This is a genomic window from Leptolyngbya sp. AS-A5 (genome assembly GCF_039962495.1).
GTDB lineage: Bacteria > Cyanobacteriota > Cyanobacteriia > Leptolyngbyales > Leptolyngbyaceae > Leptolyngbya.
Window position 1 is genome coordinate 115,344 of the sequence record NZ_JAMPLL010000011.1, and the last position, 42,870, is coordinate 158,213.

The 42,870-nt window shown below is 47.3% G+C and carries 32 protein-coding genes, 1 tRNA gene and 2 pseudogenes; 12 read left to right on the plus strand and 23 right to left on the minus strand.

Going from position 1 to position 42,870, the window contains the following annotated elements:
- Positions 1–150: 150 nt before the first annotated feature.
- Both NC980_RS14670 and NC980_RS14675 read right to left on the minus strand, forming a co-directional pair.
- Positions 151–780, minus strand: coding sequence for a response regulator transcription factor (locus NC980_RS14670; protein ID WP_190379275.1), 630 nt, complete (start codon positions 778–780; stop codon positions 151–153).
- Between the two features lie 8 nt (positions 781–788).
- Complete coding sequence (locus NC980_RS14675; protein ID WP_190379276.1) at positions 789–6,758, minus strand: AAA family ATPase; 5,970 nt, start codon at positions 6,756–6,758, stop codon at positions 789–791.
- A 1,346-nt stretch (positions 6,759–8,104) separates the two neighbouring features.
- On the opposite strand from NC980_RS14675, the gene NC980_RS14680 reads away from it, so the two are divergent.
- Positions 8,105–8,488: a hypothetical protein gene (locus NC980_RS14680; RefSeq protein WP_190379277.1), complete on the plus strand. Its 384-nt coding sequence runs from the start codon at positions 8,105–8,107 to the stop codon at positions 8,486–8,488.
- Here the strand turns inward: NC980_RS14680 and NC980_RS14685 are convergent.
- The 7 genes from NC980_RS14685 to NC980_RS14715 all read right to left on the minus strand — a co-directional run bounded on the left by NC980_RS14685 (position 8,485) and on the right by NC980_RS14715 (position 12,451).
- Positions 8,485–8,679, minus strand: coding sequence for a hypothetical protein (locus tag NC980_RS14685; protein WP_190379278.1), 195 nt, complete (start codon positions 8,677–8,679; stop codon positions 8,485–8,487). The two genes, NC980_RS14680 and NC980_RS14685, sit on opposite strands and share 4 nt — an antisense overlap.
- 159 nt (positions 8,680–8,838) lie before the next feature.
- Positions 8,839–9,291: an ATP-binding protein gene (locus NC980_RS14690; RefSeq protein WP_190379311.1), complete on the minus strand. Its 453-nt coding sequence runs from the start codon at positions 9,289–9,291 to the stop codon at positions 8,839–8,841.
- A gap of 287 nt (positions 9,292–9,578) precedes the next feature.
- On the minus strand, positions 9,579–10,184 hold the full coding sequence (locus tag NC980_RS14695; protein ID WP_190379279.1) for a J domain-containing protein: 606 nt from the start codon (positions 10,182–10,184) through the stop codon (positions 9,579–9,581).
- 75 nt (positions 10,185–10,259) lie between these two features.
- Positions 10,260–10,853 (minus strand): ATP-dependent Clp protease proteolytic subunit, encoded by a 594-nt coding sequence (locus tag NC980_RS14700; protein WP_068385955.1) that lies wholly within the window; start codon positions 10,851–10,853, stop codon positions 10,260–10,262.
- A 15-nt stretch (positions 10,854–10,868) separates the two neighbouring features.
- Entirely contained in the window at positions 10,869–11,498 is a 630-nt protein-coding gene (locus NC980_RS14705; RefSeq protein ID WP_190379280.1) for an ATP-dependent Clp protease proteolytic subunit, read from the minus strand.
- A 21-nt stretch (positions 11,499–11,519) separates the two neighbouring features.
- Positions 11,520–12,206 carry an ATP-dependent Clp protease proteolytic subunit gene (locus tag NC980_RS14710; protein ID WP_190379281.1) on the minus strand — a complete coding sequence of 229 codons (687 nt, stop codon included), beginning with the start codon at positions 12,204–12,206 and terminating at the stop codon, positions 11,520–11,522.
- 162 nt (positions 12,207–12,368) lie between these two features.
- A tRNA-Leu gene (locus NC980_RS14715) sits at positions 12,369–12,451 on the minus strand.
- Between the two features lie 177 nt (positions 12,452–12,628).
- Here NC980_RS14715 and NC980_RS14720 point away from each other — a divergent pair.
- The 3 genes from NC980_RS14720 to trpA are packed head-to-tail and all read left to right on the plus strand — an operon-like array spanning position 12,629 to position 14,018.
- On the plus strand, positions 12,629–12,841 hold the full coding sequence (locus NC980_RS14720; RefSeq protein WP_190379282.1) for an NAD(P)H-quinone oxidoreductase subunit L: 213 nt from the start codon (positions 12,629–12,631) through the stop codon (positions 12,839–12,841).
- Positions 12,842–12,845: 4 nt separating this feature from the next.
- On the plus strand, positions 12,846–13,160 hold the full coding sequence (locus NC980_RS14725) for a DUF3007 family protein (protein ID WP_190379283.1): 315 nt from the start codon (positions 12,846–12,848) through the stop codon (positions 13,158–13,160).
- 57 nt (positions 13,161–13,217) lie between these two features.
- Positions 13,218–14,018 (plus strand): tryptophan synthase subunit alpha, encoded by an 801-nt coding sequence (gene trpA, locus NC980_RS14730; RefSeq protein WP_190379284.1) that lies wholly within the window; start codon positions 13,218–13,220, stop codon positions 14,016–14,018.
- A 354-nt stretch (positions 14,019–14,372) separates the two neighbouring features.
- On the opposite strand, the pseudogene NC980_RS14735 reads toward trpA, so the two are convergent.
- The 8 genes and pseudogenes from NC980_RS14735 to trmFO all read right to left on the minus strand — a co-directional run bounded on the left by NC980_RS14735 (position 14,373) and on the right by trmFO (position 25,248).
- Positions 14,373–17,468, minus strand: a pseudogene (locus NC980_RS14735) (type I restriction endonuclease subunit R).
- 24 nt (positions 17,469–17,492) lie between these two features.
- Positions 17,493–18,642, minus strand: a pseudogene (locus NC980_RS14740) (AAA family ATPase).
- 1 nt (position 18,643) lies between these two features.
- Positions 18,644–19,942 (minus strand): restriction endonuclease subunit S, encoded by a 1,299-nt coding sequence (locus NC980_RS14745; protein ID WP_190379285.1) that lies wholly within the window; start codon positions 19,940–19,942, stop codon positions 18,644–18,646.
- A complete protein-coding gene (locus NC980_RS14750; protein ID WP_190379286.1) occupies positions 19,939–21,480 on the minus strand; it encodes a type I restriction-modification system subunit M in 1,542 nt (513 codons plus the stop codon). Before NC980_RS14750 ends, NC980_RS14745 begins: the two co-directional genes overlap by 4 nt.
- 491 nt (positions 21,481–21,971) lie before the next feature.
- A complete protein-coding gene (locus NC980_RS14755; protein ID WP_347273165.1) occupies positions 21,972–22,265 on the minus strand; it encodes a PIN domain-containing protein in 294 nt (97 codons plus the stop codon).
- Positions 22,266–22,377: 112 nt separating this feature from the next.
- Positions 22,378–22,644 carry a hypothetical protein gene (locus NC980_RS14760; protein WP_190379287.1) on the minus strand — a complete coding sequence of 89 codons (267 nt, stop codon included), beginning with the start codon at positions 22,642–22,644 and terminating at the stop codon, positions 22,378–22,380.
- Positions 22,645–22,685: 41 nt separating this feature from the next.
- Complete coding sequence (locus NC980_RS14765) at positions 22,686–23,897, minus strand: lipid-A-disaccharide synthase-related protein (protein WP_190379288.1); 1,212 nt, start codon at positions 23,895–23,897, stop codon at positions 22,686–22,688.
- The gene (gene trmFO, locus NC980_RS14770) at positions 23,878–25,248 is read right to left on the minus strand and encodes an FADH(2)-oxidizing methylenetetrahydrofolate--tRNA-(uracil(54)-C(5))-methyltransferase TrmFO (protein ID WP_190379289.1); all 1,371 of its coding nucleotides are present in this window, start codon (positions 25,246–25,248) and stop codon (positions 23,878–23,880) included. Before trmFO ends, NC980_RS14765 begins: the two co-directional genes overlap by 20 nt.
- Positions 25,249–25,329: 81 nt before the next feature.
- On the opposite strand from trmFO, the gene NC980_RS14775 reads away from it, so the two are divergent.
- Genes NC980_RS14775 through NC980_RS14785 form a run of 3 tightly spaced genes read left to right on the plus strand, consistent with a single transcriptional unit; the run spans position 25,330 to position 28,096 of the window.
- On the plus strand, positions 25,330–26,742 hold the full coding sequence (locus tag NC980_RS14775; RefSeq protein ID WP_190379290.1) for a hypothetical protein: 1,413 nt from the start codon (positions 25,330–25,332) through the stop codon (positions 26,740–26,742).
- 30 nt (positions 26,743–26,772) lie between these two features.
- On the plus strand, positions 26,773–27,327 hold the full coding sequence (locus NC980_RS14780) for a Uma2 family endonuclease (protein WP_190379291.1): 555 nt from the start codon (positions 26,773–26,775) through the stop codon (positions 27,325–27,327).
- A gap of 58 nt (positions 27,328–27,385) precedes the next feature.
- On the plus strand, positions 27,386–28,096 hold the full coding sequence (locus tag NC980_RS14785) for a Fe-S cluster assembly protein HesB (RefSeq protein ID WP_190379292.1): 711 nt from the start codon (positions 27,386–27,388) through the stop codon (positions 28,094–28,096).
- On the opposite strand, the gene NC980_RS14790 is transcribed toward NC980_RS14785, so the two are convergent.
- From NC980_RS14790 to fetB, 4 genes are all read right to left on the minus strand, one after another.
- On the minus strand, positions 28,088–29,785 hold the full coding sequence (locus NC980_RS14790) for a DUF3352 domain-containing protein (protein ID WP_190379293.1): 1,698 nt from the start codon (positions 29,783–29,785) through the stop codon (positions 28,088–28,090). The genes NC980_RS14785 and NC980_RS14790 overlap by 9 nt on opposite strands.
- Before the next feature lie 110 nt (positions 29,786–29,895).
- On the minus strand, positions 29,896–31,032 hold the full coding sequence (cofH, locus tag NC980_RS14795; protein ID WP_190379294.1) for a 7,8-didemethyl-8-hydroxy-5-deazariboflavin synthase subunit CofH: 1,137 nt from the start codon (positions 31,030–31,032) through the stop codon (positions 29,896–29,898).
- On the minus strand, positions 31,029–31,778 hold the full coding sequence (locus NC980_RS14800) for a circadian clock KaiB family protein (protein WP_190379295.1): 750 nt from the start codon (positions 31,776–31,778) through the stop codon (positions 31,029–31,031). Before NC980_RS14800 ends, cofH begins: the two co-directional genes overlap by 4 nt.
- A 54-nt stretch (positions 31,779–31,832) precedes the next feature.
- Entirely contained in the window at positions 31,833–32,597 is a 765-nt protein-coding gene (gene fetB / locus NC980_RS14805) for an iron export ABC transporter permease subunit FetB (protein ID WP_190379296.1), read from the minus strand.
- 112 nt (positions 32,598–32,709) lie between these two features.
- Here fetB and NC980_RS14810 point away from each other — a divergent pair, with 112 nt between their 5' ends.
- The 3 genes from NC980_RS14810 (at position 32,710) to NC980_RS14820 (ending at position 36,265) form a co-directional block, all read left to right on the plus strand.
- Complete coding sequence (locus tag NC980_RS14810; protein WP_347273171.1) at positions 32,710–33,840, plus strand: DegT/DnrJ/EryC1/StrS family aminotransferase; 1,131 nt, start codon at positions 32,710–32,712, stop codon at positions 33,838–33,840.
- Positions 33,841–34,122: 282 nt separating this feature from the next.
- Entirely contained in the window at positions 34,123–35,835 is a 1,713-nt protein-coding gene (locus tag NC980_RS14815; protein ID WP_347273173.1) for an AarF/ABC1/UbiB kinase family protein, read from the plus strand.
- A 55-nt stretch (positions 35,836–35,890) separates the two neighbouring features.
- Positions 35,891–36,265, plus strand: a complete 375-nt coding sequence (locus tag NC980_RS14820) for a hypothetical protein (protein WP_190379298.1) — start codon at positions 35,891–35,893, stop codon at positions 36,263–36,265.
- A 93-nt stretch (positions 36,266–36,358) separates the two neighbouring features.
- Here NC980_RS14820 and NC980_RS14825 read toward each other — a convergent pair whose 3' ends face one another.
- Complete coding sequence (locus NC980_RS14825; RefSeq protein WP_190379299.1) at positions 36,359–37,591, minus strand: site-2 protease family protein; 1,233 nt, start codon at positions 37,589–37,591, stop codon at positions 36,359–36,361.
- Positions 37,592–37,680: 89 nt separating this feature from the next.
- Positions 37,681–40,011, minus strand: coding sequence for a cation:proton antiporter (locus tag NC980_RS14830; RefSeq protein ID WP_190379300.1), 2,331 nt, complete (start codon positions 40,009–40,011; stop codon positions 37,681–37,683).
- A gap of 261 nt (positions 40,012–40,272) precedes the next feature.
- On the opposite strand from NC980_RS14830, the gene NC980_RS14835 reads away from it, so the two are divergent.
- Together NC980_RS14835 and NC980_RS14840 are read left to right on the plus strand one after the other, a co-directional pair.
- Entirely contained in the window at positions 40,273–41,433 is a 1,161-nt protein-coding gene (locus NC980_RS14835; protein WP_190379314.1) for a histidine kinase, read from the plus strand.
- Positions 41,434–42,415: 982 nt separating this feature from the next.
- Positions 42,416–42,688: an Npun_R1517 family heterocyst differentiation transcriptional regulator gene (locus NC980_RS14840; RefSeq protein WP_190379301.1), complete on the plus strand. Its 273-nt coding sequence runs from the start codon at positions 42,416–42,418 to the stop codon at positions 42,686–42,688.
- The last annotated feature ends 182 nt before the right edge of the window (positions 42,689–42,870 follow it).

Genomic DNA, 42,870 nt, shown 5'->3' on the forward strand with positions numbered 1-42,870 from the left:
CGCATGAATTCAATATAGGTAATTGATACCTATCTGTCGTCCCCTGAGAGTCTAAATTCTGTACGGTCTAAGGATTAGTGAAGCCCTCCGACTAAAGTAGTAGCCGATCTCCGACTTTAGTCGGAGATCGGATCTTAACTAAAACATAATCTATAACCTGACGAGTCCACGTTTGATACCAACAATAACGGCTTGCGTGCGATCGCTCACTCCCAGCTTGTTCAAAATATGAGTCACATGGGATTTGACAGTGCTCTCACCAATATTTAAGGCAGTTCCAATATCTTGATTACTCAACCCCTGCGCTATTAAACGGAGCACTTCCAACTCTCGTTCACTGAGTACTGGAATGTTCATCCGCTCTACCAATTTCCTCCCTACAACCGGAGAAACGTACTGCTGACCACTATGAATCACACGAATGACACTCAGAAGTTCATTTGGTTTAGCATCTTTAAGCAGATAACCCTGAGCCCCTGCCTGCAATCCTCGATAAATATCTTCATCTCCGTCATAGGTGGTTAGCACAATAATTCGCGCTGACTCAAATTCAGCACAAATCGCAGTAATGGCTTCAACTCCTCCAATTCCTGGCATTCGTAAATCCATGAGAGTGACATCAGGCTGGTGTTCACGATACAAGTTGATTGCCTGCTGCCCGTCCTCCGCTTGAGCAACCACTATCATTTCTGGATCGTAGTTAATGATGTTTGCCAATCCTTCTGCAACGAGGGAGTGGTCATCAACAATCAGAACCCGAATTTTAGTGGATTGACTCATGATGATTTTCACCCCCGATTGATAGTGACAACAATTTCTGTTCCTTGTCCAGGTTGACTTTGAATTGTTAACTGTGCGCCAATTCGCTCTGCCCGTTCGCTCATTCCCAACAAACCAAAGCCGCCTAGCGATGAAATGCTTCCAACCCCAAAGCCCTGTCCATCATCTTTAACGCGCAAAAGACATTGAGCATCGTCATACACTAGCTCAACCAAAATTTTACTAGCATTGGCGTATTTGATGGCGTTTGTTAAAGCTTCCTGACCAATTCGGAGTAAGCAATCTTCCACTTCGGACGGTAGAGAGTAAACTCCCCCCTTGCTTTCGTAGATCAAAGTGGTTTTGGTCGTTGACCGCATTTGAGCCACAAGGCGATGTAGCGCACTCTGTAAGGTACTCTCTTCCAACAACTGAGGGCGGAGCGCTACCACTGAACGCCGAGCTTCAGCAAGTCCGGTTCGCGCTAGTTCATCAATTTTTTCCAGCCTTTCTAGATAGATCTGAGCAGATCCCGAATCATCAACTAGCATTTGTGTTGTAGATCCCACATGAAGCAAAATGCCTGTAAACGCCTGCGCTAAGGAATCGTGAATTTCTCGTGCCATGCGGTTGCGTTCTTCCAGAATCGAGGCTTTTTCGGCACGTCTGCGATCGCTGATGTCTGTAATCAGCCCATAGTATCCTCTCACCTGCTCATTAGCATCAAAATCAGGGATGAAGACCGCACTGATGTATCGTTTACCAATTGGAAAAAGGATTTCTGCTTCCAAGGGGACGGTTTGCCCTTCAAACACCTGATTGATATAGGGCTCAACCCGCTGATAAACCGCTTCACCGAGGAGTTGACGAACAGTTTTGCCCAAAATCTCATTACGGCTACGGTTAAACCAGACTTCATAAGTCCGGTTGATAAATTGATAGCACCGATCGGCGTTTACATAACTGATTAGAACCGGAAGAGCGTCAGCGATTAGCCGGAGTTCCTGTTCTCGACGGCGCAGTTTTGTTTCACTTTGCTGTAAAGCGGCTGTCCGTTCTGCAACCTGTTGTTCCAGGGTACGGTTGTAGTCAGCGAGCAGCTTCTCTGCTTGTTTGCGCTCAGTAATGTCTTGAAAGGTTACGATCGCATAAACCACATTCCCCTGTTCATCAAAGACTGGAGTACCCCATCCCTCCACTGGAATTCTTGTACGTTGGTGGAGAATTTCCATATCATCAATTCTGGTGCGTTCACCGCTCAACGCCCGAATGATCGGTAGGCTCTCATTCGGATAGGGCTGATCTGTGCCTGCCAAGTAGAGTTGATAAGACTCTGCAATATGATCCCGTGGTATGGAGGGGTCAATCCCTTTGCCCATTAGTTGAATTGCCCGTTGATTGGCGTAGTAAGGGCGACCCGTCGCATCCAATACTGCAACACCCACTGGAATCGCTTCTAAGAACTGGGTCATCTGACTTTTGCTGGCGCGTTGCTCTGCGTACAGTTTGGCATTCTCGATCGCGATCGCTACCTGAGTAGAGAATAGATTTATAAGTTGCGATCGTTCTGCTGTGAATGCTCCAGTTATCAAGCGATTTTCCAGATACAGCACACCAATCAGATTGCTTTTATTCAGCAATGGCAAACACAAGACTGATTGAACTTGATGCTGTTGAAGATAGGGATCATTGATGAAATTGCCTTCATGCGTTGCATTATTGAGGATGACTGTTTCATGAGTCCGAATCACATAATGAATAATCGATTCAGGCAAACGATTCGCCATTGGAACCGATTGCAACACTTGTGTCGTACAAACGCGTTCCCCATCGCGCAGTTCGCAAGCTGCCTCAATCGTCCACTCCCCTGCATTTTCTAAAAGTAGACATCCAGTTTGCGCCCCAGCATTCTCAATTAGGATCTGCATTAAAGAATGAAGTAACTGTTCTAGCTCAATCTCACTTGAAATCGCTTGAGATACTTTCATCACCGCTGCTAAATCAAAAGCAACCTGTGAGGTGTTAGAAATCGTTCTATCAGTGGTGTGAACTGGTATAGGAGGCACATTTAATGACTGAGAAAAAAACTGAGGATAGCGAGTCTCTAAATCTTTAGCTTTTGCGATCGCGCCCCACCGCTCATAGCAGTAATGGGCTTCTTTCATGTAGAGTTGGGCAAACTTTTCTCGACCACGAGCCAAGTAATGTTTGGCAGCTAACTCATAGCTTAAGGCTTCTTCTTGAAGATACTCGTTTTCTTTAGCACTTTGAATGGCTTGTTCGTAAAACTCCTCTGCCTCAAAAAACTGACCCAAAACTCGCGCTTTCTCTGCCTCAACTAACTGAAATTTATGCAAAAAATTCATAGGGGCGTGTTGTGCCCATTTCTGCATCTCCTCCTGGTTGGCATTGACACGATTTAACCAGGTCTCTTTTTCAGAGTTTGAAGCATCCGCCCACAAGCTCAGAAATATTAAGGAGTCATAGAAATGAAATACAGATACAGAGAATAATCCTGTGGCTGCACTTAAATATGGTTCTGCCAAAGTAGCCGTTTTTGCAGCTTGCTCATACTCCCCGAACAGATAGCATAAAATCAGTTTATTTAAATAAAAGTAGTGGAGGCTGGTTCCATCCTTGAGCGAGATCGTCCATGACAGTGCTTCCTCTTCGTCAAAGAGACTACCCATTAAGCGACTTGGGTTTTCAGATTGACCTCGCAGGATAAGGATTGTTTGCTGCAACATTGCTAGCCAAGTGGAAAGAGCTTCTCGTCTAATTTGACTGGTGGCTTTACGATAAATTGCTGTTTGCTGTTTCAGTTCTGTCAGTTCATGTCCTGCAAAAAAGAAGTAATAACATACGATAACTGCACAATAACTCGCGTATTCAAACTCTCCACTTTCTATACCGCTTTGATAACCCTCAGCTAAATCAAGGAACGTCTCTTTAAGGTGGGCTTTCCAGTAAATGATACTAGAATTCACCACCAGCGATACTTTGCAGTTACTTCTCTTGTTGTTTGATTGTTTCACTAAATTCAAGGATAATTTGCCAAATCGATAGCCCCGCTCAAAGTCTTGTACAACTCCACATAGCATCATGCCATAGGCAGCATAACCGAGCAGCGACCAGATAGCGTTTCCACTGGCGATCGATAAATTCACCATCTTGCACACAATCAGCACCATCAGAGCGGGTGCCGAAATCTTAGCCGCGCCCAGTGTGCCTGCTAAAATGTAGATTGCCGCCAGTGGAACAGGTTCAGTCATCTCTGGCAAATCAATCAAATCTTCGATTTCCCGCCCAGCCAATCGTGCAGCGGTTTCCTCTAATCCGGCTTGAACATCTAACTGACTTGGAGCTTCTACTAAACTAATCCCCAAGCGTTGCAGTACTTCCAAGCCAGTTTTAAGTGCTGCTTTAGGGTCTCCCTGCGACAGCCTGGCTTGAATTCTGCTATCGTAAGCTCTCACTTGATCGAGCACCGTCTTCGCACGGTTGAGCACTTCTTCTACAAGTTGCTCCATATCGTCGAAGCGACCACTGAGGTATGCTGCCTCTGCTGCCTCTGAATGCAACGCCAAAGTCAGGTTATAGTCACGCTGCCAACTCTCTACGTCAAGCAGTTTAAGTCCTGTATTGAAATACTTGAAAGCTGCTTCATAAGCCGTCGCTGCCAGCGCTTTCTGACCCGCTTGCAGATTCAGTTTGACAATCTCATTCCGTTCAGATTGCTCAGTGATTAATTCGGTTCCATAATTCAGATGGTCAACGATTTCAAACAACCACTCTGCTAACTGCTCTGGCGAAGCCTTTTCGAGTAAAGTGCGACCGATTTGCAGATGTACTCCTTGTTTCTGCGACTCATCGATTAGAGCATAGGCAGCTTGCTGGACGCGATCGTGCAAGAACTTATACTCTTGAACTAACAAGTTCTCGTCTAACTCAGAGAGGGGTTGAATGAGTCCAGCTTGAATGGCTGCCAACAGATCCTGAAAAACCGTTTTAGGCGATTGCTTAAAGACGATCGCCAACGTCTCTAAATCAAATTCACCTCCAATGCAGGCGGCTAATTGAAGAAGCTGCTGAGTGTTTTCTGGCAGTTTTTTCAACTTGCTCAGCAGCAACTCCACTACATTATCAGTAATATTCTGAGTTTCAATCTGAGCAATATTCCACTGCCAGCCTCGCTGTTCGGGATTAAAGCTCAAGAGATCTTCACTGTACAACGATCGCAAAAATTCGCTCACAAAGAGCGGATTACCTTCGGTTTTGTCCAACACCAATTCGGCTAGGGAAGCAACAGTGTCAACATTTTGATGTAGCGTCTCGGCAATTAACTGATTCAGTGGTTCCAGTGTGAAGGGTGCTAGAACGATTTTCTGAGGCACTATCCCTTGCTTTCGTAAGTTTTCCAATGACAACGCTAGTGGATGGGCTGAAGTGACTTCATTGTCACGATAGGCTCCAATCAGAAACAGTGCTTGGGTTTGCTCATCGAGCAGCATCAGTTCGATTAACTTCAGCGTAGCAGAGTCAATCCACTGCAAATCATCCAGGAAGATGACAAGCGGATGATCTTTAGCACAAAGCACCCGAATAAACTGCTGAAAGAATCGATTAAAGCGATTTTGTGCTTCCGTTGCCCCAACTTCCGGTACGGGTGGCTGTTTGCTAATAATTAACTCAACTTCAGGGATAACATCAATGATGAGTTGTCCGTTACTTCCTAACGCTTCTAGAAGGCGAGATCGCCACCGTTGTAACCGCTCATCTGGTTCACTCAGCAGTTGCTGCACCAGTTTTCGTAAGGCATCAACGATCGCGCTGTAGGGAATATTATGCTGCAACTGGTCAAACTTACCTGAGATAAAATACCCGCGCCTTGCTGTAATTGGTTTGTAGAGTTCTTGCACTAAGGCTGATTTACCAACCCCAGAGTAGCCAGAGACTAACATCATTTTGAAGGACGCGGGGACATCTTCATTCTCCGCGTCTCCCCCTCTCCGCGTCTCCGCGTCTTCTCTCCCTGCTACTCTCTCAAACGCTGCCAATAATGCTGTAAGCTCTACATCCCGTCCATACAGCTTCTGAGGAATTTGAAATTGATCGGAAACATCTTGCAAACCCAGTTGAATGAGATTAATTTGATCACTTGCTTTTAGTTGATCAGCACAATCCTCTAAATCTGCTTTAATGCCCCAAGCACTTTGATAGCGATCCTCGGCATTCTTCGCCATCAGTTTCAAGATAATGTCTGAAACTGGTTTGGGGATCTTAGGATTCAATTCACACGGAGGTATAGGGGGTTTAGCAAGGTGACAGTGGACGAGTTCAAGGACATCCGTTGTCGGAAACGGCACTTGTCCGGTGAGTAGTTCGTAGAATGTCACTCCGAGCGAGTAGAAATCGGTGCGATAATCGATTGAACGATTCATCCGCCCAGTTTGCTCTGGAGAGAGATAAGCAAGGGTGCCTTCCAATACATGTGGACTTTTGAACGTAGGATTGGTGCGGCTGAATTGAGTTGCAATGCCAAAGTCAATGATTTTGACAACGCCAGTATTTGGATTGAGAATGATGTTACCAGGATTAATATCCTTGTGAATGATATTAGCAGCATGAATTCTGCCTAAAATTTTGCTGAGATTAATGGCAAGAGGAAGAAAATTAGATACAGGTGTGGGGCAGAAAGTCTCTGGGTACTGCTGTATCCAATACTCTAGGGACTCCCCCCCAAAATCTTCTAGAAGAATGACGAGCGTACGTTGATAGTCCTGTTGACTATATGCTCTGATTACGCCTTCTACGTCCAGAGACCGGGTAATGGCATATTCCTGCCTGTAGCGTGTTAATTCTTGGGGAGAAGGGTAATCCTGCTTGAGCAGTTTGATGACGATCGCTCGACTATCTGCCTCTCTAACACCTCGATAGACCAGAGATGCCGAACTCTCATAGATTTTACTTTGGGCAGTGATTCCGGTCAGAGCAATCATAGAACTCCCTCAAAATGAGTGCCACGAGTCATGCCGCCAATTATATCGATCTCAAAAGAATTCCGAAAATTAAGACAAATCAGCAAATCAACAAGATCGTGATCTCGCTGTCTAACTAGCCATACAATAGGACGAAACGAAACTCAAAGAACTACTCTGAAAGCTTTAGGAGAGGTTGCAAAAGAAGTATAAGCTTTCCTTATTCAAGAGGTTTGAACTTTCGGCAGAGGATTGCTTCAGATTTGGACTTTTGGCAAGAGAATGCTTGAATCAGGTAGAAAAATGAGGCCACGCTTAACGGAAGAATCGGTGTTTCAAATTCGACTGTGGCAAAAGGATGCCTTATTGAGCGGCAAAAGCTTGGCTTAAGTCACAAGTGGAACGCCACTGTAGGGGGTGCTCGTTTTGTCTATTCTAGAAAGGCGAGCACGCTTATGAAATCTAGCTACAACCTATGGAAAAGCGACATCTAATTTGCGAAGTAATTATTCTGATTTAAGTTAAAGAATGGCTTGTCTGGACTTTTTGAGAAAGCGATCGCTTCTAGGAAAACTAGCTCTACAAAAAAAAAACGACATGTAAATAGCGAAGAATTTTTAACTAAAAAACGATGCTTAATTTGCGAATGCTACTTTGCGACGCTTAATCTGCGAATGCTTCTAAATGTCGCTTTTCCCGGAAAAATCTTTAGAACCCCTGCTAGATAAACATTTCTGTTCATTATTTAATGCGAAATTGTTTCTAAGATAGCGACATTTAATGTGCGAATGTGCAGCAGGTTTCGTCATTTTTGCATTAATTTCTGAGGTTTCCTACTCTCAGCAAAGAACATTTTGGGGACTTATTGAGAAGTTTAGACCCAACGTTGGTAGAGAACTGGTAGACGACAATTAGACGAATAAAAGCGCAGCGCGATCCTGCTGCCCTCGTTTCTACTTGCGTAAGTCCTGACAGCGTTGGTTCATCCAAACGTTGAATATCTAAGCTCATCGCCCAATTAGGCAGCCGCAGTCCTGAACTGCGTTCAAGCCATTGGATTTGACCCCGTTCTTCTATGGGGTTGTGAATATTGGTACTGGCAGCGTAAACAAGGGCGCGACTCCTGGTGGACAGGAATGGGACAACTGCTGCGTTCTTGAACTATTTTTATCTCATTTTGTTGCGGTTGCTCATCGCACTTGTCGATGGCAATCGTTATCCTGAGACAGTGGCTATCTTGCTTCTTGCCCATGAGCAAACCGCATTTTTACCAATCTTCTAGCCTCAGACACACGTGGAGGTTGGTCAATCTGATTCTACTAACAATCGGCTTTATAATCCCAGTCGTTCAGGATCAAGAGTTCGGCATGATCAACTACTTGCACATTCTATTTGTGCTGGTGCTATTCCTACCCGGTGTGATTTTTCAAGCGATCACGCTCCCCGGAAAGCTACCAGGACTTCTCCTTTACGCAGGAGGCTTGGTTAGTCTCGTTAGTCTTTTGGTCTATCTGCTTTTGGGGATCATGACATTCGGCTTGCAGAGTTTATCCGTGCTGAAAGAAAGCCGAAGAAGAAACCTGCAATCCTTGCTGCTCATCACCCTAAGTGGGATTGGAGTCTTTGCCATATTATTTCTTTGGCAGGAACATCTGGCTCATGGCGCCGCGATCATGGTTGTGGCACTCATTTCCTGCTGGATACTGGAATGGCTCGAACTCCAATCAGCAAAACTAAGACAAAAGCGCTAGGAGCCCGATCGCGCCTGCAAGAATTCTAACTCCAATTTGAGGGCACAGAATGCGCCAGTCACAGGTTTTGGAGCTTGAAGATTGGGGATCACTGGGGGAGACGCGATCGCCGATGAGATCGGATGCACTAACAGCGTGATCAAACAAGAACAACTTGCTAACAAAAATAACTCTAATCGCTTGGTCTTCATTCTTCTGACTATTCGCACAATGGGCAATCTGCTCTGCCACAATAACAAAATTTCGCCAGAATAATGCGCTTGTGTTGCAAATCTGGTAACGAGCGATCCCGTTCAAATTAAGGCGTGAGTCGTTCTTCTACCTAGGCTTGACTTAGAGAAAGACTGGTACTAAACTACTAATGGTGATCGGTGAGCATTCCGAACTTGCTTACATAGCCTTAGTTCTGTCCCTTCACGATTCCACTCAACCTGGTCAAACACTTGATACAGAATGTACAAACCTCGTCCAGATTCGCCTTCGTGTTGGGGAAGGTGTTCTTCTGCCTCTTCTACACAGCAGCATTCAGGCGCTTCAAATCCAGATCCCTGATCTGAAATAATCCACCAGTATTCGTCAGCAACCATTGAAAACTGAATCAGGACTTTTTTGCAGGGATCAAGGCAGTTTCCATGCTTTGCAGCGTTGACAAGAGCTTCCTGCAATCCCAACCTCACCTCAGCTTTCCAGCGGGCGGGAACTTTTGACAGCAGAAGATCAAGAATCGGAAGAAGATACAGCGTTGAAGGAAAGCTGACCGTATTCCAATTGCGTCCAACCGGACGAGGAGACATCGCAATCACTCGGAGAACTCCGTTGCTTTCAAATGGATCAACACATAGATCATTTAGCAATTGCACTTGGGAAAACTGGGTTGCTTCTAGAGAAATCAGCTTGGTGCTGATTGAAGAACCTTAGAGTTTTTATCCTGCTTTACTGTCAATTCTGTACCTAAAAGAGTTAAGCAACCTTGTTATAAATTCGCAAATTTATTGAGGCTTTGCAGAAGCGAAACACGCTCTGTAGGCCTATGTCTTCATCCTATACCAAAATACGAGGGCTGAGACACGAATTTTTACTCATATTTCTGTCATCGTCGCCGATAAACTCTTTCTTCTAATCGTCGAAAATCCTGGTCAATTTCCGCCCAAAGCCGCCGATTGTGGGGATCAGTGCGGAGAGCCTTTTTCAGGTAAAGCCGCGCTTTTTCATAGTTGCGCTCCTGAATGAGATGTTGTGCCCAGCGGTGATAAGTAATCGCTTGCCATTGGCGTACATCTGGATGATCTGGGAAGCGCTGGGCAAGTCCTTCCACTAGCGCGATCGCCCGTGGGAATTTTTTCAGCTTGAAGAAATCCTGCAATTGCTCGTAGGAGGTTTGTAGCAATTGGCGATCAATCAGGGAAAGTTCGGGTGCGGTTTGGGGATGAGTTATTTTAATGGTCACTTTAGGGGGTTCTGCCGATTGGGGTTCTGCCGATGGTGCTTCAGTAGGGTCGGGCGGCTTCTCAGCGATGATCCCCAATAAAAACTGGTACGCCTCGGTGATGCGAATGAAGCGTTCTTTGGCGCGATCGTCCTCCGGATTCATGTCCGGGTGTAATTGCCGCGCTAGTTTACGGTAGGCAGCTTTGATGTCTTCGTGAGTTGCTCCCGTCCTTAGCCCTAACAGTCGGTAAGAATCAGCAATATTCATAGATACAAAAAAAAGGGCAGAACTTATTGCATTCTGCCACTTCTTTATCAAATTGGTGTAGCGTGTGTTTGACGATTAGACCGTTTCGATGACGCGATCGATCAGTCCGTATTCTTTCGCTTCTGCGGCGGACATAAAGTAATCGCGATCGGTGTCTTTTTCGATCTTCTCGAGCGGTTGTCCGGTGCGGTCTGACAGCATTCCATTCAACTGGTGCCGCATCCGAATAATTTCTCTAGCTTCGATCTCGATGTCGGTCGCTTGTTGTCGTCCGGTTCCACCCAAGGGTTGGTGAATCATGATTCGAGAGTGCGGCAGTGCAACGCGCTTTCCTTTGCTGCCAGCGGCGAGAAGAAAGGCTCCCATTGAAGCGGCAAGCCCGACACAGATTGTGATCACTTCGGATTTAATGTGCTGCATCGTGTCGTAGATCGCCATTCCTGCGGTGACTGATCCCCCAGGAGAATTGATATATAACTGGATCGGTTTGGTCGGATCTTCGGAATCGAGATAGAGCATGATTGCCACGATCTGATTCGCGATATTGTCATCGACATCTTGGCTTAAGAAGATAATCCGCTCTAAGCTTAAGCGCTGATAAATATCGATCCATTGCTCGTATGAGCTACCCGGTAAGCGATACGGGACTTTTGGAGTTCCAATTGGCATAAGACAATCTCTTGATTAAACGAGGGCGGGCAATTGTTTGGGTAACTCTTTAGTGCTGGTGAGAACCCGATCGATCAGTCCATAGTCTTTTGCTTCCTGAGCGGTGAGATAGAAGCGTCGATCGAGATCCTTGCTGAGTTTTTCGACAGTGTGACCGGTGTTGAGCGACAAAATTTGCAGGAAGGTTGCACGATCGGCAAGTACCTTTTGGGCATCGACTTGAATATCGGTTGCTTGTCCTCGCGATCGTCCATACTGCGGAGATAAAACAATCTCAGCATTCGGTAAGCTCAGGCGCGATCCCTTTGTACCGGATGACAGCAGCAACACTGCACTACTCGCTGCCATGCCCATACAAATCGTATGCACCGGCGCTTTGATGTACTGCATTGTGTCGTAGATCGCCATGCTTGCCGCTAACGAGGACACACCGCCACCGATCCGCTCACCATACGAATTGATGTACAGATAAATAGGCTTGGTTGCGTCTTCTGAATGGAGATACAACAGTAGCGCAACAATGCTATTCGCAGTATTGTCATCAATCTCGCCATCGAGAAAGATAATCCGCTCGAATGCCATGCGGGTGTAGATATCGACCCACTGCACATATTGGCTACCGGGAAGACGGTAAGGAACTTGCATAAGGCTCAGTGAGGGGGTGAATTAAGTCAAAGCGGCAACAGGTTTGGGCAGTTGCTTGGTACTTTCGAGAACTCGATCGATGAGTCCATATTCTTTCGCTTCTTGCGGTGTCATATAGAAGGTGCGATCGGTGTCTTTAACGATTTTCTCGATCGGTTGTCCAGTGTTCTTAGACAGGATGTCGAGGATTGCAGCTCGGTTTTCTAGAACTTCTTTCGCCCGGATTTGGATATCGGTTGCCTGTCCACGTGTCCCCGATTTCGGTTGGTTGAGAACGATCGTCGCGTGCGGCAGACTTGCCCGGAATCCCTTGGTTCCCGCCGAGAGAATCATTGCGGCTGTACCAACCGCCTGCCCGATACAAATCGTATGCACCGGAGGCTTGATGTAGCTAAGGGTGTCACAGACTGCAAACGCTTCGGTTTCAAACCCGATCGTTTCACCTTCCCAGGAAGTTCCGGTTGAGTTGATGTAGAAATAAATCGGCTTTTCTGGATCGTCGAATTGCAGATACAGCAGTTGCGCGATGATCAAGCGGGTGTAATCTTGGTTGGGGTTTCTACGATATTCATCGATCGAGTGCAGGGGGCCGCCAAGATAAACAATGCGCTCTTTCAGCATCAGAGATGCTAAATCGGGTGGGGGCGTGCGGTAAGAGGCATCGCCATAATAATTTGAGGACTGAACAGCCTTAATCGGTGATTCCATAGCAGTTGCCTGAAACAATTTGCCTATAAGTGGCGGTTTATTCATGGTAGCGCGTGGAACGAGGAATAATACAGCCCAAGCCGAGCGGGACGAGTTGGGGAATCCGTAATTTTTGTGCGGCTAGATTTTGTAGAGGGACTGCCGCAATAAATCTTTAAGGTATGGGGGCGAAGGGACTTGAACCCTTACGACCTTGCGGTCAACGGATTTTAAGTCCGTAGCGTCTACCATTCCGCCACGCCCCCAAGACAATATTCTGAATTTAGGATTACAATTCAGAAGCTTTCCAAGAATATCACTAGATTTGCAGGATTGGTATAGAAATTTGTGAAACGATCGCAAATTAAATTTCACTGTTTGATTGGGGGAGCGCGATCGCACGAAAGCGCTAGGATAGAAAAGTTGATATCCGGTTGAAACGCATGGATGTAGCACTTCTATACCTCGCCTTGGGCGGCGCTTACCTAGTGGTTGTGCCCTTAATCATCTTTTTCTATCTGAAGTCGCGTTGGTATGTGGCAAGTTCAGTTGAGCGGGGCTTTATGTATTTCATGGTGTTTCTCTATTTTCCGGGAATGCTCTTGCTTGCGCCGTTCTTGAATTTCAGACCGAAAGCGCGACAGATAGAAGCTTAGAACGATGCGACGAATTGACGCGATCGGGATTACGTTTGGTGTGTTTTTAGCGGGCGGACTTGCGTTTCTGGCACTTCAGGGCGCAGGTCTCGACAGCGTTAGCGCAGGAATTTGGAGTCAGTTGCTGTTAGTCGGCGGCTTGATTGGATGGTTGGCGAGTTACCTGTTTCGGGTGCTGTCAAAGAACATGACGTACAACCAGCAGCTTAAGGATTACGAGGAAGCCGTCCTCCGCAAGCGCTTGGAAGAATTAACTCCTGAAGAATTAGAGAAAATTCAGGCAGAGATTGAAGCGGAACGGAAAAAGCAAGGTTCTTAGAATTTCGTGCCCAAATTTGCAGTAATCTACTGAAGTTGTGCGTTTTAGAGAATCGAGATGGCTTCAGTGTCGGAATGTTTTGAGCGGCTACGGAATCAGGGTCGGTGTGCGTTGATTCCTTTTTTAACTGCCGGAGATCCGGATTTAGAGACGACCGCTCAGGCGTTGCATATTCTCGATCGCAATGGAGCCGATTTAATCGAATTGGGCGTTCCTTATTCTGATCCGTTGGCGGATGGCCCGGTGATCCAAGCAGCAGCGACACGATCGCTCTCAAATGGAACTCGACTCGATGATGTTTTGCAACTGGTCAAGCAGGTTGCTCCGAATTTGCGATCGCCGATCATTCTTTTTACGTACTACAATCCAATTCTGAATCGCGGCATTGAATCTTTTTTAAAGGAGATTTCCGAAGCGGGCGCGAAAGGTTTAGTGGTTCCAGACTTACCCTTAGAAGAAGCAGAAACCCTGTTACGTCCAGCTAAAGAACATGGGATCGAATTAATTCTGTTGGTTGCACCGACGAGTCCACTAGAGCGCATTGCAGCGATCGCGCAACAGTCGCAAGGATTTATCTATTTGGTGAGTACAACGGGCGTAACCGGAATGCGATCGCAAATGGAATCGCGGGTGAAAGATTTGATCGCAGAGTTGCGGCAGGTGACAGATAAAGCGATCGGCGTTGGCTTTGGAATTTCGCAACCGGAACAAGCGCGGCAAGTGATGAACTGGGGCGCAGATGCAGCGATCGTCGGAAGTGCATTTGTAAAGCGATTGTCTGAGGGAACGCCTGCTGAGGGATTGAAAGCGATCGAGGAGTTTTGTCAGACGTTGAGAAGTGCGATTTCTAGCGATTGAATCCATGAAAGGATGAAAATTACTCAGCGATCAAGGAGATTTTAGAGAATTTGTGGCTTGTCTATCATTTGAGAACTGATAACGGCTGAATTAAGCGGCAGACCTAACGCTTTGCTCATCACCGAGATATCACAATTCTGTCCGCTCCAATGATTTGTTATGCCCCGATCTCTTATCTATTCTTAACCTTGGCGGTGTAACGCATCATGAAAGGAATCGCCGATAACTTCTCGGAACTCATCCATGAAGAGAATAATTTTTGCTTACCAACCTCAAACCGAAGCAGATAACCCTAACGGATTCATTGGTTTTGGTATAACGGTTTGCTCGCCGTTTTTTCGCCGATTAGCAGTCCTAAATCTGCCCGCCTACGCCTTTAAACTTCTCAACAAATGCCGCAATTTTTTGGAAAACGCTCTGCTTCTTGGTTTTGTATTCTGGATTAAGCGGACTCATTTTAGGCAGTGTGGAATTTAACTCAGTCCCATTCTCGCTAGCGAACTCGCGTTTCAGGGAGGCACTGATATAGCGCTTGGCTGCTTCCTCATTCAAGCCTTCTGAACGAATCAACTCATCTGCTTCGCGGGCTTGCTCGGCTTGGGCAAATTTAAAGAACGCATCAATGATGCTGGCTTTATCTGCCATTTCATCGAGATTGGTTTGATTAATGAAATCCACAATCAGGCTTTCTTTGGCTCGATTGCCTAAGCTGGCTCGAATCAGGCGACGCACTTCTTCAATCAATTCACCCTTACTTTTATTCTTTTTATTCTGCTCAAAAATTAGCTCAAGAATGTAATCCAGATTGATCTCTTGGGATTTCAGCAAATCCACTTCAAACACCACATCATCCCAATCGATCGCGGATTGTTCTTTTTTCACTGCCCGCTTTTTCCCGGCGCAACCAGTCGCGGATATCGTTGTAGGTGGAGCGGTAATCTTGAATGGTGCGCTCGGCAGGAACCTTGATGGCTTGCAGTGCCGTCAGGTCTTCATCACTTAAATAGTGTTCCGCTTTAAATGCTTCAACCGCCGCCGGGTCATTTATATCGACCTGTTGCAAGGCTTTCAAGCTGGCAAATTCATCGTAGTTTTGTAGTACATTTTCAACGCGCAAGTATTCGCCAAATAGCTTGGCAAAGTCTTTTTTGTCTTTCTCTAAAACAATCTCGTCGGGGTTGGGAAAACGCTGCTCTAATTCCGTCACCACCTCCACAAAGCCACGCCGCGCTTCACCAGTCACCACGTCGGTAAAGCCGCCCATATATTCCCTGTAGCTTTTTTCCAGCACCACGTTTTTGGTGTTTTTATCGCCAAACAGGGTAATGGCATCGATGGTGGCTTGTTCTAAATCGCGGAAGGTGACGATATTGCCAAAGTTTTTGGTGGCATCATAAATGCGGTTGGTGCGTGAATAGGCTTGCAGCAAACCGTGATAGCGCAGGTTTTTGTCCACAAACAGGGTATTGAGTGTAGGCGCATCAAACCCCGTCAAGAACATACCCACCACGATCAGCAGGTCAATTTCTTTGGCTTTGACTTGCTTGGCTAGATCGCGGTAGTAGTTTTGAAAACCGTTGCTATCTACGCTGAAGTTGGTTTTAAACAGGGCGTTATAGTCGCTAATAGCAGCACTTAAAAATTCTTTGGCGCTGCTGTTCACGGCTGATACATCAAAGCCTTCATCCAAAATTTCGCCCACGGTTGCTTGTTCTTCATTAGCGGCAAAGGAGAAAATAGTGGCGATTTTCAGGGGTTTATCGCGACCTGTTTGTAGTTGCTTAAACGTTTCGTAATACAACTTGGCAGCGTCCACACTGCTCACGGCAAACAGAGCATTAAAGCCTTTGCCGCCTGCTTGCAAGCGGTGGGTTTTTTGGCGGAAGTTATTCAAGATGTATTGGGAAATCTCGCGAATGCGATGAGGGTGTAACAGGGCTTGTTTGTTTTCGGCGGCGTTTAGCTTTTGCTCGTCTTGCTCAGTTTCAATGGCTTTGAACTGTGGGCGCACATCGTTGTAGTCCACCTTGAACTTCAGCACTTTTTCATCACGGATCGCGTCGGTGATCACATAGGAATGTAGCTCACGACCAAATACACTGGCGATGGTGTCTGCGCCCAGGGCGTTTTGCGGAAAAATGGGCGTGCCAGTGAAGCCAAACTGATAAAACCGCTTAAATTTTTTCTGTAAGTTCTTCTGTGCCTCACCAAACTGGCTGCGGTGGCATTCATCAAAAATAAATACGACCTGCTTAGTGTAGATGGCTAGGTCGCTTTCGGTTTTCATCAGGTTATTGAGTTTCTGGATGGTGGTGACGATGATTTTGTTGTCGTCTTTATCCAGATTACGCTTCAGCCCCGCAGTGCTGTCGGAGCCATTGACGCTATCGGGAGAAAAGCGTTGATATTCTTTCATGGTTTGGTAATCAAGGTCTTTGCGATCGACCACAAAAAACACCTTATCGATAAACTCTAGCTCCGTCGCTAGCCGCGCCGCTTTAAAGCTGGTTAAGGTTTTGCCTGAGCCAGTGGTGTGCCAGATATAGCCGCCGCCCTCAAGACGGCTCCAGTGTTTGGCTTGGTAGGCGCTGTTGATTTTCCATAAAATGCGCTCGGTGGCGGCAATCTGGTAGGGGCGCATCACCAGTAAGGTGTCATTCACATCAAACACGGAATACTGCAACAGCACACTGAGCAGGGTATTTTTCTGAAAAAAGGTGGCGGTAAAGTCTTTCAGGTCTTTAATCAGGGTGTTGTCGGCTTTCGCCCAGTTCATGGTGAAGTCAAAGCTATTTTTATTGCGCTGGGTGGTGTTGGCAAAGTAGCGGGTATTGGTGCCGTTGGAAATAACAAATAGTTGCAAATACTTATACAGCGAATGTTCGGCATTAAAGCTTTCTTTGCTGTAGCGATGCACTTGGTTAAAGGCTTCACGAATCGCTACGCCGCGTTTTTTTAGCTCAATTTGCACTAGGGGTAAGCCGTTGACCAAGATGGTCACATCGTAGCGGTTGGCTTGCGTTCCCTTTTGTTCAAATTGCTTGATCACTTGGACTTTGTTGCGGGCAAGGTTCTTTTTATCGAGGAGGTAGATGTTTTGAATGCGATCATCATCAAATACAAAATCATGGATGTAATCGTCATGGATTTTGCGGGTTTTATCGGTAATGCTGTCGCTAGGTTTATCTAAAAAGGTTTCTACGAAGCGCCGCCATTCGCCTTCGGTAAACTGCACCTGATTGAGCGTTTGCAACTGCTCGCGCACGTTGGTAACATGGCTTGCGGGTTGGTTAATTTGGGCAGGTATTGATAGCCTTGCTGAATTAAATCCTGAATCAATTCGCGCTCTAAATCGCTTTCGCTTTGGTAGCTTTCACTTTGCGGTGCTTTGATGTATTGATCCAGCACGATAAAGTTATTGGATTCGGCGATCGCGTTGTAGTCGGTCATGCTTTACCTCTAAATTCTGTTTCTTTAGCTTTGAGTCTGCTGAAAGCGATACTTGGTGTTGATTTCATTCACCAGAAAACGCAAAACACGCTTGTCATCTTCGGTGAGTACGGCCACTTCTTCGCCCGCGTGCTTAGAGTGACTGGAGATATTAATAATCCGAGTCTCATACGGATTGGTTTGGCCATCATCGTTTTGTGGCAGGAGATCGCTCCATTTCTTATAGCCAAGAAACGTTGAGGTTTTTTCCAGAATGTTTCTTAAAAAATTGAAGTGATACTTGCTCAACTGATCACTCTCAATAGCCTTTTCAATCTCTGATTTCAGATAAAGATGATATGAGAATGGCGAGTCATTGGGCTGGGCAACTAACTGATATGTGCCGTCATCTAGCTTGATCATCCGATACTTATCAAAGCATTTCCTTCTGTAATTACCGTCATCACTATTGAGTTCGTTGTGCAAAACGTTATAAAAAAGCGGATTGTGGGTGGTGATGATGAATTTGACATTTGATTCATTTGATTTGACCAATTGGGCTAAGTCTACAGCCAACTGAATTAAATGGTTCTCATCTAGTGAACTTACCGGATCGTCGATAAATATATATTCCAACTGGTCAAAATCATTGGTTTCACGATCAGTCGGCTCTGGAACATTGAGAATTTCAATCACCTGTTCGATCAGCGTATAAAACATACTCCAGATAAAACTGCTTTCCTCGCCTTTGGAGATTTTCAGATTTCCTGAGTGTTCATTATCGCCGCGCTCCAACGAAAAGCTAACTTCACTAAAGTCTTCACTAAAATGCGGCGTTAACTTCTCATTGGCGTAATGCTGAAAGTTTGTGATGATGTTTCGGTCTTGCCCTTGATCTCTTAGCACCCAATTGGTAAATAAATTGGGCTGGATTTTTAGCTTGGGATCGGCATCCTGTTCCAAGTCGTTGTCCCAATAGAACAAATCTTCGGTAAAGGCGTTGTAATACAGAATTTTTCTGTCCGCCAACTCAGACCGATCGGCTTCGTTATCGCCCTCATCTTCATCGGCTCTCGGCACAATCAGTTGCTTGAATTCTCTGGAAAGGCGCGTTTTACCTGTGCCATTAAAGGCATAGATCAACTTTATTGGCGGTTCTCAGATCCTGGGCGATTTCGGTTAGTGTTTTGCCCATGTTACGCCTCTACTTCTTCAGGCTTGGGAAAGGTGAGCAGTAAATCGCGGTAATATTCGTATTGCTTTTGGCGCAAGGCGATTTCACGGGGCAAGCCTTCGCGGATGGAGTTGGTGAGGGTGTCGAATTTGTCGAGGATGGCGACGATGCGGGCTTGTTCGGCAACCGATTTTTGAGGATCATTTGGGTATGGGATTGGTATTCGGATTTTTTCAATTCCACTGATCAATAATCGCTTAACTTTTCCACTAGATACATATTTCGCCTTCTCAGTGATAAAGGTAGTTGTTTGCATCACATAGGACACAAGTTTTGGATTAATTGAATGACAAAAAGCCCAACCATCATCGTGAATAGCTACTTTTTCACTTCCTATCCATGCAACAGCCTTACCAACATCTTCAACAGTTTCACCTACACCTGCTATTACAACATCGCCGGGCATTGCATAGCGTAATGATGCAGCCATTTCAGGGCGAACCTGCGATAGCGTATGAGAGGCTGAAACTCCATAGTGTGTGTAAATTTCGCCGTAGTGAATAGCTGGTATGCCGTCATCCACGTAATCCGCTTTGGTGAAACGTTTCCCACGAGTAAACTTGCCAATTTCCCCCAATGGCTTCCACTCCACTTCACCTTTTTCAAAACTCAACAACCGATCGCGGTAGTAGTTGTATTGCTTTTGGCGATCGGTCAGCTCGGCGGTCAGCTCGGCGGTCAGCTCGGCGGTCAGCGCTGTAAAAGTATCCAAAATCCGCACGATTTCGGCTTGAATAGCAAGAGAGCGATCGGGGTTGTCTGGGCATGGGATGGGGATTTGGATTTTTTTAAAGCGCTCCTTGGATATATTGAAGCGAGTTACACCACTTGCAGTCTTTGAAATTTGAGAGCGCATGAAATGACTGCGAAACAAGTATTTTGAGAACTCAGGAGCTAGCGGGGTGTCCGCATTAAATCGAACACCAAATGAAAAGCTATTCAAATACACAGAACCTTCAAGTTTTGTCGTGACAGACGAGGACATTCCTGCCTCATCAGCAGTTTCAGATGATCCTGTAAACAAAACATCGCCATATTTAACCTCGTGCTGATTTTCCGAATCAGACACCTTGACAGATTCGAGAGCATTAAAGTTAACATCTATGTTGAAAAATATATTTCCGTATGTAATGTATTTTGCATTGCCGCCATCAAAATCAGATTTTATTTTTCCAGTAAGACCGCCATAGATTTCGGCTACTTCCCCCAGCGTCTTCCACTCCACCGTCGCCCCGTCCAACAGTTTTTCCAGAAAGTTCATGTTTCTATCTCCGCCACGATCGCATCAATCTCAGCACGCAGGCGATCAATATTGGCAACGGTAGTTTTTAATTCAGTATTAAGCGCCGTGATGTCCGTGATTTCGCGAGTGTCCTTGGCTTCCACATAACTGCTAACCGACAGATTGTAATCCTTAGCCGCAATCTCTTCAAAAGGCACCGATCGGGCAAAGTGAGCAACGTTTTCCTTACTATCAAACACCCCCATAATTTCGGCAATATGGTCATCAGTCAGGGTGTTAGTGTTCGTTTCCTTTTTAAACAGTCCACTCGCATCAATAAACTGAGTCGCAGAGCCGGACTTGTGTTTAGATAGCACCAAAATCGTCACCGCGATCGTAGTCCCAAAAAACAGATTGGGCGCGAGGGCAATCACCGTTTCCACATAGTTGTTATCTACCAGATACTTTCTGATTTTGGCTTCGGCACCGCCACGGTAAAAAATACCGGGAAAACACACGATCGCCGCCCGCCCCTTGCTCGATAAATAGCTCAAGCAATGCAACACAAACGCAAAATCAGCCTTAGATTTGGGCGCAAGAACGCCAGCAGGCGCAAAGCGATCGTCATTAATCAGCGTCGGGTCATCACTACCAATCCACTTCACCGAATAGGGCGGATTAGAGACGATCGCATCAAAGGGCTTTTCATCCGCAAAATGCGGGTCAGTCAGCGTATTGCCCAACTGCATATTGAACTTGTCGTAGTTGATGTTATGCAAAAACATATTCATCCGCGCCAAGTTATAGGTCGTGTGGTTAATCTCCTGCCCGTAAAAACCGTCTTCGATGAGGTGAGCGTCAAAGTGCTTTTTGGCTTGCAAGAGCAGCGAACCCGAACCACAGGCGGGGTCATAAATTTTATTGACGCTGGTTTGCTGGTGCATGGCAAGCTGGGCAATCAGCCGAGAGACATGCTGCGGCGTAAAAAACTCGCCCCCCGATTTACCCGCATTGGCGGCATAGTTGGAGATCAAAAACTCATAGGCATCGCCAAACAGGTCGATATGGCTGGCATCAAAACCACCAAAATCCAGCCCTGCCACGCCTTTTAGTACCGCAGACAAGCGCAGGTTTTTATCTCTAACCGTGTTGCCGAGGCGGTTGCTGGTGGTGTCAAAATCGGCAAACAGCCCCTTGATATCCATCTCGGAAGGGTAGCCATTGGCAGAGCTTTCGATCGCCGCAAAAATCGCTGCCAGGTCAGTATTCAGGCTTTCGTTCGTGTTGGCATTAGCGGCGATCGTGGCAAACAACTGGCTGGGGTAAATAAAGTAGCCTTTAGTTTTAATGGCATCGTCTTTGATGTCGTCGGTAATCACACTATCGGGCAGCTCGGCGTAGTGGATGCTGTCATCATCAGCCTCGATGTAGCTGGCAAAGTTTTCACTGATAAAACGGTAAAACAGCGTACCGAGAACGTATTGCTTAAAATCCCAGCCATCGACTGAACCGCGAACATCATTGGCGATTTGCCAGATTTGGCGTTGCAGGGCGGCGCGTTGTTGGGTACTCGTCATTATGGAAATTCTGTTGTAAGTGCTTATGTATAACGGCTGAATTGAGCAGCAAGTGAACGGCTTGCCATCTGCGACAGCAATCGCCGCTAACTCATCACAAATTATACCCACTCCAATGATTTACTATATTCGATCGCTTAGCTATTTCTTGTGTGGCGCGAACGGCTTGCCGTCTGCGACAGCAATCGCCGCTCACCGAAGCCAACAATCTTTGCCTGCCTAATCTCGGCTAGGAACAAGCAACTTAAACGGACTTCTCGGTTTCGGCATAACTATTTATTAGAACGAAAGAGTCAGCCTAATTACCCAAATCTAGGCATTAGACCGAAAATGGTCGGTATAATGCTCTCTAGAGCGATTTAGACTGCCCGAAGTCGGCATAACACCCCAAATTAGCGAATTAGATCGACGCTCTCCGCCTAATGCTCCGATCGAAAATACTAGGAACGACTTCGAGCGCCTACAATTCTAGAGAGTATGCAGGATTTCGATTAAGCGATCGCCTCAACAAGCGAGATCGGTGTGAAAACTTGAATTTCTGCCTGGGCAAAATCCTGAGTATCACGAGTCACGATGCCATCAAGCTGATTTCTGACTACGGTTGCACACTGAATTGCATCCTCGAAATCTGCAAATCCAAGCGTAAACGCAAGTGAGATTACTGCGCGATCGACGGTTGCAATCTGAAAAGCTTGAGCGATGTTTTCAAGAAAATCTAACGCCATCGATCGACCTTTCTGTTTACGAATGACATAGTACAAGTCGCTGAATGTTGAGGCGGACACAAATGCTTCAAACGCTCCGCTCTCAGCCAGTGCAAAAACTTCTTGAGCTTGCGAAAAAAGAGCGATCGTTCCAAAGCGACATCCAAAATTACATTCCTATCCAACAAAATTTTCACAAATCGTACTTCTCTTTAAGTGCTTGCCATCTAGCTTCATCAGCATCAAAGTTAGGAGGTGCAGGTTCAGTCTTGGCGAACCATTCGCGTAAAAACTTGATTTTCGTAGGACGGGCACTAGAAGGTTGAGTCGCTTCGGGACTTGCATTGGAAACCCTTTGAAACACGATGACTTCGACATCGCCAGGTGGGAGGTCGATCGTTTCTGTGATCACTAGCTGTCCATTAGCATCAACTTTACCTTTGAGTTTGTAAGTTGCCATGATGTTTGCCGTTTATCGGATTGGTTCAAGTGTACAGAATTTTAGAGGGTGTGAAGAATGTCGATTAGGCGATCGCTAATTCGCTCCGCCGCTCCCGGTTCTCCCATGCGTCGCCGTCCGTTTTCTGCAATCATTTGGATACGATCGGGATTTTCTAGGAGTGATCGTATCGCACGACTCATTTGAGAGGGGTGTGAAACAAGTGTGACCGAAGCGCCTAGCAATCGGGTTTGAGCTTCTGCAAAAGCGGGTGTGAATTGCGGTCCTACGCCTGGAATAATCAACGCAGGTTTGCCCAGCCCGATAAATTGTTCGGTGGCGGTTCCTGCCATTGCGATCGCAATCTCACTTCGCTGAATACATTCTGCAAATCGTCCAGGCATTAACTTTAGTGTTGTCTCTTTCTCACCGTATCCATTCACATAAGTATTTGAATCTGTGTAACGCCAGCGATAACGAATCAATACCTCATGTAATTGATCGAGGTCGATTCCAGGTGCAATCGCGCTTAAAAATTGCACTGATCGCTTTAAGTCGCTCATGTGATCGATCGCTTGCAGCATCAATTCCCAATTAGCAAAACATTCAGGCGGGCGAGAACCAGGAATCAGCGCAACAGTCAAACCATCGAAGGTTTCTGAGCCTGACCATTCCAAGCCGTCCATCATCGGATTACCCAGATCAAAAGCGGGCACATCAAAGCGTTTGAGAATTTGAGCAGTGAACCGATCGCGAGGAAATACCGCTTTACATTGGGGTCGTTTCATCAGCCAGCGATCCCACGGCTGGAAAATACATCCGGTTGATCGCTCTAATCGATCGTCCCACCAGGATTGTCTTGACAACCAGCCTTTCTCATCGCGCAGGTAATACTCTGATTTTGCAGTGGCAACAAAGGCAAACGGCGCACCACTGATCCAAGCAAACAACATTGGAACAATGTCGCCGACTGCCAGAATTAAGCCATCGTCTTTTGCCCAATTCTTAATCGCTTTGATTTGCTCTAGTGTGAGCTTTAGTAATCCACCTTGTATGTCTCGAACCAGTTGCTTATTATCCATGTAGATGAATCCGCCCGATGGCATCGCTTTCACCGAGCCGATTACAGGGATATTTGCATTTATGTATGCGTGACCTTCCCCGACGATCGGTAAAGCTTCGATCTTGCAATCTGATTTTTGCTGCAACGCTTGAAGAATCCGAATTGCGATCGTATCTTCACCGTGACCGTTACTAAGACAAAGCAAACGCATAGTTGTTCGAGGATAAAGAAGCGCGGAATTGGTCTAAATCAGACAGGGCACGATCGCGATATTGTCCATACCGCTCTTGTTTGTTGCGAATCTTCTGCGGCAGTTCCGGTAAGATGCCAAAGTTCGGCGGCATCGGTTGGAAATGCTTTGGAGAGGCAGAACTGATGAAATCGAACAACGCGCCCATCATCGTTGTGACCGGAAGAGACAGGGTTGGTAATCCCAACGCCACACGAGCAGCATTGGTTCCCGCTAACCAACCGCCTGCACAGGCAGCCGTGTAACCTTCAGTTCCGCTGAGTTGTCCGGCGGCAAGAAGGGTCGATCGCGATTTAAATTGCATGGTTGGCAGCAGCAGTTCCGGTGAGTTGATAAACGTATTGCGGTGCATCACACCCATACGGACAAATTCAGCATTTTCTAAACCGGGAATGAGCCGAAAGACGCGCTTTTGTTCACCCCAGCGTAAGTTGGTTTGAAATCCGACCATGTTCCACAATTGCCCGGATTTATCTTCCTGGCGCAACTGGACAACTGCATAAGGGCGATGCTCTTTGTTGTCGCGGAAGTTGCCTTTTCGGGCATCAAACAGTCCCACAGGTTTAAGCGGGCCGTAACGCATCGTATCTTCGCCCCGTCGCGCCATTTCCTCGATCGGTAAGCACGCTTCAAAAAATTTCGCCGTTTCGCGCTCAAAATCTTTTAATTCCGCCTGTTCTGCCTTGCACAGCTCTTGCCAGAAGTGGAGATACTGCGCTTTGTCCATTGGGCAATTGAGGTAAGCGGCTTCGCCACGATCGTACCGAGAAGCCAAAAATGCGGTTTCAAAATCGATCGACTCACCCACCACGATCGGGCTTGCTGCATCGAAGAAACTCATATACTCCATTCCGGTTAAGCGCTGCAAATCCTGGGAGAGCGCTTCACTGGTTAAAGGCCCTGTCGTCAGCACCACAACGCCCGATCGCGGAATTTCGACCACTTCTTCACGCCTTAACTCAATTAGAGGATGATTCGCCAGGGTTTCGGTTAATTCTTGGCTGAACACACCCCGATCGACCGCCAATGCCCCACCCGCCGGAACTTGATGCTGATCTGCGGTTTGAATCACGATCGACCTCAAACGCCGCAATTCTTCGTGCAGCAGTCCCGAAGCGCGATCGGTTGCCTGCGCTCCAAATGAGTTACTGCACACCAATTCCGCCAGATGCTCGGAGTGATGAGCAGGGCTTTGACGAATCGGGCGCATTTCATGTAGCACGACGGGGACACCCGCTTGAGCAATCTGCCAAGCCGCTTCGGTGCCTGCTAATCCGCCGCCAATGACATGAATTGGAGAAAGTTCGGTCATAGTCAACACTTTCGATCGAGTCCTTATCTAGGATAAACGGTTCTATGATCAATCTAGGAAAGTCAGTGCTGGTTTGAACTTATGCGATCGTCTCCTTCTCGCTCTCCGCTCCGTCGTAATCTGCTGTTTGAGCGATCGATGGCATTTTTAGCAGTGGCAAATTTAGGACTGGTGGCGTTTGATTGGTCGTATATCCCGTGGCGAGATTTCTGGCTTCGTAATTTTCCCGGTGTGACACGGGGGTACGATCGCGTCAAAGGAATTGAGCCACATCGCGACACCGAAGCGTATTTAGATACTGTTAACGCGTTGCAGCAGGAACTTCAGCAAACTGGATTAGAAAATCCGGCAGTGCAAGCAAGATTACAGGAATTGCGATCGCGCAGTTCCGAGATGGTTGATACCAATCCCTTTGCAGTCGCAAATAAAAGCGGAACGCTAGAGAAAATCAAAAATCGAATGCGAGAGCATATCTTTCAGGAGCGTCGGCGTGAATCTTCAAAACAGGCATTCGCAACCTTTTGGAGCACAGAAAACTTAACCCAGCGCGGAATCAATAACGAACTGCAATTTTTCAATCGTGAGATCCGTCCGTTGATTGCTTCAAACTATTACCGCAGCATTGGTGAAAACGGTGAATTTGTCGATTGGTTCTGGGCGATCGATGCTCCATTTATCGCCATCTTTGCGCTAGAGTTTATCGCTCGGACTTTCTATCTTAGTCGGCGTTATCGAAGTTTAAGCTGGCTCGATGCGGCACTTTGGCGATGGTATGACATCTTTCTGCTATTGCCCTTTTTCCAGTGGCTGCGAGTGATTCCGATCACAGTTCGACTGGATCACGCAAAACTGATCGATCTCAGCCACATTCGCGCTCAAGCGAGTCAAGGCTTTGTCGCAAATATCTCAGAGGATATGGCAGAAGCGGTGGTAACTCAGGTGATCGATCGGTTTCAATCGACGATCGAGCGGGGCGAGTTTTCCCGTTGGATTGCTCAGTCGATGAATCGCCCTTACATTGATCTCAATCAGCGCGACGAAATTCAGGAATTAACAACACATTTTGTTCAGACGACTGTTTACAAAGTTCTACCCAAGATAAAGCCTGAACTAGATGCAGTGTTGCGGCATACGATCGATCAAGTTTTGAGTCAGTCGCCTGCTTATCAAGGCTTGAAAACGATGCCGCTGGTTGGAGATTTGCCGCGCCAAATCAATGAGCGATTAGTTTCTGAAGTGACAAGCGGTATGTATGAGGCGATCGTCACGGCACTTGAAGATAAAAAGGGTGCAGAATTAATCAGCAAACTGGTGAAAAGCTTTGGTCAGAATTTGACGACCGAATTGCAGCAACAGAGATCGCTACAAGAGCTTCAATCATTGGTCATTGATCTGTTAGAGGAAGTGAAAGTTAATTATGTGCGACAACTGAGTGAGGATGATGTAGAAAGTATCTTAGAAGAAACTAGTCGAATTCGCAGACTCAAAAGTTAGATCATTGAAATTTAGAGTAAGGGAATCTGTATGACAATTTCGACTTGGAAATGGACAGTTGATCGCTATCACCAAGCAGTAGAAGCAGGTGTGTTTGATGATGTGCAGGTTGAACTATTGAAGGGAGAGCTGGTAGAAATGTCCCCTGAAGGAATTCCTCATGCTGGATTAAGCAGCGATGCAGGCGATTATTTACGCGATCGTCTAGGCAGTCGCGCCAAAGTTCGAGAGGGACACCCGATTACCCTGCCAAACAACTCAGAACCCGAACCCGACTTAGCGATCGTTGAACCGCTCGGAGAGGTCTACATCACTGGGCATCACCCCTACCCGGAGAACATCTTCTGGATCATCGAGTATTCCAATACAAGTTTGCAAAAGGACTTAGAGATCAAGTCCAAAGTCTATGCAGAAGCAGGAATTCGCGAGTATTGGGTGATTAACCTAAAAACTAGGGAGTTGAACATCTTTCGGGATGCAGTAAATGGGGAGTATCAGCATCAAGTTGTATTGACCGATGGCAGGGTTAATCCTCTAGCTTTTCCAGAGGTCGAGGTTGAAGTAGCGAGACTATTGAGACGATAAAAACTCAGAAAACCAGTGAAGATTTAAGTCCCAATTCAGAACGATTATTCCTATTTTTATGCGATCGCGCCCCCCTTCTGTCACCCCAGAACTTCAGCAAAAACTGATTCAGATTCACGATCGTTTATGCCAAGAATACGGCTGTCCAATTCCGTATTTTCATAATCTCGATCCGCTGAGCGAATTAGTTTCAGCGTTGTTATCTCATCGGACTAAAAATGCGGATTCTGCGCGGGCATTCAAACAATTAAAAGCAAAGTTCTCCGCTTGGGAGGCAGTCCGCGACGCGCCAGAAAAAGAAATTGAAACCGCGATCGCACCTTGCACTTGGGCAGATCAAAAAGCACTGCGGCTCAAACAAATTTTGCAGCAAATCACTGTCCAGCGCGGCGAATTGTCGATCGAGTTTCTTGCCGATCTCAGCGTCGAAGAAGCTCGAAACTGGCTGGAATCTTTTCCCGGCATCGGGCGTAAAACCAGCGCGGCAGTTCTCGCCTTCAGCAATCTCCGGCGACGCGCCTTACCTGTGGATAGTCATCATCACCGCGTAGCAATTCGACTCGGTTTAATTCCCGAAACGGTCGCGGTTGCCCCAGCTCACGACTTGCTAGAAGCACAATTGCCCGCAGGTTGGACAGCCCAACAGGTGTACGATAACCACGAAGTTCTCATGCTACATGGACAGCGCTGTTGTTTTTACCGCAATCCCCAGTGCGATCGCTGTGTAGTTCTTTCGCTCTGTCCCTACGGTCAATCCCGTTTAGGGTAATGCTCCCGGCTTATTGCCTTTCCGCAAAGACACGAACACATCATGGCGAGAGGTGCGATCGCTTGTAATCGCAGTAGTGACCCCGATCGATTGCATCGCCTCTAATGCGGCTCGATTTGCTGCGGGAATCTGAAGCAGTGGGAAGTTCTGAAGCTTCAGCACCCGATCCATATCGACGAAGAAGTGACCATTGCGGGGATTCAGTTCAGATTGTGTGCTTTTGCGGAATAGCTCATTTTCTGCCAGTGTGGTCGCTGGCTTTGGTAAAAACGAACTTGCCACAGGCGCACCGAGCGAGAGAAAAGCGATATTTCCATCAAGCCAACCGCGAGTCACGTTGACGTTAGCAGCAGGCAACGACCAATTCATCACAGACTGTCCTTCAATTTTCGACTCTTCCACTTTGAAAGCGTATTTGTTTGCCATTGCACTATCGAGTTTTTTCAGCGTTTCTTCTGCGGCGCGTCGATCGCTTGCCTGCACCATCAGCACCAAACTTGCCGGAAAGTTACCAGGCGCACCTTGGGGTGCAGGCAGTAAGCCTAACGAATACTCCCCTTGCATCCAGTCGAGCAAGTCTTTCTCTAAATCAAGCCCGACGGTCGATCGCATACCTTGTTTCAGTGCTTCTGGATTCACAAGCTGAATCGGATTTGCAGAAACGCCCTGCGAGTAGTCTTGCCAGAACTGCTTCAAATTACCACCAGATGCCATCATTAGCGTGTCTCCGGGTAATCGCGTTGGTATCGATTTTGCGTTATTACTGGTATCAAACTTGCGTTGGCTAGCTGGTTTTAACCAGGAGATACTTTTGAATTGAATTCCATCATTTGCAAGGGTTGCAGTTGCCGCTAATCCCTGATTTTGTTGCAATTGTGCAAGCGTTTGCGGTGGTACTGCTCGACCTGAGGTGGTAGCAGATATATTTGCAGCAGCAGGAATGTTCACGTATAATCGCGCCATTGCATCATCCGATTTAATCTGCGTGAGCGCATCTCCATATCCGGGCGTTTGTGTTAGTGATGCGCCACCTTTCACCGTATCGATCGCCCGATCGATCGCAGTTGGATTGTTGGCAACGAGAATTTGAGTGGTATCTAGAACAGCGATCGAAGCACTTTGTCCCGCTGTATCTTGGGATTCGCGAATCTTTACGCCTTTGTAATCTCGCTCTTTCCAGGTTCCGCCCTTGGTTGCTGGAGATTGCTCCAACACTTCCTTGGCTTTCAGCGCATCGGCGATCGGTAACACCATCACGGTAGGTTGCTGCGTCGGCGGCGTTGCGCTTTGTCCGGGCGGGGGAACACTCACCCCCGCTTGAGGCGGCAGAAATGCCATTGTCACTTCTTTACCAATCCAGGGTTGAATATCGCGCTCATACTCTAAACCCCGACTTCTAAGGAAGCGATCGCGAAACTGCGCCAAACTTTGATCGAATCCGGCTTGCGATCGCGGTGTCCCAAATTCTCGAAGCTGCTGCCACTTGCCCGGATCAGTCGAAACTGACACCACCATCAAAGCATCTTGCGGAATGGCATTTGCTCCGACTGGCATGACGCTAAGCTGCTGTTGACGGGTCAAAGAGAAGTAAGCGATCGTACCCCCGGCAACGAGAGCAGTCGCCGCACCGAGAGTCACAGGTAATGGAAGTTTTTGCTTTGGAGGGCGGGGTTTAGTGGGGGCGTTCATGAGAAGCAACAGGGTGAGTGGAGTGTCGTAGACACTTTAGCAAAGTCTTTGAAATCTGTGACGAATTTGCGATCGACTTTCCCGCAGCGCTGAGAATTAGCGGGGCAGACTTAAACAACAGAACGATAGAGCGCGATCGGTCGATACAGCGTATCTCTCTGTTGATAAGGTCGATCGAGAGACGCGATCGCGCTTTGCAAAGTTTCTACTTCCATGCAAGTTCCGCCGATCGCGCCCGCCATTGTGGTGATGTGTTCTTCCATCAAGGTTCCGCCAATGTCATTACAGCCCCAGTTCAAGGCTTCCACCGCTCCAGAGAGTCCTAATTTCACCCAACTCGGTTGATGATTCGGAATCCAATTGCCCAGGTAAATTCGAGCCACAGCCGTTAACAATAACGCATCAGATAACACAGGCTGATCGCGCCCAACGCGACGACGCAGAGGTTTCGGAGCTTCCTGCCCGACAAATGGGAGCAAAATGAATTCTGTGATTCCGGTGTAACCCGATCGTTGCGCCGATTGTTGGAGCAATCGTAGCTTTTCTAGATGCTGAATCTGCTGTTCTGGTGTTTCAATATGTCCAGATAGCATTGTGCTGGTCGTTGGAACACCCTGTTCGTGTGTTGTCCGAACAATCTCAATCCAGGTTTCAGCATCAATCTTTTCAGGACATAGAACCTTGCGAACCTGATCATCTAACACTTCCGCGGCCGTCCCGGGCATTGAATCCACCCCTGCATCTCTCAATGCTGCAATTACTTCCGCAAAGGTTAAATGATCCTCTCGCGCAATAAACTGAACTTCCTGCGGTGAAAACGCATGAAGATGTAGCTGCGGAAACTCGGATTTAATTGTATTGACTAGGTTTTGATAGTACCGTAGTGAACTATCGTTAATCTTTGCAGTCGGGTTTAATCCACCCTGCATACAAATCTCAGTCGCACCGCGTCTTACCGCATCTGTCGCTTTCTCTAAAATCTGCGACCAATCTAACCAGTAAGCCCCTTCATCACCCTCATCTCTGCGAAACGCACAAAAACTACAGTGTTGCTCACAGATATTGGTGTAGTTGATGTTGCGATTGATCACATAAGTTACGGTGTCGCCCGATTGTTGATGCCGTAATCGATCGCTCACCTGCCGAATCTGCTCAATCTCTTCGGACTTTGCTTGCAGTAGCCTCACCCCTTCTGCGGGAGATAAATCAATTCCTGAAAGTGCTTTCTCTAAAATTGCGTCAATCATTCTTGCCGTCCTTCATCCAGTGCGCCTAGCAAGCGTAAAACGCGATCGGCATCATCCAAATTTCCCACAATTCGACGTACCGGACGCGGATACACTTTTATTAGTGTAGGCGTTGCCGAAATCTGATCGGATTCTGCTTGCTCTGGATGCTTAAAAATATCAATCACTTTTAGCGTATATGGGCTATCAAGCGATTGTTCTAGAAGCGCGTGTAAGTTCTGTAAAATTCTTGCTGTTGCAGCACTGTAGCCCGATACGAACAATCGCAACACATAGCCTTGTGGATATGGGGAGACAGGCACATCAGATTGAGGCGGCGGAACTGGCTCATAGCGCATGACTAAATCGTGATTCTCCCAAAGCTGCGGAAATTGAGAACGATAGTTTTCTAGAATCATTGGATCGCAAATTTCTTGCGACGGTGCAATCTGCCAAACTAAATCACCCGCTTCAAACACCCGATTTAACAACGATCGATAGCGAAACACAGGCGGATAGGCTTCTGCGAACACCCGAACCTGCTGCGCTCTCGCATCAAACCAGCGATCGAGCGTTGCTGTATAGCAAGGCACGAGGAAATGCGGCGGTTCAGGAAGTTCTAGCGTATCTTGAATTGCAGAACACAAATTTAAGTGCCATCGCCCCTTCTTGTCAGGATCAATGCAGTAGATTAGATCCCCTCCTGGCGTAAAGAGAGCGATGCCTTTGAAAAATGCGGGAATCGATCGGTAAAACTGAGAAGTCAAGGTTAATCACTCGATCGAAGAGATTGCCCTCAGTCTATCGCTGATCGGAGCAAATCACCATCGGATTAACTGTGCCTGAGTGGTAAAAAATTGTCGCCCAATTCCATGAACAACCAGTAGCGTTACCAACACCGTCGCAAATGCTACCATAAACAGCACAACAATTTGAACTGCTGTTGCCTGAATTGGATCTGCACCCCCCAAAAGCTGACCGCTTAACAGTTCTGGCAGGGTTGCCAATCCCACGATCGACATTGTATTAATCACAGGCAACACTCCCGCCCGAATTGCCTCTTTGCGATAGTGCGCGATCGCTTGTTGCGGAGTCGCCCCTAGACTCAAATGCGTTTCAATTTCTAACGTATGAGAATTTAACGCCGTAAAAAACCGCTCCCCTGAAATCGTTGCGGCATTAATCGCCTGAGAAAGAACGATCGCTCCCAACGGAATCAAAAACCTCGGCTCATACCAGGTTTGTGGCTGCACCACGATCGCTTGAACATACACAACGGTGACAATCGTAGTCATCAAAAACGACCCAATAATCCAAGGTAGAATCGGCAACTTTTGGCTAATCCGATTTCCAGTGACGATCGCGCTGACAATCAGCAATACCGCCAACACAAACACAATTAAAACTGGACTCTGAGGCGGCGCAAAGACAACCGCTAAAACATATCCCACCACTGCTAATTGAATTACTGCCCGTCCCGCCGCCAGAATTAAGCTGCCTTCTAACCCCAACCGTTGCCACGAAGAAAGCGCAAACGCCGCCAAAATTAATCCGATCGCCCAAACTGCCTGAATCGCCAAATTCATTGATTGAATTTCCCTTGCCTGATATCTTTAGATTCAAGATTTGATGAAACCAATCTCAAACCTTCCCGGTCTAAGAATAAGACCAATCATTACAGGTGCGTGGTACAACCGAGTGAATACAATTCCCCCGTTTGATCTGTCCGAGCAATTCAAATCCATTGGCGCAGAGATTAATCAGGCTGTTTTAGAAGTGCTGGCATCCGGTCGATACATTGGCGGAGCCGCGATCGAGAAGTTTGAAACTCAATTTGCCCAATACATTGGTTCTGAAATTGCGATCGCCTGTAACTCTGGCACGGATGCACTATTTCTCGCCTTTCGAGCGCTTGGCATTGGCGCAGGCGATGAAGTGATTACCTCCCCCTTTACCTTTATCGCCACCGCAGAAACGATTAGCGCAGTCGGTGCCACTCCAGTGTTTATCGACATCGATCCGAATACCTTTAACCTCGACCTCGATCAAATCGAATCCGCTATCACCGCAAAAACGAAAGCGATCGTTCCGGTGCATCTGTTCGGTCAGCCGGTTGATATGACGCGATTAATGGCGATCGCCAACGCTCACAACTTGTTTGTAATCGAAGACTGTGCCCAAGCAACCGGGGCGGAATGGGCAGGAAAACGAGTCGGTAGCATCGGTCAAATCGGCTGTTTTAGCTTTTATCCAACCAAAAATCTCGGTGCCTGCGGTGATGGTGGCGCAATCACGACTAATGGTCCAAAGCTTGCAGCGAAATTAAAAATGCTGCGCGACCACGGACGCTATAGCGGCTACTATCACGAAGAATTAGGCGTAAATAGTCGCCTCGATGCGGTTCAAGCGGTAATCTTGCAAATCAAACTCCGCTATCTCGATCGCTGGAACCAACAGCGTCAAGCCATCGCCGACCGCTATCATTCTCTGCTTGCCCCCATTCCTGGAATTACTGCACCTCAGTCGCTTGAGGGGGGCTTAAGCGTTTGGAATCAATACACGATCCGGGTTGAGCACGAGTACTCCGTGCAGCAAAGCTACCGCGACAAGCTCAAGAACGATCTGCAAGCCAAGGGCGTGAACACGATGATTTATTACCCGCTTCCCTTGCACTTGCAGCCTGTTTACAAGTCGCTGGGCTATCAACCAGGGCAACTCCCGGAAAGCGATCGTGCCGCTAATCAAGTCCTGTCGCTGCCTATGTTCCCCGAACTCTCGCACGAACAGCAGAACCAAGTTGTTTACAGTTTGAAAGATTGTTTGAGTTAAAAAGCTTCAGTTCTAGACTGCTTTTATCTGCTGAAAGCCTGATAAAATCACGTTTTCGGTAGATAAAAGCGGCTGGATTTTCATGCTGAAAAGTTGTAGTTTTATATACTAGAATGAGATGAAACATAACGAATAGTAATCATCACAGAGCGGTGAGACGGCGGGATAGTCCCGACACTTCCAGTTACTGAATGACCAGTGACTCAATTAGAAGTGGAAAAACGACGAGGGCATCGCTGCGGATGATTGCGACCATCGATCGACAAAGAGGCAGATAATATCGTGGCTCGTACTCCGCTTTTTCAACTCAAACGTTACGACTCAAACGCGATCGCAAACTATTACCGCTTGCGTCCTTGGCTATTCATCTGGAGAGCGCTTCGAGTGACCGCCCTGTTCATCGGGTTTGTTCTAGGCTTGAAGTTTGACGACTGGCGCAGAGTCGTAGAACGTAACAGATTCAAACGCGCCGCCCAACTCCGCCAAATTCTGACGACACTAGGCCCCACCTTCATCAAAGTTGGGCAAGCGCTTTCGACCCGTCCTGATCTGATTCGCCGCGACTTCTTGGACGAACTGACCAAGCTGCAAGATCAGTTGCCCCCATTCTCGACTGACATCGCTTTTCGCATTATTGAAACCGAGCTTGATGCTGATGTCGATGAAATTTTTGCGGAAATTACGCCAAGCCCGATCGCTGCTGCATCACTCGGTCAGGTTTATCGCGCCAAACTCAAGACAGGTGAAGAAGTCGCAGTCAAAGTTCAACGCCCGAACCTTCTACCAACCCTGACACTCGACCTCTACCTGATGCGCTGGGCTGCGAGTTGGATGGCTCCCTGGCTACCGTTGAACTTAGGACACGATCTCACTCTAATTGTGGATGAGTTCGGCTCCAAGCTGTTTGAAGAAATCGACTATCTCAACGAAGGACGCAACGCCGAGAAATTCGCTACAAATTTTCGCAACGATCCTTCTGTGAAAGTGCCCTCAATCTACTGGCGCTATACGTCTGAGCACGTTCTCGTGTTGGAGTGGATTACAGGCTACAAGCTAACGGATGTTGATAGCATTCGTGCCGTTGGGGGCGATCCAAACGCGATCATTCGCATCGGTGTCACCTCTGGGTTACGTCAGCTTTTAGAGTTCGGCTTCTTCCACGCTGATCCGCACCCTGGAAACCTGTTCGCTCTACCAGCCCCGTCCGGCGGGCAAATGGCGTATATCGACTTCGGCATGATGGATCAGCTTGAAGAAGAAGCAAAAGAAACGCTAGTCGATGCTGTTGTTCACTTAATCAACAAGGATTACGTTGATCTCGCACAAGACTTCGTTAAGCTGGGTTTTCTCGCACCCGGCACCGATATTTACCCGATCGTTCCTGCGATCGAATCGGTTCTGGGCGACATAATGGGTGAAAGCGTCGAAAACTTCAACTTCAAAACGATTACTGATCGCTTCAGTGAGTTGATGTATGAATATCCCTTCCGAGTGCCCGCAAAATTTGCGCTGATCATTCGATCGCTCGTTACTCAGGAAGGCTTAGCTCTCACCCTCAATCCCAACTTTAAAATTGTTGAGATTGCTTATCCTTACGTCGCACGACGATTACTCACGGGTGAATCACCCCGGTTACGTCGTCGCTTGATCGAAGTGCTGTTCAAAGACGGCAAATTCCAGTGGCATCGATTGGAAAATATGATTGCGATCGCTCGATCGGACTCTAATTTTGACATTCTTCCGACGGCTCAACTGGGCTTACAGTACCTCTTTTCCGATGAAGGACAGTTCTTGCGTCGTCAGTTGCTGCTTGCACTGACCGAGGACGATCGTCTCCACACCGAAGAAGTCCAACGCTTATGGCAACTGGTCAAAGATGACATCAAGCCCGCTCGGCTGCTGACTGCCGCATTCGGGGCACTGGCAGAATTATCGCCTGCTGCCGCTCTGATCCCGACCGTCTCTTCTTTGACGGGGGTCAAGTTAGAACGGTAGGATATGGGGACGAAGGACTCCCTTCCTGATGCCCTTACATTTCTATTAATCCACTGTGCAATACTTTTTTCCCCAACCTCCCTACCTTCTGCTCGTTGCTGGACTACTGGCGAGTATTGCCTCCGGCCTGGCATTTGAAGCAGTTTTGAAACAATCGGTCAAAGAATGGTCAGAAAATAGATCGACTCGTAGCTTGGCAAAAATGCGTGGGCTGGCGTTGTTTACTCCATTTCTAGGCATGGCGGGCGGTGCCTTTTTCTTTCTTGCTGCAGGGGTCGAAATCTTTGGGATTCCCACCAAGTTTGCCTATGGAGTGTCATTACCTCTGACCATCGGGACTGCATGGCTCGTTTGGTGGCAGTTAGGCAAGATCCTGACGCAGCTAGAGCAAGGCGGTTCAGCGGCTCTCGACCTCGATTCTTGGGGCTAAACTTTAGAACCCTGCTTTATCGATATAAAGCAGGGTTCTATTGCTCGTTGATCCAAAATTGCAATGCTCTTAATCCAAGATTTACAGGTTCCCTTATCTGAGATCGGCAGCCGCTTGCGCGATCGCGCCTAACTGCAATCCTGCTGGGTAAGCTCCCTCTTCTTTAATCTGCTTAATTGCTGCATCAGAAATTCTTAAATTCATTTTGCTTGCGATCGCCTTGACGATGTCTCCGCGATCGATCACACCGGAAACCGCTTCAGCCGGGGACAAGACCGTCACTCGCGGCAAGCTTTGATTCTCCAGCAGTTGAATGACTTCTACGATCGAGGTCGATTCCTGCACTGTGGGAACTTCAGTTAACGGATGCACAATATCCAGCAGCGTTCTCGTTTCCCACTCGCTCCGCTCAATTCTCTGAAGATCCTCAGTATTGACAACACCGCGATATCGTCCATTCGACGCGGCATAGTAAATCGGAGCACGAGTTTCATTAATCAAATAATCGTCCGCAAATTTCCGCAGCGTCATTCCTGCATCAATCACCCGGAAATCCCGCGTCATGGCATCTTCGGCTTTCACCTTCAGCATCGCCTCTTGCAGTTCAGTGATGCGATCGTAAGCACCCGCATTCTGCACCACAAACCATCCAATCAGCGCTCCCCACAGTCCGCCACCATAAGGCAGACCTAGATTTCGCGTTACTCCAAACGCATCTGCCAAGCCCCAGACGATCGCAACCGTTCCTAGAAATCGCCCCACTTTCGCAGCCGTGCGAATCCCTTTAATCTGGCTACCTGTGAGCTTCCAGACGATCGCCTTTAACACTTGCCCCCCGTCCAATGGCAAACCAGGGATCATATTAAACAACGTCAGCACCAGATTAATCGCCGCCAGATCGCGAAATAGCACACCCAAAGGCATCTCTGCATTCGGTATCAATAGCGTTACCAGTGTTAACAACAGAAATAAGCTAAAGCTGACCGCTGGACCTGCGATCGCCACTTGAAACGCTTTTCCAGGCGTTTTTGGTTCTTGAGCGATCGCCGCAATTCCACCAAAGAAGAACAGCGTAATCGACTGAACCCGAATTCCTTGCAGTTTTGCAACTAGGCTATGTCCCAATTCATGCAGTAGCACCGACGCAAACAACAATAGCGCCATTGCAAAACCCGTTCCCCAAGCAACAGGGCTACCCCAATCAGGATAGCGATACTGCCACCGCAGCGCATTACTGAGGGTGACGAACACAAGGATAACAAACCAGGACGGGTCGATAAGCAAGGGAATGCCAAAGAGTGACCCAACTCGCCAACCAGATTGCATGAATGGTTTTCCTAAAGTGTGTGTCTATTCCAAGCATACGAGATGAAATCGAAGTAGCGGGGGTGAGATAACCCAACCTTAAGGAAGATTCAGATTGCATCTAGGGCTTGGTCGGCTGCGGTTGAATCGAGATCGGGAAGCAATTGCTCTGAGTGGATCAGTGAAACTTCCGACTTAGAGTCGATCGACGCTTGAGCCTGGATCAAAGCGTGAAATCCGCCACACAGCAACAAGCGATCGCCCGCCTGAAGATCCAGGGTTTCTTCTGGAAATCGAATCAGCTTTCCATCCCGTCGAATAGTTTGTACAGAAATATTATATTGGCGCTGTAAATTCAATTCGATCAGCGTTTTGCCCACCAGCGGACTTTCTGCGGGAATTTGTAGCCACTGACAAGATGAATTCGTAGATGGGACTGCGGCTTCTCCTTTTGCCAATTGATCAAAAGCTGCAACCTCATCGGGCGCACCGACAATGAGTAGACGATCGCCTTGTTCTAGTGTGGTTTGGCTATCTGGATAGTCGATTTCCGCCCCGCCTGCTCGTCGAATTGCCATTACCGTAATCCCAGTTAAACGGCGAACATCAGTTTCTCCGATCGACATTCCTAATAAGGGTGAAGCCTCGGATAACGCATACCAGCGGCTATTCATTTCATTTGCTGCGGCTTTCAGAGCGCGTGAAATCTCTTCAGAACGCTGATCGGGGCGCAACTCTAAATAGTGTGAATTTCGGATTAACTGTACTTCGCGCTGAATGGCTGGGGTTGGTAAACCCATGCCTGCCATTAAATGAGCGGACAGTTCTAAACTGGTTTCAAATTCAGGCTGCACCACCTCACGCGCCCCTAGCTGGTACAGCAATTCAATATCTTTATCTCTGTTGGCTCTTACCACCAAATCAAGATCAGGAGCAATCTCTAACGCTCGCTTCACGCATAATCGCGTACTCATCGCATCTGGAAGCGCGATCGCCATGCCCTGCGCTTGGGCAACTCCTGCTTTTTCTAAGACATACGAACTCGCTGCATTACCGTAGATGTAAGGAATTCCCGCTTCTCGAACCTTTTGGATCTGCGCTTCAGATTGATCAATCACCAGGACGGGATAATGTCGATCGCGCAGCAACCGTACGATATTGCGCCCGATTCGACCATAACCGCAAACAATTACATGATCGTGAATTGGTAAATCTTCAGAAATTGCCAGCGGCTCATCCGATTGCTCCAGGTATTTTGCCAACCAAGGGATCGATTCTCCCCAAGCGAACAGTTTTGGCACGAGTCGCAGCACGAACGGAGTTAACACGAGCGTCACCGCCGTTGTCCCCAGAATTAGCAGGTAAACTTGGCGTGAAACGATGCCGAGCGTCTGTCCCTCACTTGCAAGCACAAACGAAAATTCTCCGATCTGAGCCAGTCCTAATCCAGCAATCAAAGCGGTTTTCAGGGGATACCGAAAGATGCGAACGAGCGGCGTAATGATCAAAAACTTGCCAACAAACACGAGCGCGACCAAGCCGAGAATAAGTTCCAAGTTGTTCCAAAGAAACACGGGATCGATCAGCATCCCGATCGAGGCAAAAAACAGCGATGCAAAAATGTCTCGCAATGGCTCTACATAAGTGAGCGTTTGATCCGCATATTCCGCTTCTGAGATCATCAAGCCTGCAACAAAAGCCCCCATCTCGATCGACAATCCCAAGTGCTCAGTAAGAAGTGCGATCCCTAGACACAGCGCTACTACCCCCAGCAGAAATAATTCGCGGCTCTCTGTTTTTGCCAGTAGCCGCAACAGCGGCGGAATCACCCAAATCCCAGCCGCGATCGCACCGAGCGCAAACAGTCCCGTCTGAATCAGCGCCCAGCCGATCGCCAATCCCACTTGTTCCGCAGGCTGATCCAATGCTGGCAACACCGCCAACATCAACCCCAGCGCCAAGTCCTGAACGACCAGAATTCCTAACATCACTTGTCCGTGTGGCGTTCCGGTCTCGTTGCGCTCCATCAAGCACTTCAGCACTACAGCCGTCGAAGAGAGAGACAGAATTGCACCTAAAAATACGCCCTGCGTCGGTGACGTAACCCATCCCATTGCCAGCGCCACTAAAGTCGTCACCAGGATCGTCAGCGCAATTTGCAGCCCACCTCCGCCGAGACTAATGACTTTGACTTTTTTAAGTTCAGAGAAGGAAAATTCAACCCCTAGCGCAAATAACAGAAACGCTACTCCAAACTGCGCCAGCGTTTCCACCTGCACCAATTCTTTAATTAACCCAAGTCCCGTCGGACCCACAATCACACCCGCTACCAAATACCCCAGTAGCACAGGTTGCTTTAACAGCGCAGCCAGCAGTCCACCCGCTGCTGCTGCTGCCAAAACTGAAACAAGATCAACAATGAGCCGAAAGTCTTCTTGCACAGGTTTCTATAAATATTAGAAAAGTATCACAGTCTATTAACATCACTTTACAAGGAATCGGGAACTTCTGGAGAGAACCGCGTCTGCGAATCTGCTTGGAGCGCTCTGATTTGCAAGGGATACGGTAATCTATAGAGAAGCGATCTGTAGACCGACAATTTGAATCTAATCCGACTCCACCTTCGTGGTGTTTTAGTCGCTGAAAGCTACGATCAACTCTCTATTTGTTCGCACCCGTTCTGAGAGTGCTAATTCATGACGATGCAGGCACCCACCCATTCAACCCTCGACGCTAACGTGCCACTCCAGATTTTACTGTTCGTCGATCAGCGTCCCGCGTCACGCGAACAGATTCGTCAGATTCGCGGCTTTCTCAACGATCGGAGTGCTGAATGTCCGTTTGAGCTTGAGATTATCGACGTGGGTGAGCAACCCTATCTTGCTGAGCATTTCCGTCTCATTGCCACCCCAACGCTGATTAAACTTCACCCCGAACCGCGCCAAACTCTGACAGGTAGTGATCTGATCGCTCAACTGAGAAATTGGTGGTCGCGCTGGCAAAGAGCTGTCGAAGACATTACCAATTCTCCCCAAACTGCAACAGCGCCCGATTCTGTAGGAGTCGCTTCGATCGGGCACTCTGCCGAACTGATGAAGCTGAGCGATGAAGTTTTCCGGTTGCAGCGCGAAAACGAGAATCTTCAAGCACAGCTCCACTTTAAAGACCAAATTATTTCGATGCTGGCGCATGATCTTCGCAATCCCCTGACTGCCGCATCGATCGCGATCGAGACTCTGGAAATTGCTCATAAACAAGCAGATGGGCAACCGTCCCGACTCACACCCGCAATGACAGCCAACTTGCTTAAACACGGACGGACTCAAATTCGGACGATCGACCGGATGATTACGGATATCTTACAGGCTGCAAGGGGAACGAGTGCGGAGCTGCATATTCAGCCAGAGAAGTTAGACCTTGGCGCACTGTGTCAGGATGTGCTCCTTAGCCTCGCTGATCGGATTCAATCAAAACAGCAGCACATTGAGACCGATATTCCTTCTGACCTACCGATCGTCTATGCCGATGCTGAACGAGTGCGACAGGTGATCGTGAATATTTTGGACAATGCAATCAAGTACACGCCTACAGCCGGAACGATTCAGATCTCAATTTTGCACCGGACGGCACAGAAAGTTCAGGTCAGTATTTGCGACAACGGGCCGGGAGTCCCGCTAGAAAACCGCGATCGCATTTTTGAGGATCATTACCGCTTGCAGCGAGATGTTGGTCAGGAAGGTTACGGTATCGGCTTATCGCTGTGTCAGCGGATTGTGCGGGCGCACTACGGTCAAATTTGGGTTGATTCGGTTGCAAATCAGGGCAGTTGTTTTCATTTTACGCTTCCTGTTTTTCGGATTTAACTTTGCCTGTTTGCAAAAATTTCTAGATTTCAGTAGTTGCACTGAAGGCAGGATTTGCGCGACTGTCATATCAATTTATTCTTCTTCAAAATTTGATGTTGCTCCAGCTTTTAGCGGTCAAATCGAAATTCATAATTTTTCTTGGGATGAGCTTTATGAATAGAAAATATTGCTTCCAATACACCTAATCTTTAAATTTGGGTTTTCATTAGAACAAGGCACGGAGATAATTCAAGCTTTCTGATAAAACTAACTCAGAAATTTCAGTATCTAAAACTGTAAAAAATAGTACATAACCATTCGACCTTTACTGAAAGCCCTGTTTCTTAGTAATAGTGAGAAACTTAAAAAATTGACATTTGCATAACAATTCAAAAAGCTTATTTTGTAATTCTTTTCTAATGATGATCTCTAAGCAAAGCTTTAGAGATTAATTAGGCAGTTACTTTCTCCGTATTCCCCCTCAAGAAGTGCCTTGGATCACAAGAAGTACTAGGAACATTCCGCTTGATAATTGACAAGTTAGAATTCAAAGAACACTTCATCAATTCATTACACAAGAAACTGCACTAAAAATAGGAATTCCAATCCAGCAATACCTTTTTTTGTTTTTGAGCCTGTTGCTTTAAAGTATTTGTGAAAACTGGTGTTATTACGGTACTACTTTCAAAGTTACTCGCCTATAAATGGGCATAAGCGCTGTATGCAGCTAAATTTCTTCAGCCTGATTTCATCGCAATGCCGTGAGATTTGTGTAGCTGTTTCAGCGATATCGCTGATTTGAGTTCCTTCTCAGGAATGCTAAGTTCGAGCAGCAGAGGATTGTTTTCTTTGATCTTGCTCGATCGCGCTCTGGAGCAACTTATTCCAGGAATTACTGAAGGTGCATTGAATCGTTTGCAATACTTTGGTGGAATTTTGCCATTGTCAAGCCCGGTCTGAACTATCAACCACTATTCACATCATGGGACTGCTTGGGTAGATGAATTACGATCCTTTAGAATGCAACGTCACTCCCTCGGAAGTGGGTGTCTACGAATGCGAAGTTCACCTGAAATTTAGGCTGATCGAAGAGAAGGCTGTTTTGAGTAATCCAGAACAACTGCTTGAGTTTCTGCTAGATGCTTACGCTTGTGGTGCCGATGAGTATTTAGAACCCGTTGCGGCAGAGGTGAAAGCGAAAGAGATTTCTGAGGTTACGGCTTCTCCGCAAATGCGTCGCCGTTTAATCCGTCTTCGCAACTCAAAGGACTAGAACTACCTGAAGCGTTGAGTGTCAAACAATAAGACCGAGAAAAGGAGCTAATTTAATGGCTCTTTTTTTGGCGTTGCACAGAGGATGAATGATTTACCTCAACGCAGGCACTTGTCCATGCTTCAGGTAATAGATCAGCAGACGAATTGATGCTTTTAGCATCTTGATGGACTTAGAATAGC

Coding starts and splice junctions, on each gene's coding strand:
- NC980_RS14775 (WP_190379290.1), top strand. CDS start 25,330: ATGCGATCGTCTCCTTCTCGCTCTCCGCTCCGTCGTAATCTGCTGTTT.
- NC980_RS14700 (WP_068385955.1), bottom strand. CDS start 10,853: ATGCCAATTGGAACTCCAAAAGTCCCGTATCGCTTACCGGGTAGCTCA.
- NC980_RS14685 (WP_190379278.1), bottom strand. CDS start 8,679: ATGAAGACCAAGCGATTAGAGTTATTTTTGTTAGCAAGTTGTTCTTGT.
- NC980_RS14785 (WP_190379292.1), top strand. CDS start 27,386: ATGCGATCGCGCCCCCCTTCTGTCACCCCAGAACTTCAGCAAAAACTG.
- NC980_RS14765 (WP_190379288.1), bottom strand. CDS start 23,897: ATGCGTTTGCTTTGTCTTAGTAACGGTCACGGTGAAGATACGATCGCA.
- fetB (WP_190379296.1), bottom strand. CDS start 32,597: ATGAATTTGGCGATTCAGGCAGTTTGGGCGATCGGATTAATTTTGGCG.
- NC980_RS14695 (WP_190379279.1), bottom strand. CDS start 10,184: ATGAATATTGCTGATTCTTACCGACTGTTAGGGCTAAGGACGGGAGCA.
- NC980_RS14710 (WP_190379281.1), bottom strand. CDS start 12,206: ATGGAATCACCGATTAAGGCTGTTCAGTCCTCAAATTATTATGGCGAT.
- NC980_RS14835 (WP_190379314.1), top strand. CDS start 40,273: ATGCAGGCACCCACCCATTCAACCCTCGACGCTAACGTGCCACTCCAG.
- trmFO (WP_190379289.1), bottom strand. CDS start 25,248: ATGACCGAACTTTCTCCAATTCATGTCATTGGCGGCGGATTAGCAGGC.
- trpA (WP_190379284.1), top strand. CDS start 13,218: ATGGCTTCAGTGTCGGAATGTTTTGAGCGGCTACGGAATCAGGGTCGG.
- cofH (WP_190379294.1), bottom strand. CDS start 31,032: ATGATTGACGCAATTTTAGAGAAAGCACTTTCAGGAATTGATTTATCT.
- NC980_RS14780 (WP_190379291.1), top strand. CDS start 26,773: ATGACAATTTCGACTTGGAAATGGACAGTTGATCGCTATCACCAAGCA.
- NC980_RS14720 (WP_190379282.1), top strand. CDS start 12,629: ATGGATGTAGCACTTCTATACCTCGCCTTGGGCGGCGCTTACCTAGTG.
- NC980_RS14840 (WP_190379301.1), top strand. CDS start 42,416: ATGAATTACGATCCTTTAGAATGCAACGTCACTCCCTCGGAAGTGGGT.
- NC980_RS14680 (WP_190379277.1), top strand. CDS start 8,105: ATGATCAACTACTTGCACATTCTATTTGTGCTGGTGCTATTCCTACCC.
- NC980_RS14725 (WP_190379283.1), top strand. CDS start 12,846: ATGCGACGAATTGACGCGATCGGGATTACGTTTGGTGTGTTTTTAGCG.
- NC980_RS14760 (WP_190379287.1), bottom strand. CDS start 22,644: ATGGCAACTTACAAACTCAAAGGTAAAGTTGATGCTAATGGACAGCTA.
- NC980_RS14670 (WP_190379275.1), bottom strand. CDS start 780: ATGAGTCAATCCACTAAAATTCGGGTTCTGATTGTTGATGACCACTCC.
- NC980_RS14745 (WP_190379285.1), bottom strand. CDS start 19,942: ATGAACTTTCTGGAAAAACTGTTGGACGGGGCGACGGTGGAGTGGAAG.
- NC980_RS14825 (WP_190379299.1), bottom strand. CDS start 37,591: ATGCAATCTGGTTGGCGAGTTGGGTCACTCTTTGGCATTCCCTTGCTT.
- NC980_RS14675 (WP_190379276.1), bottom strand. CDS start 6,758: ATGATTGCTCTGACCGGAATCACTGCCCAAAGTAAAATCTATGAGAGT.
- NC980_RS14705 (WP_190379280.1), bottom strand. CDS start 11,498: ATGCAAGTTCCTTACCGTCTTCCCGGTAGCCAATATGTGCAGTGGGTC.
- NC980_RS14790 (WP_190379293.1), bottom strand. CDS start 29,785: ATGAACGCCCCCACTAAACCCCGCCCTCCAAAGCAAAAACTTCCATTA.
- NC980_RS14750 (WP_190379286.1), bottom strand. CDS start 21,480: ATGACGAGTACCCAACAACGCGCCGCCCTGCAACGCCAAATCTGGCAA.